The sequence below is a fragment of the Acetobacter estunensis genome (assembly GCF_011516945.1).
GTDB lineage: Bacteria > Pseudomonadota > Alphaproteobacteria > Acetobacterales > Acetobacteraceae > Acetobacter > Acetobacter estunensis.
The window spans coordinates 57110-113478 of sequence record NZ_WOTH01000008.1 but is presented as its reverse complement, the minus strand read 5'-3'; the positions used below and the strand labels follow the sequence as shown (position 1 = coordinate 113478).

52 protein-coding genes (2 of these 52 running past the window's edge) are annotated in these 56369 nt (G+C 60.5%); 22 read left to right on the top strand and 30 right to left on the bottom strand.

Annotation, left to right across the window (positions count from 1 at the left end):
- Together GOB87_RS06090 and mazG are read left to right on the top strand one after the other, a co-directional pair.
- On the top strand, positions 1-354 hold the 3' portion of the coding sequence (locus GOB87_RS06090; RefSeq protein ID WP_166313819.1) for an NUDIX hydrolase. It extends 54 nt beyond the left edge of the window; only the last 354 of its 408 coding nucleotides appear in the window; its start codon lies beyond the left edge, outside the window; it ends in the stop codon at positions 352-354.
- Positions 355-377: 23 nt separating this feature from the next.
- A complete protein-coding gene (gene mazG / locus GOB87_RS06085) occupies positions 378-1229 on the top strand; it encodes a nucleoside triphosphate pyrophosphohydrolase (RefSeq protein WP_194303228.1) in 852 nt (283 codons plus the stop codon).
- Positions 1230-1241: 12 nt separating this feature from the next.
- On the opposite strand, the gene GOB87_RS06080 is transcribed toward mazG, so the two are convergent.
- Both GOB87_RS06080 and GOB87_RS06075 read right to left on the bottom strand, forming a co-directional pair.
- A complete protein-coding gene (locus tag GOB87_RS06080) occupies positions 1242-3065 on the bottom strand; it encodes a tetratricopeptide repeat protein (RefSeq protein WP_166313817.1) in 1824 nt (607 codons plus the stop codon).
- Positions 3066-3116: 51 nt separating this feature from the next.
- The gene (locus GOB87_RS06075; protein WP_166313815.1) at positions 3117-4781 is read right to left on the bottom strand and encodes an NAD(P)/FAD-dependent oxidoreductase; all 1665 of its coding nucleotides are present in this window, start codon (positions 4779-4781) and stop codon (positions 3117-3119) included.
- Positions 4782-5006: 225 nt separating this feature from the next.
- On the opposite strand from GOB87_RS06075, the gene GOB87_RS06070 reads away from it, so the two are divergent.
- Entirely contained in the window at positions 5007-6362 is a 1356-nt protein-coding gene (locus GOB87_RS06070; RefSeq protein WP_166313813.1) for an ABC transporter ATP-binding protein, read from the top strand.
- Positions 6363-6402: 40 nt separating this feature from the next.
- Here the strand turns inward: GOB87_RS06070 and GOB87_RS06065 are convergent, their stop codons facing one another.
- The 3 genes from GOB87_RS06065 to GOB87_RS06055 all read right to left on the bottom strand — a co-directional run bounded on the left by GOB87_RS06065 (position 6403) and on the right by GOB87_RS06055 (position 12514).
- Positions 6403-9069, bottom strand: coding sequence for a M16 family metallopeptidase (locus GOB87_RS06065; RefSeq protein WP_408737112.1), 2667 nt, complete (start codon positions 9067-9069; stop codon positions 6403-6405).
- A 137-nt stretch (positions 9070-9206) separates the two neighbouring features.
- A complete protein-coding gene (locus tag GOB87_RS06060; protein WP_166313811.1) occupies positions 9207-10001 on the bottom strand; it encodes an SDR family NAD(P)-dependent oxidoreductase in 795 nt (264 codons plus the stop codon).
- Between the two features lie 77 nt (positions 10002-10078).
- Complete coding sequence (locus tag GOB87_RS06055) at positions 10079-12514, bottom strand: DUF3772 domain-containing protein (protein ID WP_242006190.1); 2436 nt, start codon at positions 12512-12514, stop codon at positions 10079-10081.
- Positions 12515-12761: 247 nt separating this feature from the next.
- On the opposite strand from GOB87_RS06055, the gene GOB87_RS06050 reads away from it, so the two are divergent.
- Positions 12762-14702: an OPT family oligopeptide transporter gene (locus GOB87_RS06050; protein ID WP_194303226.1), complete on the top strand. Its 1941-nt coding sequence runs from the start codon at positions 12762-12764 to the stop codon at positions 14700-14702.
- 9 nt (positions 14703-14711) lie between these two features.
- Here GOB87_RS06050 and GOB87_RS06045 read toward each other — a convergent pair whose 3' ends face one another.
- Positions 14712-15266, bottom strand: coding sequence for a TadE/TadG family type IV pilus assembly protein (locus GOB87_RS06045; protein WP_242006189.1), 555 nt, complete (start codon positions 15264-15266; stop codon positions 14712-14714).
- Positions 15263-15859, bottom strand: coding sequence for a TadE/TadG family type IV pilus assembly protein (locus GOB87_RS06040; protein WP_166313807.1), 597 nt, complete (start codon positions 15857-15859; stop codon positions 15263-15265). The genes GOB87_RS06045 and GOB87_RS06040 overlap by 4 nt, the downstream gene beginning before the upstream one ends.
- Before the next feature lie 200 nt (positions 15860-16059).
- On the opposite strand from GOB87_RS06040, the gene GOB87_RS06035 reads away from it, so the two are divergent.
- Positions 16060-16269, top strand: a complete 210-nt coding sequence (locus GOB87_RS06035) for a heavy-metal-associated domain-containing protein (RefSeq protein ID WP_166313805.1) — start codon at positions 16060-16062, stop codon at positions 16267-16269.
- Between the two features lie 17 nt (positions 16270-16286).
- Positions 16287-16706 carry a hypothetical protein gene (locus GOB87_RS06030; RefSeq protein WP_242006188.1) on the top strand — a complete coding sequence of 140 codons (420 nt, stop codon included), beginning with the start codon at positions 16287-16289 and terminating at the stop codon, positions 16704-16706.
- Between the two features lie 6 nt (positions 16707-16712).
- Here the strand turns inward: GOB87_RS06030 and GOB87_RS06025 are convergent, their stop codons facing one another.
- Positions 16713-17282 (bottom strand): HNH endonuclease, encoded by a 570-nt coding sequence (locus GOB87_RS06025; RefSeq protein WP_242006187.1) that lies wholly within the window; start codon positions 17280-17282, stop codon positions 16713-16715.
- 148 nt (positions 17283-17430) lie between these two features.
- Between GOB87_RS06025 and gluQRS the strand changes: the two genes are divergently transcribed.
- From gluQRS to GOB87_RS06010, 3 genes are all read left to right on the top strand, one after another.
- Positions 17431-18288 carry a tRNA glutamyl-Q(34) synthetase GluQRS gene (gene gluQRS, locus GOB87_RS06020; protein ID WP_166313801.1) on the top strand — a complete coding sequence of 286 codons (858 nt, stop codon included), beginning with the start codon at positions 17431-17433 and terminating at the stop codon, positions 18286-18288.
- Between the two features lie 142 nt (positions 18289-18430).
- On the top strand, positions 18431-19633 hold the full coding sequence (locus tag GOB87_RS06015) for a pyridoxal phosphate-dependent aminotransferase (protein WP_166313799.1): 1203 nt from the start codon (positions 18431-18433) through the stop codon (positions 19631-19633).
- Positions 19634-19651: 18 nt separating this feature from the next.
- A complete protein-coding gene (locus GOB87_RS06010) occupies positions 19652-20860 on the top strand; it encodes a pyridoxal phosphate-dependent aminotransferase (protein WP_166313797.1) in 1209 nt (402 codons plus the stop codon).
- Between the two features lie 13 nt (positions 20861-20873).
- Here the strand turns inward: GOB87_RS06010 and GOB87_RS06005 are convergent, their stop codons facing one another.
- Positions 20874-21722, bottom strand: a complete 849-nt coding sequence (locus tag GOB87_RS06005) for a 2OG-Fe(II) oxygenase (protein ID WP_166313795.1) — start codon at positions 21720-21722, stop codon at positions 20874-20876.
- Between the two features lie 173 nt (positions 21723-21895).
- On the opposite strand from GOB87_RS06005, the gene GOB87_RS06000 reads away from it, so the two are divergent.
- Positions 21896-23575: a M3 family oligoendopeptidase gene (locus GOB87_RS06000; RefSeq protein ID WP_166313845.1), complete on the top strand. Its 1680-nt coding sequence runs from the start codon at positions 21896-21898 to the stop codon at positions 23573-23575.
- Positions 23576-23710: 135 nt separating this feature from the next.
- Here GOB87_RS06000 and groL read toward each other — a convergent pair whose 3' ends face one another.
- Together groL and GOB87_RS05990 are read right to left on the bottom strand one after the other, a co-directional pair.
- Positions 23711-25354, bottom strand: coding sequence for a chaperonin GroEL (gene groL / locus GOB87_RS05995; RefSeq protein ID WP_166313793.1), 1644 nt, complete (start codon positions 25352-25354; stop codon positions 23711-23713).
- 56 nt (positions 25355-25410) lie between these two features.
- The gene (locus tag GOB87_RS05990; RefSeq protein WP_166313791.1) at positions 25411-25704 is read right to left on the bottom strand and encodes a co-chaperone GroES; all 294 of its coding nucleotides are present in this window, start codon (positions 25702-25704) and stop codon (positions 25411-25413) included.
- A gap of 348 nt (positions 25705-26052) precedes the next feature.
- On the opposite strand from GOB87_RS05990, the gene arsC reads away from it, so the two are divergent.
- Positions 26053-26403, top strand: coding sequence for an arsenate reductase (glutaredoxin) (gene arsC, locus GOB87_RS05985; RefSeq protein WP_166313789.1), 351 nt, complete (start codon positions 26053-26055; stop codon positions 26401-26403).
- Positions 26404-26426: 23 nt separating this feature from the next.
- Here the strand turns inward: arsC and GOB87_RS16945 are convergent, their stop codons facing one another.
- Together GOB87_RS16945 and GOB87_RS05980 are read right to left on the bottom strand one after the other, a co-directional pair.
- Positions 26427-26549 (bottom strand): hypothetical protein, encoded by a 123-nt coding sequence (locus GOB87_RS16945; RefSeq protein WP_264806520.1) that lies wholly within the window; start codon positions 26547-26549, stop codon positions 26427-26429.
- 17 nt (positions 26550-26566) lie between these two features.
- Positions 26567-27046 carry a flavin reductase gene (locus GOB87_RS05980; protein ID WP_166313843.1) on the bottom strand — a complete coding sequence of 160 codons (480 nt, stop codon included), beginning with the start codon at positions 27044-27046 and terminating at the stop codon, positions 26567-26569.
- A gap of 180 nt (positions 27047-27226) precedes the next feature.
- On the opposite strand from GOB87_RS05980, the gene GOB87_RS05975 reads away from it, so the two are divergent.
- The gene (locus tag GOB87_RS05975; RefSeq protein WP_166313787.1) at positions 27227-28270 is read left to right on the top strand and encodes an enoyl-CoA hydratase/isomerase family protein; all 1044 of its coding nucleotides are present in this window, start codon (positions 27227-27229) and stop codon (positions 28268-28270) included.
- Positions 28271-28273: 3 nt separating this feature from the next.
- On the opposite strand, the gene GOB87_RS05970 is transcribed toward GOB87_RS05975, so the two are convergent.
- Complete coding sequence (locus GOB87_RS05970; RefSeq protein WP_166313785.1) at positions 28274-28609, bottom strand: hypothetical protein; 336 nt, start codon at positions 28607-28609, stop codon at positions 28274-28276.
- 177 nt (positions 28610-28786) lie between these two features.
- Here GOB87_RS05970 and GOB87_RS05965 point away from each other — a divergent pair, with 177 nt between their 5' ends.
- The 3 genes from GOB87_RS05965 to der all read left to right on the top strand — a co-directional run bounded on the left by GOB87_RS05965 (position 28787) and on the right by der (position 32469).
- Positions 28787-29476 carry a hypothetical protein gene (locus tag GOB87_RS05965; protein WP_166313783.1) on the top strand — a complete coding sequence of 230 codons (690 nt, stop codon included), beginning with the start codon at positions 28787-28789 and terminating at the stop codon, positions 29474-29476.
- A 55-nt stretch (positions 29477-29531) separates the two neighbouring features.
- Entirely contained in the window at positions 29532-30926 is a 1395-nt protein-coding gene (locus GOB87_RS05960) for an outer membrane protein assembly factor BamB family protein (RefSeq protein ID WP_166313781.1), read from the top strand.
- 79 nt (positions 30927-31005) lie between these two features.
- Entirely contained in the window at positions 31006-32469 is a 1464-nt protein-coding gene (gene der, locus GOB87_RS05955) for a ribosome biogenesis GTPase Der (RefSeq protein ID WP_242006198.1), read from the top strand.
- A 9-nt stretch (positions 32470-32478) separates the two neighbouring features.
- Here der and GOB87_RS05950 read toward each other — a convergent pair whose 3' ends face one another.
- The 6 genes from GOB87_RS05950 to GOB87_RS05925 form a co-directional block, all read right to left on the bottom strand.
- Positions 32479-33585, bottom strand: a complete 1107-nt coding sequence (locus GOB87_RS05950; RefSeq protein WP_264806521.1) for a radical SAM protein — start codon at positions 33583-33585, stop codon at positions 32479-32481.
- A 143-nt stretch (positions 33586-33728) separates the two neighbouring features.
- Positions 33729-34103 (bottom strand): hypothetical protein, encoded by a 375-nt coding sequence (locus GOB87_RS05945; RefSeq protein WP_166313777.1) that lies wholly within the window; start codon positions 34101-34103, stop codon positions 33729-33731.
- 93 nt (positions 34104-34196) lie between these two features.
- The gene (locus tag GOB87_RS05940) at positions 34197-35516 is read right to left on the bottom strand and encodes a dihydroorotase (RefSeq protein ID WP_166313775.1); all 1320 of its coding nucleotides are present in this window, start codon (positions 35514-35516) and stop codon (positions 34197-34199) included.
- Between the two features lie 38 nt (positions 35517-35554).
- Positions 35555-37327, bottom strand: coding sequence for an asparagine synthase (glutamine-hydrolyzing) (gene asnB, locus GOB87_RS05935; protein WP_166313773.1), 1773 nt, complete (start codon positions 37325-37327; stop codon positions 35555-35557).
- A 1-nt stretch (position 37328) separates the two neighbouring features.
- Positions 37329-38408 (bottom strand): glycosyltransferase, encoded by a 1080-nt coding sequence (locus GOB87_RS05930; protein ID WP_242006196.1) that lies wholly within the window; start codon positions 38406-38408, stop codon positions 37329-37331.
- A gap of 47 nt (positions 38409-38455) precedes the next feature.
- Entirely contained in the window at positions 38456-39367 is a 912-nt protein-coding gene (locus tag GOB87_RS05925) for a glycosyltransferase family 9 protein (RefSeq protein ID WP_166313771.1), read from the bottom strand.
- A 228-nt stretch (positions 39368-39595) separates the two neighbouring features.
- On the opposite strand from GOB87_RS05925, the gene GOB87_RS05920 reads away from it, so the two are divergent.
- The gene (locus GOB87_RS05920) at positions 39596-40837 is read left to right on the top strand and encodes an argininosuccinate synthase (RefSeq protein WP_166313769.1); all 1242 of its coding nucleotides are present in this window, start codon (positions 39596-39598) and stop codon (positions 40835-40837) included.
- A gap of 86 nt (positions 40838-40923) precedes the next feature.
- Positions 40924-41421 carry an FKBP-type peptidyl-prolyl cis-trans isomerase gene (locus GOB87_RS05915; protein ID WP_166313767.1) on the top strand — a complete coding sequence of 166 codons (498 nt, stop codon included), beginning with the start codon at positions 40924-40926 and terminating at the stop codon, positions 41419-41421.
- A 48-nt stretch (positions 41422-41469) separates the two neighbouring features.
- Here the strand turns inward: GOB87_RS05915 and GOB87_RS05910 are convergent, their stop codons facing one another.
- A complete protein-coding gene (locus tag GOB87_RS05910; RefSeq protein ID WP_242006186.1) occupies positions 41470-41742 on the bottom strand; it encodes a hypothetical protein in 273 nt (90 codons plus the stop codon).
- A gap of 93 nt (positions 41743-41835) precedes the next feature.
- Between GOB87_RS05910 and GOB87_RS05905 the strand changes: the two genes are divergently transcribed.
- The 3 genes from GOB87_RS05905 to GOB87_RS05895 are packed head-to-tail and all read left to right on the top strand — an operon-like array spanning position 41836 to position 43900.
- Complete coding sequence (locus GOB87_RS05905; RefSeq protein ID WP_166313765.1) at positions 41836-42309, top strand: c-type cytochrome; 474 nt, start codon at positions 41836-41838, stop codon at positions 42307-42309.
- Positions 42310-42354: 45 nt separating this feature from the next.
- The gene (gene trpS / locus GOB87_RS05900) at positions 42355-43350 is read left to right on the top strand and encodes a tryptophan--tRNA ligase (RefSeq protein WP_166313763.1); all 996 of its coding nucleotides are present in this window, start codon (positions 42355-42357) and stop codon (positions 43348-43350) included.
- A 52-nt stretch (positions 43351-43402) separates the two neighbouring features.
- Positions 43403-43900 (top strand): CinA family protein, encoded by a 498-nt coding sequence (locus GOB87_RS05895; RefSeq protein WP_166313761.1) that lies wholly within the window; start codon positions 43403-43405, stop codon positions 43898-43900.
- Between the two features lie 9 nt (positions 43901-43909).
- Here the strand turns inward: GOB87_RS05895 and tmpT are convergent, their stop codons facing one another.
- Genes tmpT through hslV form a run of 4 tightly spaced genes read right to left on the bottom strand, consistent with a single transcriptional unit; the run spans position 43910 to position 46931 of the window.
- Complete coding sequence (gene tmpT / locus GOB87_RS05890) at positions 43910-44551, bottom strand: thiopurine S-methyltransferase (protein WP_166313759.1); 642 nt, start codon at positions 44549-44551, stop codon at positions 43910-43912.
- A 13-nt stretch (positions 44552-44564) separates the two neighbouring features.
- A complete protein-coding gene (locus GOB87_RS05885; RefSeq protein ID WP_166313757.1) occupies positions 44565-45020 on the bottom strand; it encodes a SufE family protein in 456 nt (151 codons plus the stop codon).
- A complete protein-coding gene (gene hslU / locus GOB87_RS05880) occupies positions 45020-46336 on the bottom strand; it encodes an ATP-dependent protease ATPase subunit HslU (RefSeq protein ID WP_166313755.1) in 1317 nt (438 codons plus the stop codon). Before hslU ends, GOB87_RS05885 begins: the two co-directional genes overlap by 1 nt.
- Before the next feature lie 4 nt (positions 46337-46340).
- Positions 46341-46931, bottom strand: coding sequence for an ATP-dependent protease subunit HslV (hslV, locus tag GOB87_RS05875; protein ID WP_166313835.1), 591 nt, complete (start codon positions 46929-46931; stop codon positions 46341-46343).
- Between the two features lie 99 nt (positions 46932-47030).
- Here hslV and GOB87_RS05870 point away from each other — a divergent pair, with 99 nt between their 5' ends.
- A complete protein-coding gene (locus GOB87_RS05870) occupies positions 47031-48746 on the top strand; it encodes a SulP family inorganic anion transporter (RefSeq protein WP_166313753.1) in 1716 nt (571 codons plus the stop codon).
- On the opposite strand, the gene GOB87_RS05865 is transcribed toward GOB87_RS05870, so the two are convergent.
- Entirely contained in the window at positions 48731-48991 is a 261-nt protein-coding gene (locus GOB87_RS05865) for a helix-turn-helix domain-containing protein (protein ID WP_166313751.1), read from the bottom strand. The two genes, GOB87_RS05870 and GOB87_RS05865, sit on opposite strands and share 16 nt — an antisense overlap.
- A 261-nt stretch (positions 48992-49252) precedes the next feature.
- Between GOB87_RS05865 and GOB87_RS05860 the strand changes: the two genes are divergently transcribed.
- On the top strand, positions 49253-49993 hold the full coding sequence (locus tag GOB87_RS05860; protein WP_166313749.1) for a S24 family peptidase: 741 nt from the start codon (positions 49253-49255) through the stop codon (positions 49991-49993).
- Between the two features lie 9 nt (positions 49994-50002).
- On the opposite strand, the gene GOB87_RS05855 is transcribed toward GOB87_RS05860, so the two are convergent.
- The 4 genes from GOB87_RS05855 to GOB87_RS05840 all read right to left on the bottom strand — a co-directional run.
- Positions 50003-51949, bottom strand: coding sequence for a response regulator (locus GOB87_RS05855; RefSeq protein ID WP_166313747.1), 1947 nt, complete (start codon positions 51947-51949; stop codon positions 50003-50005).
- The gene (locus GOB87_RS05850; protein WP_166313745.1) at positions 51946-53763 is read right to left on the bottom strand and encodes an ATP-binding protein; all 1818 of its coding nucleotides are present in this window, start codon (positions 53761-53763) and stop codon (positions 51946-51948) included. Before GOB87_RS05850 ends, GOB87_RS05855 begins: the two co-directional genes overlap by 4 nt.
- Positions 53760-54869: a chemotaxis protein CheB gene (locus GOB87_RS05845; RefSeq protein WP_166313743.1), complete on the bottom strand. Its 1110-nt coding sequence runs from the start codon at positions 54867-54869 to the stop codon at positions 53760-53762. Before GOB87_RS05845 ends, GOB87_RS05850 begins: the two co-directional genes overlap by 4 nt.
- Positions 54870-55022: 153 nt before the next feature.
- A protein-coding gene (locus GOB87_RS05840; protein WP_166313741.1) for a Ppx/GppA family phosphatase crosses the window boundary here: on the bottom strand, positions 55023-56369 show its 3' portion. It continues 162 nt past the right edge of the window; 1347 of the gene's 1509 nt are visible here — the last part of the coding sequence; the start codon falls outside the window, past its right edge — the gene reads right to left on this strand; it ends in the stop codon at positions 55023-55025.

Below are 56369 nucleotides of genomic sequence, written 5' to 3'. Positions count from 1 at the left end.
GATCTCCTTGTGGTGCGCAAAACCGGCACGGACGCGTTCATGTTGCCCGGCGGCAAGATCGAAGATGGGGAAGATCCGACCGCTGCTGTCCTGCGCGAACTGGAAGAGGAACTGGGTGTCGTCCTTCATCCTGACGCACTGCAGCCTTTCGGGACGTTTTCCGCACCCGCCGCCAACGAACCCGGCTATACCGTGGAGGCCACCATCTTTGCGGTCACCACACGCTGCACGCCCCAACCACAGGCCGAAATCGCGGACATGATCTGGGTCGATCCCAGTCGCCCGGGTTCATTGATCCTCGCTCCTCTCTTGAGAGCCTGCGTTCTGCCCCGTCTGGCCGGTACGGTCGCCTGATCTCCTCTGTCCCCGAGAGTTCCATGAGCAAGTCCTTTCCCACTGATGCACCCTCCGACCCGACTGTGACAAATGCTGCCAAAGCGATCGAGCGTCTGGTGCAGATCATGGGACAATTGCGCGATCCCGAGACCGGCTGCGCATGGGACGTCCAGCAAACACCCAGGACCATAGCGCCCTACGCCATAGAGGAAGCCTATGAGGTGGCCGACGCCATCGAGCGTGAGTCGTGGAATGAAGTCGCGGATGAACTGGGCGATCTGCTGCTTCAGGTTGTATTCCAGTCCCGCATGGCGCAGGAAAAAGGGCGTTTCAATTTTGCCGATGTCGCAAACCTGATTGCGGACAAGATGGTGCGCCGCCATCCGCATGTCTTCAGCAATGATGAACAGGATACGGCCGCAGGACAGGATCTCTCGGCACAATGGGAACAGAGCAAGGAAGAGGAACGCCGCGCGCGCAATGAACATGGCGCCCTTGCCGGGATCCCGCTTTCCCTCCCGGCTCTGCTCCGCGCCCGCAAGCTGGCGGCCCGCGCAGCCCGCGTGGGGTTCGACTGGCCGGAAGTGGATGGGGTGATCGCTAAGGTTCACGAGGAAATGGCGGAAGTGGAAGCCGAGATCGCATCGGGGGACCGAGCAGCCCTCGCGGATGAAATGGGTGACCTGCTTTTCTCGGTGGCGAGCCTCGCCCGGCGCTTCGACCTCGACCCGGAAGCCTGTCTGCGTCAAGCGAACGACAAGTTCTCCCGCCGGTTCGGAGCGGTGGAAGGCCATCTTGCACAGAAGGGGCTTGGCCCGAGCGACTGCTCCGTCGAGCAACTCGATGCGGTGTGGAACACGGTCAAGGCACAAGAAAAAGCAAAATCTACCTGAGTTTCAACGGGCCTACGCCCTGCACCTCAATTGTTTGCTCACTTCCATCAGCGGCGTCTTCCACGCTTCCGATGGAAGATCGGGCGCTGTCTGCGCAAACATCCGCAACTGCGGATACCACAGGCTCTCTCCCGTCTGCGCGGACCAGTTCCCTGCCCGCCACCGCCAGTCCCCGCCAAAGCGGTTCAGCAGCCACACGGGCACACCCAGCGCGCCTGCAAGATGCACCATTGCCGTATCGACCGAGATCACGAGATCCAGCGTCTCCATCACAGCGGCTGTCGTGGCCATGTCGCCCGCAGGCAACGGCTCAAACCCGTCGGGCGCGTCTTCTGGCTGAAGTGACACCCACTCGATACCCGGCACGTCCAGAAGTGGCCCAAGCCAATCCACCTTGAGCGAACGCCGCCGATCGAACCGGTAAGCCGGGTTGCCGGACCAGCACAGCCCCACCCGCATTTTCTCCTTATTCGCAATGGAACGCCGCACAGAGCCAGTGGCCAGATAAACGGTTTCATCCGGCGGAACGCTGGCTCCCAACACATGAGGCAGACTGAGCAACGAGGCGCGCGCGACAACCTCTGCCGCATGGGCGTCTGCGCCGATCACGAGCCGTCCGCTTTGCCGCACGTCCTGCCAGACAGGCAGATCGAGAGAAGATTCGATCAGCCGCCTCATGCTGTCGGGCACCAACAGCAAAACCGGAGCACGGAGCAAAGCAAGCGGGACGAAACGCAGAAACTGAATGAAATCTCCCAGCCCCTGTTCCCCGCAGAGCAACACGCGTCCACTAACAGCTTCACCCGTCCAGTCCGACACGTCCGGGCGAGGCCATGGTTGTACCAGACCGCGTCGCGCCTCGAAATCATGCCACCCTTTGTCAAAGAGCCCCTGCCCTAGTTCCAACGTACCCAGATTGAAACGCGCCCGCTCTGCATCGCGGCTCTTGGGGGCCAACTCCATCACGCCACGAAACAGAGCGGTCGCCTCCTCCGTATGGCCAAGTTCCGCCAGAAGCGTGCCCCGGTTGAGAGCGATACGCGGATCATCGGGCTGCAAAGCGGCTGCATGATCCAGAGCCTGACGCGCGGAACGCAGATCTCCCATGGCCATGCGCGTCAGGCCAAGATTGGTCCATGTTGCGGCGGTCGGGGTTGGTGTCACACAGGCTTGGGTCAAAGCTGCATCGGCCGCGTCCAGCCGTCCAAGCTCGAACAAAACCGCTCCATGATTGGCCGCCGCCGCCGGATCATGAGGGCGCAAAGTGCGTATTTCGGCAAACAGGGGTTCGGCTTCATCGAGTTCTCCGAAGGCCGCCAACAAGCTGCCTTCGGCATGACGTGTCAAAACATCATCCGGCGCTGCGAGCCGCTTCGCCTCACGCAGTTCCACCCGTGCCCGATCGGGTTGCCCGGTACGAGCGAGGAATTGACCCAGAACGAGATGATGCCCCGCTTCCAGAGGCCGAAGTTTCACGACACGGCGCAATTCGCTTTCCGCCGCCGCCAATTCTCCCATAGTCTCCAACACATCCGCGAGCGCCAGAGAAATGGACGGATCGAATGGATCGTTCAGCGCGGCGACATGCAGCGCGGCACGGGCAGCCTCGGCATGCCCGGCACGCAAAAGAGCCAAACCAAGCGTGACATGCCACGCCGGACGTGGATCGGCCTTTAGCGCAAGACCGCCATACGCAATGGCCAGATCGAACCGTCCGAGATCATAGGCGGTGCGAGCCAGTGCGTGGAGGATGTCAGCGTTGTCAGGCTCTTCCTCCCGCCTGCGCTTGAGGGCAAGAAAAAGTTCTTCCGGATCGGTTGAGGCGGGAAGATTCATAATGACACAGCCTGCCCTCTTGCGGCTGTCAGAGCAAACCCTGTCTGTAGATCAGTAGCCTGCACTGCCGGACTGACGTAGCAGCCCCGTCGCTTCCCGTCCGGCAAGGGAGAGCCCAACCGCCTCTGCCACACGGATGCCGTCGATGGCCGCAGACAGAATACCACCCGCGTAGCCTGCACCCTCACCTGCGGGAAAAAGACCGCGAGTGTTCGGGCTTTCCCCATTCTGTTGACGGGCGATACGCAGGGGCGAGGATGTGCGCGTCTCCACGCCTGTAAGAACGGCGTCCCCCAGCGCAAAGGCCGAAAGCTTGCTCGCGAAAGCCGGGAGCGCTTCGCGCATGGCGTGCAGAACGAAGTCCGGCAGGCAACCGTCCAAACTGGTGGGCGTCACACCAGGCTTGTAGGATGGTTCGACACCGCCAAGGTGAGAGGAAGGCCTGTTTTCGAGGAAATCTGCCACACGCTGAGCAGGCGCGCGGTACTCTCCTTCACCCGCAAGAAACGCCTGCCGCTCCCAGTGACGCTGGAAGGCGATGCCCGCCAGCGGGTCGTCCGGGTAGTCCTCTCCGGGCCGTAGCTCAACCACGATCCCGGAATTGGCGTTCCGCTCCGCACGTGAATACTGGCTCATGCCGTTCGTCACCACCTGCCTTGCCTCGGACGTGGCCGCAACAACCGTGCCGCCGGGACACATGCAGAAGGAATACACGCCGCGACTATTACTGGCGTGATGCACAAGCTTGTAATCCGCTGCTCCCAGTTCTTTTGCACCGGCCTGTGATCCGAAGCGATCCGCGTCGATCAGTGACTGCGGATGCTCGATGCGAACGCCGATGGAAAACGGCTTGGTCACCATTTCCACACCCTGCTTATGGAGCGAGGTGAACGTGTCGCGCGCACTGTGGCCCACCGCAAGAATGACATGCGAAGTCGCGATCTCTTCACCCGACGCCAACCGCACGCCACGCACATGCCGATCCTGATCCAGCACCAGTTCGTCCACGCGCGTGCTGAAACGGTATTCTCCGCCTGCTTCCTCGATTTCACGGCGCATATGCTCAACCATGGAGACAAGGCGAAACGTGCCGATATGGGGTTTCGAGAGATAGAGAATCTCTTCCGGCGCACCGGCGCGGACAAATTCACGCAGAACCTTGAAGCCCAGATGACGCGGATCTTTCACCTGACTGTGCAGCTTGCCGTCCGAAAAGGTTCCGGCTCCACCTTCCCCGAACTGCACATTGCTCTCGGGCGTGAACACGGATTTGCGCCAGAGCGCGAACGTATCGACCGTTCGCTCGCGCACCGGCTTCCCACGTTCGAGCACCAGAGGACGCAGTCCCATCTGTGCAAGAATCAGAGCCGCCATCAATCCGCATGGCCCCGCTCCGATGATGACCGGACGGACAAACCCTACTTGTCCGGTCAGTGCTGGCACATCTATATCGGGAAAGCGGTACTGCGTGTCCGGCGTCAGACGCACGCGCGGATCGTCGCGAAACTTTTCCACAATCGCCGCTTCATCACGCAGTTCGCAATCGAGCGTATAGACGAGGCGAATGTTGCCCCTGTGTCGGGCGTCGTAACCGCGACGGGCCACATGCACGGCCAAGACATCCTGCGGAGCCATAGCGAGCCGCTGAGCGACGGCTGACACAAGAGCGTCCGGTTCATGATCCAGAGGCAGGAGGATTTCAGTGACTCGGATCATGACAGGAAACGGCCCATCCTTCGACTTGAACTACAGGAAGACAGCGGAACCCACTCCGCCCGCCTGCCCGCTCTTAGGCCGCCCATCGTGGCCCCATCAAGGGGCACGCTCATGATCGTCACCGATCCGGGGTTCCGCCTATCCGCGTGAGAGGATAATTTTACGGCCAGTGCCATCGCACGACGCGACTGCGCGCCCTGATATTTGCATGGCACAGGATCCTCCATGACCGACGCCTCTCCTCCTCCGCCCCGCAGTGACATCCTGCTGTCCTTGCGGGGCATAAGCCAGAGCTATCCTCACGAAAACGGCGCCCGCGACGGCTCCTCTGTAAAAGTGCTGGACGATATCTCGCTCGATGTCGCATCCGGGGAAATAGTGGGACTGCTCGGACGGTCCGGCTCCGGCAAATCCATGCTTCTTCGCATCATGTCCGGTCTGTTGCAGCCCGAAGATGGCAGCGTGTTGTGGCATGGAACACCCATGAGCGGCCCCGTTCCGGGTATAGCGATGGTTTTCCAGACTCCGGCGTTGTTTCCCTGGCTCAATGTGGAAGACAACGTCGAGCTGGTGCTTGAAGCCACTGAACTGAACCGCCAGCAGCGCAAGGCCCGAACGGAAGAAGCAATGGACCTGATCGGTCTGGGGGGACATGAGAATGCGCGTCCGCACGAACTCGGCGGAGGTCTGGCCCAGCGCGCGGGTATCGCGCGGGCGCGGGCGGTGCATCCGGAACTGTTACTGATGGACGAGCCGTTTTCGTCACTGGACGTGCTGAGTGGCGAGAACCTCCGCACCGATCTGGTCGAACTGTGGTGCGAGGGCAAGCTGCCCGTAAAATCCATCCTCATGGTCACGCATAATATCGAGGAAGCGGTCCTGATGTGTGACCGCATCCTCGTCTTCTCCGCCAATCCGGGACATGTGGAGCATGAGATCGCGGTGATGCTGGAACATCCGCGCAACCGCGACGATCCGGCTTTCGTGGAACTGGTGGACCGTATCTATGCCCTGATGACACGCCGCGCGGCCGTCATTTCGGAGGCGATGCTGCCAGAGGAACGCACGGCCCTTCCACCGACACCCCAGCATACCCCCATCACACCCGTCACGGTCGGCAGTATGATCGGTCTGATCAAGGCTTTGGCGGCGGACCCGCTCGAAGGACGCGCCGACCTGCCCCTGCTGGCCGCCCGGGCGCAGCTTGCGCTGGATGATCTTTTCCCGCTGGTGGAAGCCTTGGAGCTTCTGGAACTGGCCGAGCCGGAAGATGGGGACATCCTGCTTACACAGGAAGGCCATCGCTTTGCCACCAGCGAATTCGATGAACGCAAGATCATCCTGCGTCACGCGCTGCTCAATGAAATCCCGTTGGTGAAATCCATCTGCGCCGTACTGGACGAACGCCCCAACCACGCCGCCAGCGCCGAGAAGTTCCGTGAAGAACTCGAAGAGTGCATGTCATCGGCTTACGCCCGGCAGACACTCCAGACGCTCATCATGTGGGCCCGTTACGCCGAGTTGTTCGATTATGACGAAGGAATGGACCAACTCGTTCTGAGCCGCGATGAAACGGACTGAGAACGGGACTGTGCCTGCCAGCAGTCCCGTTCTCCACTCCTCACCACTTCGGGGCTGGCCCCTTCACGATTTCCGCCAGATCGTTCGTCCGCACCCATTTGCGGAATGCATTGCGCACACCCTCCGCCGTCGCATCATGATACGCCTTCGCCGCAATGTCAGGCGTATCCAACGGCAGGCCCAATTCCATCAGGTGCAGATATTCCCCCGCGATGGCACCCAGACTGGCACGGCCAAGCGGCAGCCCCCGCAACAGGGCGGATTTGGCAATCAGCAGTTCGTTGTCCGAGATCGGGGTATCCTGCATGGCACGGAGATCGCGCTGTGCGGCCTCCCGCGCCTTGCCCACCTTATCGGGGTCCGCGCCAAAGGAGATGGAATACGCGCCTCGTGTGCGGCTCCAGTCAAAGCTGCTGCTGACATTGTAGACGTAGCCGGTCTTCACCCGCAGATCGCGGTAAAGCCGCGAGGAAAATCCACCTCCCAGCACTTCATTACCCACCGTCAGCAGGAAATGATCCGGGTTCGCGGCCGTCAGGCCGATGCTCTCAGGCAACGTGACCGTATCCTGCAAGCTACTGTGATCCGGCACATGCGCTCGTGAGGCCTTGCTGTCAGGCCGCGTGGGAAGATCCACAACAGGCTTCGGCCCGACCGCCTTCCAGCCACCGAATGTCTTTTCCACGACACTGCGAGCCTGTGCCGGTGTCACGTCACCCGTCACGACAATGGTGGTCATGTCCGGGCGCCAGACAGCGGCATAATACTGTTTCACGTCATTGAGTGTGACTCCCATGACGGATTGCGGCGTCGTCTCACGCAGCGTCGGGTCGCCCTTGGGTGAAAGAGCCACTTCGATGGCGCGTCCGAACAGATAACCGGGAGCGACAAGCTGTCCCGCCTGCGCCTGTGCGATCTGTTGGCGCACGATGGTGAAATCCTGCTGCGGGAAAGCCGGACGCAGTTCGTTCTCGGCAAGCAGGTTCATCGCCGGCTCGAACTTAGCGGACGGCGCACGCAGGGAGAAACCCGATCCAGCGCTGGCCCAGGCCGGCACTTCATCGAGCGCCTTGCGGAAGGCCAGACGGTCATGATCCTGCGTGCCGTAGGAAAACAGCTCTTCCGTCACGTCTTCCACGCCTTCCTTGCCCTTGGGCTCCTGAAGATCGGCGTTGTGACGGACGAAACCGGCCACTTCCACGGTGTGACTGACATGCGACGGATGAACGATAAGCGTCAGACCGTTGGGCAGCACATCCACATCGGGTTTGGGTGCGGGGGGCGGCACGTTCAACTGCGCCAGCGCGCTTTCCGCCCAGTCCGGCAGTTTCACTGGCTTTTCGGGAACTTCGGTGAACGACTCCGCACCACCGAACCCTGAACCCGAGACCGGCTTGCCGGAACTCTCAGGCGTCAGCACGGCCGTCACGGCGCGGCTCGGGTCCAGCAACTGTGCGGCCAGACGGTTCACCCCCTCCGGTGTCACAGCGCGGTACGCCGCGATCATGTCATCGGGAGACGAGAGATTCTTGAAGGCCAGCGCCTGCGACCAGATTTCCGCCAGCCCACTGACCGAGTTGGCCGAGAACTCAAGCTGCGCGACTTCCTTGGTCTTGGCCGCCTCGACCAGTTCTGCGGGCACTCCCTTCTCGCGAATGGACGCCAGCACGCTGCTCACATCCGCCAGCACTTTCTTCGAATCGCCACCTTTTGGAAAAGCCGCCAGCGCGATCCCGAAACCTGCCTGTTTTTTGGGTGCGAACTCGAAGCCTGCGTACAGCGCCTTCCCGGCGGGAACGAGCTGAAACAGTGCCCCACGCTGGCTGGCCAGCACATCGGAGAGAATATCGGCCGTGGCGAAATCTTCCGCGCTCAGACCGGGCATCGGAAAAGCGATGGTGGCGAAGCCCACCGAATAATCTGTTGGGAAAGACAACGTCTGCGCGGGAGCAGGCGCTGGCTTGACGGGCGTGCGCGCAGGGAGCGGACGTGAGGGAATGGCACCGAAAATATCGCGTATCTGCGCGAGGGTGGCCTGCGGGTCCACATCTCCCGCGATCACAAGGATCGCATTATTGGGCGCATACCATTTCTCGTAGAAGCTGCGCAGAAGAGCTGCCGTCGTTCGGTCGAATGAGGGGCGCGTGCCCAGGGCGTCATGCTCATAGGGCGTGCCTTTGAACAGGATAGACTGAAGCTGCGAGATATAGCGGTAGGCCGGACTGGAGAGATCGCGGGAGACTTCCTGCTCGATTGCGCCGCGTTCCTTGTCCCAGTCGGCCTCAGAAAGCGTCAGCCCCTTCATCCGCAGCGCCTCGATACGCAGCAGAACGCCTAGATCCTCGGCCGGCGCGGTGTAGAAATACTGCGTCACGTCTTCGATCGTATCGGCGTTATAACTGCCACCAAGACGCGCGCCGAGCACCGCAAGCTGGTCCTTGTCCAGTCCATCACTGCCCCGGAACATCATATGTTCCAGCGCGTGAGCGGTTCCGGGAAAACCAGCCGGTGCCTCCGATGAACCGACAAGATAGTTCAGTTCCGTGGTTACGACCGGCGCCAGACGATCCTGCACGATCACGACACGCAGGCCATTGGAAAGGGTCTCGCGGGTAACGGGTGCCGCTGTCTGCATGTCCACGGACACGATGTCCGCGAGAGCCGGGGAAGGAGCCACCATGGCCGTTCCCAGCGTTGTGCCCGCCATTAGGGCAGCGCAAAGAAGTGGGCGCGTCATCCTTGAAAAATCAACCAGCGTCATCAGTTCGGCAGTCCGTTACCACAAGAGGGCCGGATCATGCCGACCCGATCACATTCTGTCACGGGGCGTTCACGTCACGGCAGTCAGGAGGAGGTTCTGCGAAACCGCTTCATTCCCCGACGCCCCAGATATGTGAGCAACGGCAGGAAAAGCCGCTGCAACGGTGGAAACATCATGCACAGGCGGCCAAACACACCGTCGCACACCGGGGTAAACCATTCCTGTCCCGGTCGGGCCGCAGCTTTCATGACCAGATCGGCAATTTGCTGGGGATCGGCAGGCGCGCTGACAAAATTGAGCACCGAGCCGCCATGGTCCATCTCGTTGCGCAACATTCCCGTATTCACAGCGCCGGGAAACACGGACGACACAGTAATCCGCCGAGGTTTCATCTCCACAGCCAGCGCCAGAGCAAAATTGCGCAGACCCGCCTTCGTCGCAGCATAAACGGAGCTTCCCGGCAAAGGAAAGACGGCCGCAAGCGAATTGACGAAGACGATCCTGCCGCCTGTCCGCATGACGGGCAGAAGACGCGATGTCAGCAGAATGGGGGCCGTCAGGTTGACGGCCACCTGCGATTCCAGCAGCGCGGCATCCAGTTCCGACACGGCGCAGGGGGAAATGGCGCCAGCACAGTGAATCAGCACATCCACTGTGGACGTGAACGCACTTACGTCCCGAACCGCAGCTTCCACGGACGCCGGATCTGTCAGATCGCAGGCGATATGTCGCAATCCCGCCGCTGCGGGCCGCGGAGGACGCCGTCCCAGCACAATCACTTCATAGCCCGCGCCAAGAAGACGGGAGGCGATGATCCGGCCGATTCCCCCGGAACCTCCCGTCAACACCGCCACGGAGGCCCGGCTTTCCTGCTGCATTCTCCGGGTTTCTCCGGCGGCGTTACTCATGTCCTACCCCTGACTGCCGACCCGGAAGGCCGATAATGGGGCGCACCTTATCCCGGGTTGTCGAGAGTGGCGACCACCCCTTTTGCATGGAGGGCTTCCCACACAGCCAAACGCGCCTGATTGGCGGCAGCGCTGACATCACGGGGGGAGGCTGTTTTCCCGGCAATGTCGAGCGACACCATGTCCGATTTGATGTCCCCGAGCGACACCGTGGGAGCCGGTGTTTTCAGCAGTCCGTTCACATGCGAGAGCGCGTCCGAAATGGCCGAGATCGCCACCGAAAGATCGGTGCCGAGCGGCAGACTGATGGAAAACGCCATGCTGCCCGCAGGCCGCCCGAACGTCGCGTTCCGCACGGCGGAGGTGATGAACTGGGAGTTCGGCACGATCAGCGTGGACCCATCCGACAGCGCGAGATCGGTGGAACGAACACTGATGCGTCGGATGTCACCCACCTTGCCGCCAATCTCCACCATGTCACCGATGGTGACAGGCCGTTCCGCCAGCAGAATCAGGCCCGAAACAAAGTTCTGCACAATGGATTGCAGACCGAAACCGATACCAACCGACAGAGCGCTGACCACCCATGTCATGCTGCTGACCGTCACCCCAAGAGCCGACATCATGGTGAGCATCACCAATATCCACGCCACATAGGTCAGGATCGTCAGAATCGAGGTTTGCGCCCCAAGATCGAGCGAGGTGGTGGGAAAGAAGCGCCGGGAGAGCCACTTGCGCACCGTGTGGATGATGTAGTGTCCAAGGATCGGCAGGGCGAGGCATTCAAGCAGCACTTCGAATGACAGCGAGACGTTGCCGATCTTCTGCCCGGACACCACATGCGCGATGTTGTCCACGATCACATCGAAGTCGAAATCCCCGCCCGACTGGGCCACGGCTAGCGCCACGAAGACGAGAAAAACCCCGAACAGACCGCTGGTGACGACGCTGACCTGATCCACCAGACGCGGTGCCAGACCGAGCGAGACGAGGTGCCGTCCCATGCGACCGCTGCTGGAGAACTCCACGCTGGCCATGTTGCTGACCAGTAAATAGGACAGCGCCAGCACCATGAGCGTAACGGCCATGGAACAGATCCATGAGAGCACGATATAGCCAAGGGGGATGTAGCCCGTAATCAGCGCCGCCACCCCGAACAGGGAAAGGCCGAACGCCACTACGCGCGCGCCGCGCCCCAGAAGGCTCTGCCGCAAACCTTCATCCGCACCGGACGAGGCAGGATGGAGCACGATCTGCCGAGGAGCGGAATACAGCAGAAAAGCCGTGGCCAGCATGAAGGCGGCATCCGGGATCTGCACCGTGGTCTGCCCGATGCCGCTCTGGAGATCGACATAGCGCAGCACACCGCGCACCAGCAGCAGCACAGTAAACCCCAGCGCATGTGCCCTCAGCGCCCGAGCCGCTGTGTTGCCCAATGGCACCAGCCGCCAGTCCCGATTGTCGGGCGCAAGCACCGACAAGGAGGCACCCAGCATGAATCCCGCCAGAAGACATTGGCTGCCCACCATTTCCGCCAACTGCTCAAGATGGGTTCCATCCATGTCCGCGCCGTTGGTCAGCCCGACCCATATCAGCAACGCCCCTCCACCGGCGCACAGCGTGCACAGGCCGGAAAAGAACGCGGTAGCCAGAATCTGCCGAAAATAGCCTGCGGATGGCTGAAGACGCGCGGCCAGTCGGCGTATCTGGCGTTGCAGGAAAAATGGCGCGACGAACACGATGCCTGCGCTGGCAAGGATGCCGAACAGTGCCAACAGCCGCCAGCCTTTCGTCGAGATCGCAAGAGCATCGGACGCCTCGCCTCCCAGTTCACTTAGCCGCGCCCGCGTGTCAGGAAACTCATCCCTCACCTGTCCCCAGAACGCGGGCGTAAGAGGCGATGGAAAATGCTCCAGCAGGCGTGCCTGCTGGGCCGCGTCGTTGCGCTGGCTCAGTACCAGCACGATCTGATGGGCCTCAAGCGCATACAGCCGTGCTCGCGCCAGCCGTGCCTTCAGATCCTGCTGCGAGAGAAGAATGCGCTTGCGTTGCGCCGTAACGGAAGCGGCCTCGGCCGGTTCATCCTTGCCCGGTTCCTTGCCGATGGCCTCGATAAAACTCTTATAGATCGCTTCATATGGTTCCAGCCGCGCCACCATGGCCCGAGCCGCCGCTTCGTCCGCCGATGCCTCACGTGTCAGACTCGAAACCGTATCGGTGCCACTGCCCGCGTGCATGTCCACCCGCGCCATGAAAACATGGCGTATGGAGACCTCCAGATCATCGAGAGCCTTGTCAGAGACCACATCGGAAGGGCATGCGATCAGCGTATCATGATCGGACGGGGCATCCGCAGCATGAAGCGGTGCGGCAAATAGCGTGAAGACCAGAAGCAGGCAGGAAAGAAGAGCTACGCAGGAGGCGAAGGAACGGGAAAAGACAGGAAATGCAGTCTCATCGGAGATCATTTTTCGTGCGGTCATCACTCTATATGCTCTCAACTGCCCTGCCATTATCCGCACGCCATCCCTTTCTGCGTCACGAGACGCTTTCATTTTTCGCGTCCCATCCTGTTTTCAGGCCATCGGGGTGCGGTCATCATGCTGTGTGCATGTATCCGCGTCGATTCCATCGGCCAGTCAGGGAGTTAACGAATGAAATCCGTTTCGGCTCCCTGCGCTGGGCACGAACATGATTGACGCACAGCCATCATCCCCTTGCGGAGCCTCAATGCCACGGTCTGCCTCTTCCCGCGAACTCACAGTGCGTGGCCTCATACTCGGCGCCCTCATCACCGTCGTGTTCACGGCGTCCAACACCTATCTCGGCCTGAAAATCGGTCTCACCTTCGCGTCCTCCATCCCCGCCGCCGTCATTTCCATGGCTGTGTTGCGGATGCTCGGTGGAGGCAGCATCCTGGAAAACAACATGGTCCAGAGTCAGGCTTCCGCCGCCGGGACCATTTCCACCGTTTTCGCGGTTTTCCCGGCGCTCATACTCGTTGGGCACTGGGCACGCTTTCCCTTCATCGAGACGGCGGGGCTGACGGCCATAGGCGGCATGACCGGTGTTCTTTTCACCATTCCCTTGCGCCGGGCGCTCGTAACGGAAAGCAGTCTGCCTTATCCCGAAGGCGTGGCCGCCGCCGAGATTCTCAAAGTTGGGCAGGAAGCGGTTGAAGCTGGCGGCAATCATCGTGGTCTGATGGCCCTGCTGAGTGGGGCCGGGTTGGCCGCCATCCTATCCTTTGCCACAGGTGGCCTGAGACTTCTGGCCGATGGGGCCTCTCTGACACTAACTCTCGGCTCGGGGATTTTCCGCCTTTCGACTGGATTCTCACCAGCACTTCTTGGGGCTGGCTATCTTGTGGGGATTTCCGGTGGGCTTGCCATGCTCACAGGCTACGCCCTTTCATGGCTCATCGCAGTGCCGTGGCTGACCGCCATCACACCCAATCCACACCACCTTGAAGCGAGCGCCTTCGCCACCTCCATCTGGCTGCACGATGTCCGCTTCATCGGTGCAGGGGCGATCGCCCTCGCCGCTTTCTGGACCTTGGGCGAACTGGCGCTTCCCGTCATCCGTGGCGTGCGCGAGGCACTTTCAACCACCACGCTCCGTAGCGACACTGACCGCGACCTTTCCCCTCGCACCATTCTTCTGACCGGCAGCGTTCTCGCCCTCGCGTTCATGGGGATGCTCGCCGTCTTTCTCTGGCCCTTCACCACGTCCGTCCTGTCCGCTGCTCTTTTCGGCACATTGTTCCTCTTCGTATTCGGTTTTCTCACAGCCGCCGCCTGCGGTTACATGGCCGGGCTGGTGGGCTCCTCATCCTCTCCCATTTCAGGAATCGTGCTGATCGCCACCGTCATGGTCTGTTCGCTGATGCTGCTGATGGAACATCTCGGTGCACTGCCTGCGGCTTTCGCCGCCAACGATCACCATCTGGCCATTGCGTTCGCCATCGTCATCCTTTCCGGCATTGTCGCTTCAGCTTCCATCTCCAATGACAATCTTCAGGATTTGAAAACCGGCCAATTGGTGGGGGCTTCGCCATGGAAACAGGAGGCCGTTCTGCTGCTCGGATGCGGCGTTGGCGCGCTCGTGGTACCCATTGTGCTGAACCTGCTGTATCAGGCTTACGGCTTTGCTGGCGCGCTTCCTCGCCCCGGCATGGACCCGACCCATGCCCTCGCCGCGCCGCAACCCGCTATCGTCACGATGATTGCTTCGGGCATTTTCCGTCAGAATCTCGACTGGACGATGCTTGCTATCGGCGCGGGCATCGGCATCGCACTGATCGTGGTGGACCGCCTCCTACGCCGCCGGAATCTTGCCCTGCCACCGCTTGCCGTCGGCATCGGGCTTTATCTGCCTCCCGCCGTCTCCACGACCTTGGCCGTGGGGGCGCTGCTCCGATGGTTTCTCGACCGACGCCGGAAGACCGCCCACCACGGAGCGGATGACGGCACGATGATCGCCTCCGGTCTCGTCGTGGGAGAAAGCCTCATGGGTGTGGCACTGGCAGCCATCTCGGGACTGAGCGGAGCGGACGATCTTCTGGCGCTGGGAACAGGGGCCGCATGGTGGAACTCGGCCGCTGCCATGCTCGGCTTTCTTGCCTTGTGCCTGTGGTTTGTCCGACACGTCCTGCGTGCGCCCGCCTCCTGATATCCTTGTTCAGGAACCGGAAGAACTGGTGAGCGGAATGGACGTCGAACGCCGCGGCACCATGAACAGTTTTTCCGAAAGAGTCAGATTTTTGGACATGAAAGCCGACGCCAGACTGGGCACATAAGCGTAGCTGACCTCGGCATAGATCAGATATGAAGTGCTTGCCGTGCTCGAATCCGTGGGCACCGTAATGGTGCTGCCTGTCGCCCGTGCGGTGGCTGTTCCCGAGGCCCTGCTCCACACAACCGTACCCGTGCCCGCACTGGTCACACTAAGCTCCGAGACAACCATTCCAGCCGGCGTAGTGGAATAGGGCTCCAGCACCAGCTTGGATGCCGAAAGCACCAGCGAAACATCGGATTCGGCCATGGTCGTGTACTGGGTTGTGACATTCGCAAGTGTACGGGCTGCGGCCGTCACTTTACGCGACACGATGACAGCATCCTCCAGCGTAATCCCACCGACAAGCATCATCACCAGAACAGGCAGCAGAAGCGCGAATTCTATCGCAGCAGCACCTCGCTGGCATCGCCCAAGACCATGCCCTTTCGACTCCATCATGAAGAAGGCTCTACTTTGATAACGGACGTCGAGACGAGAAGATGTGCATTGGAGCCCGTCGTCACAGCAGAAAATCCACCGATATCTCCCAGAACCGGCATGGCATAGAGCATCTGGAGAACCACGACACTGCTCGCACTACCTGGATCGTATTGTGTCGTTCCGGTAAGGTTCCCGCTGGAATCCAGCGTTGTCGTGGGAATACTGATATTGACGTCGCTATAATTGTTGGCTGTCTGCACATTGATGACCAGCCGCGAACACGACATGAATGACGGAAGATTGGCACAAGCCAGTGATTTGAAGTCAGATGCCTGCCCTGCCGCTGGCGCCTGTCCTGTCAGAAGGAGCCGCGACATCTCGTCGGACACGCTGTCCAGAGCGCTTTGCGTAAAATAGATCAGACTTACGGTGAAAGATGCGAAAATCAGTCCCAAAAGCGGGATGACCAGCATCGCAAACTCGATCACCGCGCTCCCTGCCCGGTCATGGAACAGGCGCCGCATATCATGCCACAGCGCATCGCACATACGAAGAAGCCTGCCGCCTTCGCGCACGTTTTCCACGCTTGCCTGAAAGTCTTCAGATGGCATGAATGCAGACCGCCTTTCCTTGCGTAAGCGGCTTTACTTTATCGCACGGCTATTAATGGGCCGTTTAAACTTTTGCTCTCTGCCCACAGGCTCGCTCTGGACAGTTGCGGCTCAGGGGGGGATGTTGCTGGACAACAGGGGTGCGGATAATCCCGTCACCACCATCGAACGCAGTCAGAGACGACGGAAAGGGAAACCAAGTGCAAACAGCCACGCTCATGGTCGAAGGCATGACATGCGACGGATGCGTGAAAGCCATCACGCGCGCGCTCGAAGCCATTCCGGGTGTTCACGCCGTCCGGGTATCACTGGAAAAGGGATCGGTTGCCATTGACTACGACCCCAAGGAAACCGGTCCGAGCAACTTCGCTCCTTCCATTGAGGCGGCTGGCTTCACCGTACTCGGCTGAGGCGGCACCGCTTTCGCATGGGCGCAATGTCACGGTCGGGCTTCAACGAAGAGAGCGGACGTGGCACAAGCCCATCCTTCCAGATGTCAGGAATCAACGAGGTCGTGGTGACGTATTCAGCCGCCCGTGCACAGCCGGAAGCCACCTCCATGCAACGCATGGCGCGACGGGCCTTTCCTTTCGTCGCCCTTGCCCTTGCCGCGTGTTCTCCCGAAATGGGCCGCACATGGAATGACACCGATATAAGCTGCCTGCGCAAGCAGATGGGAGATGCGGTTCACACCTCCTTCCCCCTTGCTGCCAATGAGTGTCAGCGCCTGACCAATCACAACACCATTTTCGGCGCCGATCACGCAAAGATCATTCCGCTGGACCTGAAGGGCGCACCGGATCTTCAGGCACTCGCTGAAGAATACGGCTACAGCTACACCAAATAAACGGGATCAGCTTTCCAGTTCGACATCCCAGTAGAGATAGTCACGCCAGCTTTCATGCAGATAATTGGGCGGAAAGGCCCGTCCATTCTCCTGCAACAGGCGCGTATTGGGCTGAACCGGACGGCGACGGGGAAACATCTTGATCTCATGTGGCATATGCGACGCCTTGAGCAGATTGCACGAACTGCACGCCGCCACGACATTCTCCCACGTCGTCTTGCCGCCACGACTGCGCGGAATGACGTGATCGAAGGTCAGGTCATGTGTGGGCAGTTGCTCATGACAGTACTGACAGGAAAAATTGTCCCGCAGAAACACATTGAAGCGTGTGAAAGCCGGTCGTCGGGCCGTCGGTACATATTCCTTGAGCGCGATCACGCTCGGAAGCTTCATGCGACAGCTTGGAGAACGGACCTCCGCTTCATATTCGTTCAGCACGGATACCCGATCGAGGCACACGGCCCGAATGGTGTCCTGCCATGACCACAGGGAAAGCGGAAAGTAGGAAAGCGGTCGAAAGTCCGCATTCAGAACGAGTGACGGATAGTGCATACTGCCACTGGACAAGGCGCGCATCCTTTTCCCGGAGACGGCCCATGATCCTGCTGGCATGTAATCGAAACCGGCCATCAGTGGTCACGCGTCGTCGAGAACTCTTCGTGAACCATAATCCCTTATTCGCAGCGTTCGCAAGGAAGCGACCGCTCTTTTGCATGACGTCCTCATGACAGATACGCCCCTCACCACCCGCTTCGCTCCAAGCCCAACCGGCCCCCTGCATCTTGGCCATGTCGCCGCCGCCTTTTTCGCACGCGATCATGCCGGTCCCCATGGGCGCTTCCTGCTTCGGATCGAGGATATCGACACCACGCGCTGCCGCGAGAAGTTTATCGCCGAGACACTCGAAGACCTCGCATGGGTCGGGCTGGCATGGAAGGGCGACGTCCTGCGACAGTCCCGGAGAATGCCGCTCTATCAGGAGACCCTGACGCATCTCAGTGAACGCGGCCTGCTTTATCCGTGTTTCTGCACCCGCTCGGAAGTCCGACGCGAAGCCGCAGAAGCCTTTTCTGCCCCCCATCACGCGCCCGATGGCAGTCTGATCTATCCGGGAACCTGCCAGCACATGGCCCCCGCAGAACGGCAGCGGCGTCTGGCGGAAGGACAACCGCACACGCTCCGGCTCGATGTTGCGAAAGCGCTCGCGACACTGCGCGCGCCTTTAATGTGGAGAGAATTGGATGGCTCTCGGGTACTTTGCCATCCCGAAGCATTCGGGGACGTCGTTCTCGCACGGCGCGACACGCCCGCGTCCTATCATCTGTGCGTCACGCACGACGATGCCGCGCAAGGCGTAACGCTCGTGACACGTGGAGAAGACCTGCGCGATGTCACGTCCATCCATCGACTGCTCCAGGAATTGATGGGGTGGCCCGAGCCGGTTTATGCCTTTCACCCACTCCTGTGCGACGCCAGCGGAAAGCGTCTGGCAAAACGGGATGGCGCGCTTTCCATCCGCGCCCTGCGCGAAGCGGGCGCCACACCGCACTCGGTCCGTCAGGCTGCGAGGCTGTCGGCCTGACGACTCTGACACTGCGCTTCTTACCCTTTGTGATGAGGAAGCGGTTTCGGAAACGGTGGAAAGATTCTATCTTCCCGCCCCGCCGACGCAAGGTCGGCCATCGGCCCATCAGGCCGGCCTTCTTTTCCTCGGGAACGAGACCATGTCCTTCATCGCCGACCGCCTGAACAAGATCAGCCCCAGCCAGACGATTGCCATCTCGGCCAAAGCGCGCGCCCTCAAGGCCGCCGGGCGCGACATCATCAGCCTTTCGGCCGGCGAGCCCGATTTCGACACACCCGCCAACATCCGTGCAGCCGCGATCAAGGCCATCGAGACCGGACAGACCAAATACACCGACGTTGCCGGAACGCCCGCCCTTCGCGCCGCCGTTGCCGAACGCTTCCGCAAGGATTCCGGTCTCGATTACAAGCCTGAGGAAATCATCGTCTCCACGGGTGGCAAGCAGGTGATTTTCAACGCCATGGTCGCCACCATCAACAAGGGTGATGAAGCCATCATCCCCGCACCGTGCTGGGTGTCCTATCCTGACATCGTGGCGCTGGCCGATGGTATTCCCGTAGTGGTGCCGTGCCGTGCAAAGAACGGCTTCAAACTGACGGCTGAGGAACTGGAAGCCAACATCACGTCCAAGACGAAATGGTTCTTCCTCAACTCCCCCTGTAATCCGACGGGAGCGGCCTATTCCGCTGAAGACCTGCGTCCGCTGTGCGACGTGCTGCTCAAGCATCCCAATATCTGGATCTTCACCGACGATATCTACGACAAGCTCGTCTATGACGGATTCAAACCCGCCACCATTCTGCAGGTCGAGCCGCGCCTGCGTGACCGCACCGTGACCATGAACGGCGTGTCCAAGGCCTATGCCATGACCGGCTGGCGCATCGGCTTTTCTGGCGCTCCGGTGGAACTAACCAAGGCGATGAACAAGCTGCAGGGGCAGTCCACCTCCAACCCCTGTTCCATCGCACAGGCCGCAGCACTGGAAGCTCTGACCGGCCCGCAGGACTTCATCGCCACGATGTGCGAAACCTATCGCGAACGCCGCGATCTGGTGGTGTCGATGCTCAATCAGGCTACTGGCCTGACCTGCGCCCGCCCCGAAGGCGCGTTCTACGTGTTCCCGTCCATGGCAGGCTGCTTTGGCAAGCGCACAAGCTCCGGCACCGTGATCGATACGGATGAGGCGTTCGTCACGGCCCTGCTGGACGAAGAAGGTGTGGCTGCAGTGCATGGTTCGGCCTTCATGTTCGCCGGTCATTTCCGTGTGTCCTACGCCACGGACACGGAAAGCCTGCGTGAAGCCTGCACGCGTATCCAGCGTTTCTGCGCTTCACTGCGCTAGAAGAGGCCAACACAGCATATGACGGGACCAACTCTCGCCCACCGTCTCGATGGCCTGCCCGCTCCTGCGACCATCGAGATGTCGCGTCAGGCACGCGCGCTGAAAGCGCAGGGACACGACATCATCAGCCTGGCGTTGGGCGAACCTGACTTCGCCACGCCGGAGGATGCTGTTGAGGCCGCTCATCAGGCGGCCCTGAGGGGTGAGACGAAATATCCCCCCGTCGATGGCACGCCGGCTCTGAAAGCGGCCATCGCGCGGAAGTTCGAACGCGACAACGGTCTGACCTTCGCGCCTGACGAACTGATGGTCAGCAACGGTGGCAAGCAGGTCATTTTCAACGCCTTCATGGCGACGATTGATCCCGGTGACGAAGTGGTTGTCCCTGCTCCCTACTGGGTGAGTTATCCTCTAATTGCACGGATGTTTGGCGGCGTGCCCGTTCATCCCGTGTGCGATGAGGCTGATGGCTTCAGTCTGCGCCCCGAACGGCTGGCTGCTGCCATGACACCTCGCACCAAGTGGGTGGTGCTGAACTTCCCCAACAACCCCACGGGAGGGCTGTGTTCGGAAAGCGATTTGCGCGGTATCGCAGAGGTGCTTCGCAAATGGCCGGATGTCTGGATTTTATCGGACGAAATATATGAGCATCTCGTATTCGATGAACATCGTTTTGCGTCGTTTGCCGCTATAGCGCCAGATCTGCGTAACCGCATCGTCACCATGAACGGCATGGCGAAAGCCTATGCCATGACCGGCTGGCGGGTGGGGTTCGCGGGAGGACCGAAACGACTGATCGCCGCCATGCGATCGGTCCAGAGCAACGCCACATCCGGCATTTGCACCGTTGCGCAGGCCGCCGCAGCAGCGGCCCTCGATGGTCCGCAGGATATGATCCGCGATATGGTGACCACCTACGAGCGACGTCGAAACCTGATGGTTCAGGCGTTGCGCGACATTCCCGGTCTGAGCTGCGCCATACCCGCCGGTGCGTTCTATGTGTATCCGGGTGTGACTGGTTGTCTCGGCAAAACCACGCCCGCAGGCCGGAAACTGGTCACGGACACGGACTTTGCCATGGCGTTTCTGGAAGAAGCCTACGTTGCAACGGTGCCAGGAAGCGCGTTCGGGCTTGCGCCCTATCTGCGCCTCTCCTGCGCCACATCCAACACACTGCTCATTGAAGCGTGCCAGCGTCTGCGCCACTTTGTTGCATCACTGGCCTGAAACGCCTGCTTCATTACTTGTCTTTGAGGTAATGGAGGAGGCGTGAACAGGCTTTTCGCATGCCCGTCACCATGGGCTGCGGCAGTTGTTCACGCAGGAACATCTGCGCCCTACGTTCCATTGGAATATCGGAACGTCGCAGATACCGTGTGGTTTCTACTTCAAAAAGAGGATCAGAATCCGTATTGTCCGTATAGAAATAGGCAATCAATGCGCGACGGCATCCCTTCTTCACCGGTTCCGGATAACCGTGCAGGGCTGTAGGGGACTGCTCCATGACAAGCGTGCGGCCAAAAATCGGCGCGATAAAGGCTTCCGGTCGTTCCGTAGAACTGTTCCACAGTTCCAGACTTCCTTCATCCTCTTCCTGCCAGTCGGGATTGAGATAAGTAATAACAGCCAGAGTATTGCGTTTTTGTGTACGTGGATGCTTCTGGAAATCCACATGAATCTGGAAATGTCCGTTCTGGCTGGCCTCATGCAATCCGCCACCAAAAAGCTCGATATCCGGCTGCAAACCGGCAATACCTGTTAGTTTTTCAAGAAATTGAATAAAATCGGGAGATTTAACGGCCGTAAAATAAGACAGAAGCGCCGGCGGCATCGCATCCCATCTGTTAAGCTGACGCTTTTTTTGAAGAGCCGTATAATGAGGGTCCCAAGATGTCTGGGGCAATACATGTGCTTCTTCCAGAATAGAAGCAAGAAAATCTGCACTAAAGAGACCGTCTATGGAAATATGAGGAAAAGGTTGAGCCCGCCGAAAATTTTCATTCAAATGCATCAGAATGGAAGAAGAGAACTCTCCCCATAACCATGTCTCATTTGCGGTTTCCACGCCACATAGAGAAGAAGCGCTCATATCCGTTTTTCCGAGGCAAATAGCCCATTATCTAATTTTCTACACATACCCCAAGAACGTGTCGTGACGGTTTTCTTTCCCCTACTCACGCACTCAATAACCGAGCGCCACATGCCAATGATCGTGCTGCAATTACGATGGACGAACCCATCGGCCCCATGCACGATGTGGCAATGATGAACAACTTCTCTTCCCTGAATTTTCCCCGTCCGACAGCCGCCGAACTGGACAGTCGGTTCGGTGCCGTCCTGTCGCTCATTGAATCCAATGATCTCACTTCGGCGCTCGACCGGTTCGATCATGAACGTCGCACATTCGAGAGTTGGGCTGCCCTCGTGCATCTGAGATTTTCCCAGAACACCCGCGACGAGACGACGCGTTCTGAGCGCGACTATGCTGACCAGTTGACGCCCAAGGTCACGGCTCATGAGGTGAAGATCAAGAAACGGCTTCTGGCAGCCGATCTCATTGCAGACGTGAGAGAGAAGATCGGTTCTCATGTGGCCGAACTCTGGCAAAGCGACATCACGACCTTCGACTCCCGCATCGAAACAGCATTGGAAGAAGAGGCGCGCCTCAGCGGCGACTACACATCCCTTCTCGCCTCTGCCCGGATCACTATCGACAATAAATCCGTCAACCTTTCGGGCCTCGCCCCTTGGCAGGAACATCCCGATCGCACCGTCCGACACACTGCCGAGCAGGCGCGCTGGTCTTTCTTCGCCGAAAAAGGTGAAGAACTCGATACTCTCTATGACCGCTTAGTCTCTCTCCGGCATGGAATGGCCCAGACTCTCGGCTTCGATACCTACACACCGCTGGGTTACCGACGCATGCGGCGCGTGGATTACGGGCCAACTGATGTCGCGCTGTTTCGCGATGAAGTCGCCACCCATGTGACCCCGCTCGTCGCCACGCTGCTGGAGAAACGCCGCGAAGACATGCAATGGCCGGAACTGCGTTACTGGGATGAAAGTTTCATCGATCTACACGGCAATCCAAAACCTGCGGGTGGATATGACCTTCTGATCGAGCGAGCGCAGACAATGTTCGACCGGATGCCCGGTCAACTCGGAGCGTTTTTTCGCATGATGGTCGAAGGGAATTATCTCGACCTGAAAAACCGCGATGAAAAGGCAGGCGGCGGCTTCTGCACCTCATTCCCCGATGCGGGGATGCCCTTCATTTTTGCCAACTTCAATGGAACGCATGGCGACATCAATGTCTTCACCCACGAAATGGGCCATGCCTATCAGAACTGGCGCAGTCGTATGCTCCCCTGCATCGATGAATTGTGGCCAACGATGGAAGCGGCCGAGATCAATTCCATGGGACTGGAGTTTCTTACATGGCCGCACATGGATCTGATGGTGGAAGATGGGGCTGCGGAACGATTTCGCCACATGCACCTCATCGGTTCGCTCTGCTTCCTTCCCTATGGCGTCTGTGTGGATCACTTCCAGCACGAAGTGTACGCCCACCCGGACATGACACCGCTGGAACGGCATGAAACATGGCGGAAATTGGAACGCCATTACATGCCCTGGTGTGACTATGGCGACCTTGCCTATCCCGCGATGGGCGGTCGCTGGCAGGCTCAGGGCCATATCTATCGCAGCCCGTTCTATTACATCGACTACACACTGGCCCTGTGCTGCGCGATGCAGCTGTGGCTGCTTTCCCGACGTGACGAGGCAGCGGCCATGCGCGCCTACGAACAGCTTTGCGCACAGGGCGGCTCGGCTCCTTTCACGAAACTCATCGCCGACGCTGGACTGGTTTCTCCCTTCGCACCCGGTGCTCTGGCCGAAGTGGTGAAGGAAGCCTCGGCCTTTCTCAACCAGACCACCTGACACATAAAAATCTGCGTTCCAAAAAGAAAAGGGCTTCTGCAACCCTCGTTGCAGAAGCCCTTTTCATCTGACCAGCGACCGGACAACAGCTCGAAAGCTGCTGTCCGGTGACCCGATCGCAACCCTTGGCTACGATCAGAAGTCCATGCCGCCCATGCCACCCATGTCACCACCGGCGGGCATAGCAGGCGCCTTCTTCTCCGGACGCTCAGCGACCATGGCTTCGGTCGTGATGAGCAGACCGGCCACCGAAGCCGCATCCTGCAGAGCCGTGCGCACGACCTTCATCGGATCGATGATGCCTTCCGCGACGAGATCCTTGTAATCCCCCGCCTGCGCGTCGAATCCGAAGGTGTAGGTGCTGTTCTCAAGCACTTTGCCAGCGATTACAGCGCCATCTTCACCCGCATTATGCGCGATCTGACGCAGCGGAGCCTGAAGAGCCTTGCGGATGATCTCGCCGCCGACCTTCTGGTCTTCGTTGTGGTAGTGCAGATCGGACAGAGCCAAGGAAGCGCGAGCAAGAGCCGTGCCACCACCCGGAACGATGCCTTCCTCGACGGCAGCGCGGGTTGCGTGCAGCGCATCGTCCACACGATCCTTGCGCTCCTTCACCTCGATCTCGGTCGAACCGCCCACGCGGATGACCGCAACGCCACCGGCCAGCTTCGCCAGACGCTCCTGCAGCTTCTCACGGTCGTAGTCCGAGGTGGTCTCCTCGATCTGCGCACGAATCTGCTTGCAACGGCCCTTGATGTCGTCGCTGTTGCCAGCACCTTCGACGATCGTGGTGTTTTCCTTGTTGATGTGGACCTTCTTGGCCTGGCCCAGCATCGGCAGTGTGACGTTCTCAAGCTTGATGCCGATGTCTTCGCTGATGACCTGACCACCCGTGAGGATGGCAATGTCTTCCAGCATCGCCTTGCGACGATCACCGAAGCCCGGGGCCTTGACGGCCGCAATCTTCAGGCCGCCACGCAGCTTGTTGACAACCAGCGTCGCCAGAGCCTCACCATCGACGTCCTCGGCAATGATCACCAGCGGACGACCGGACTGCACAACCGCCTCAAGCAGCGGCAGGATCGGCTGAAGCGAGGAGAGCTTCTTCTCGTGGATGAGGATGTAAGGGTTCTCGAGATCCGCCGTCATCTTCTCCGCGTTGGTCACGAAATACGGGGAGATGTAGCCACGGTCGAACTGCATGCCCTCGACCACGTCGAGTTCGGTCTGGATGCCCTTGGCTTCCTCAACCGTGATCACGCCCTCAGCGCCGACCTTCTGCATGGCCAGCGAGATCATCTCGCCGATCTCTTTCTCGCCGTTGGCGGAAATCGTGCCAACCTGCGACGTCTCGGACGGAGACGTGACCTTCTTGGCGTTCTTCTTCAGCTCTTCGACAACCGAAGCCACGGCCTTGTCGATGCCGCGCTTGAGATCCATCGGGTTCATGCCAGCAGCAACAGCCTTGGCGCCTTCACGAACGATGGCCTGAGCCAGCACCGTTGCCGTGGTCGTGCCGTCACCGGCCGTGTCGTTGGTCTTCGAGGCCACTTCGCGCACCATCTGCGCGCCCATGTTCTCGAACTTGTCGGCCAGTTCGATCTCTTTTGCGACCGACACACCGTCCTTGGTGATGCGAGGCGCACCGAAGCTCTTGTCGAGCACCACGTTACGGCCCTTCGGACCGAGCGTTACCTTCACAGCATCGGCAAGAATATCAACACCACGCAGCATGCGCTGACGCGCGTCACTACCGAACTTAACGTCCTTGGCAACCATTGGAAATCATCCTTGAGAAAATGAAAGGGACAGTAAATAGAGGGATCAGAACCGGATCAGCCGGCGATCACGCCCATGATGTCGCTCTCCTTCATGATCAGCAGTTCTTCACCGCCAATCTTCACCTCGGTGCCGGACCATTTGCCGAACAGCACGCGATCACCAGCCTTGACGTCCAGCGCCACAACCTGACCCTGCTCGTTACGAGCACCCGGGCCAACAGAGACGATCTCGCCTTCCATCGGCTTCTCTTTCGCCGTGTCAGGGATGATGATGCCGCCAACGGTCTTTTCTTCACCGTCGAGACGACGGACCACTACACGGTCATGCAGGGGACGGAATTTCGTCATTATGGATCGCTCCACACATCTTGCGACAACGCCCTCGTCTGAAAGCAGCGCTGTCGTATGCCACGCGCTCTACGCCGCGGTGCGTTAGCACTCCCACCCCGGGAGTGCCAGAACAGGAGATAGGTGCCCTTCCCCTCACTGTCAAGGAAAAGAACGAAATAGAGAGTGAGCGGAAAGTTTGTCCTGAGGAATTAAACTTTCATGAAAACACCGACAGGTTTATCTGCCTGTTTCCTCTCTTTCCCATGCCCCATTCATGAGGAAACACTTCTCTCGCGGCGCGTCTCAAAAGGCGCTAAAGGCTACCGCAACACAGCATATCCGGCTGCTGATGACAGGATCCAGACGATGGCAACGCTCTATCACAACCCACGCTGCGGCACGTCCCGCAAAGTTCTGGCCCGCATGCAGGATGCCGGTCTTAACGTTCTGGTGATCGAATATCTCAAGACGCCACCTGACCGTGAGACGCTGGAACAACTGGCAAAAATGGTGGAAGGGAACGTCCGCGCGCTCCTGCGCAGCAAAGAACCTCTGGCAGCGGAACTTAAACTGACGGCATCAGACATCGATGACGCCCGTATTCTCGACGCCATTGCCGCACATCCCATTCTGCTCAACCGCCCCATCGCCGTCACGGAACGCGGCGCGCGGGTCTGTCGTCCAGTGGAACGGATCGAAGATCTTCTCGATGCCTGATTTCGTTCAGAAAGCGACAGCTTTTATTGCGCCACCGACCAATCCATCCAGGCCATCACGCCAATAAAGGCAGCCAGCACGATATGCATGATGATGAGCGCCCGGACAGTAATGACCGGCACATCCTGATTAACTTTTCTTGCCATACCGTCCGCTCTCTCGCTCAGTTGTCGGTAACACCATCGAATGCCTCGACATAAGGCAGGCGATGATAGGACCGATTGAAATAGACAAGCCCGTGCGCTGTCGCGCCAAGACGCAGGGCCTGCACACGACCGAACATTACGGTGTGCGTTCCCTCTTCCACCAATCTGCTGATGCGGCAATCCAATGACACAACCGCTTCATTAAGCACGGGAGCCCCTGTCATCAGCGTTTCCCAATGTCCCGCAGCAAAACGCTCCACCGCGCTCAATGGACCGGCAAACCGATTTGACAGTTCTTCCTGATTTGCCGCCAGCACATTCACGCACATCGCGGCTCCCTCAACGAAAGACGGACGCACCCGTGACGATCGTTTGAGGCAGACCAGAACGGTGGGTGGATCATCCGTGACAGAGCAGACGGCAGAGGCCGTAAATCCCACCGGCTGAGCCAGTGAGCCGGTCGTAACCACCGTCACGGCCGCGCCAAGCCGCGCCATCGCCTCCCTAAACGCCTCTGCGCTCACGCTCACTGCCGCATCCCCCGCTCCCTGATAGACGACCAGCGTCTTTTACGCGCTTATCCGTAGGATATCGGGCACGGCGTCACAACCGGGCATTGAAGAGGAAACGGAATCCGGCACCAATTCGTTTCTCTGGCAAACACGGAGCCTGTCAGCATGAATGCACCTTCTTCCATCCGTTCTGAGCGGTACCGCAGCCTCGGGCGCATTACTCTCGACCGTCCCAACGCTCTCAACGCCATCACCCCCGACATGGCGCGCGAGATCATGAACACCCTGAATGACTGGCGCGATGATCCGGGCATTCTGCGCGTGGTCATCGATTCTTCCTCTCCCCGCGCTTTCTGCGCTGGTGGCGACATCAAAGCCCTGCGTCACATCATCGCCACCCAAGGGCCTGATGTCGCCCACGCCGCCATGTGCGTACCCTACGATGCCATGCTGACCATCGCTCATTACCCGAAGCCTATCATTACCCTAATGGACGGCATCACCATGGGAGGAGGCGTGGGACTGGGCGCTCATGCCCGGCATCGCGTGGTGACGGAACGCGCCGTGCTTGCCATGCCAGAGACGGCCATTGGTCTCACACCCGATGCCGGAGGTTCGTGGCTGCTTGCCCGCTCTCCCGCCCCATATGGATTACGCAATGCCCTGCTCGGTTGCCGGATGCATGGATCCCAAGCTGTCCAGATGGGGTTTGCCGATCACTTCGTATCATCCGCGCGTCTTGCGTCTCTCGTCGAACATCTGGCCGACATCCCACAAGGCACCGAAGGCGAACAACTTTCTGCTATGTCGGAAAGTCTGCCCCCCTTCAAAGACGAAGACTCGCCGGCGGTTCTGAGCGCCTTTACAGCCAGCGCGTCTCTTTCCTCTCATGCCGGATTGAATGAACTCTTCCATCGGCTCAGCCACCTTGAAGACGAAACAGCCGACCGAGACCTCGTTCAACTCCAGAGCGCTTGTCCATTTTCGCTGCATGTGACGTGGCGCATACAGCAAATCCTGAAAGCATCACCTCACACACTCGATGAGGCATTTGCTCTCGAAACGCGCACGGTGCGTCATCTCATCGCACGCGCCGATTTCTCAGAGGGCGTGCGTGCGCGCATGGTGGACAAGGACAATGCCCCCAGGTGGCAGCCGCAAACGATTGAAGACGTTTCATCCGAAGAAATCGAAGCCTGCCTGCGATAGAACTCAGTAGCTGTTCTGGGAAGATGGCGGCGTGTTGGTATAATCCTTGTTCAGCCGAACCGCATTCTGTTCAGCCGTAAGCCCGGTCGGACCTTCTGCAACCGAACGGGCCACATTGGGCATCAGATCCGGGCGGCTCCAGCAATCGACGCCACTCCATCCAGCGGTGCAGTATGGCTGGGGCGGCGGCGGCGTTTCGGGCGGCGAACACCAGCCCACCCCCTTCTCCAGTTCGGCCGCGCTGCAATCGCGCCCCATGGCGAACGAACCGATCTGCGGCGCGGAACACCCAGCCAGAATCGGCAACAGCAAAGGAACGATGAGACGCTTGCTAACCATGCCTTCGCTTGTGCCCTGACGGCATGAAGAAACACTTACCAAGCGCCGCTTTCCATAGGGTTTGCCGCAATCCTTCCGCCCGGCTATTGTCCGCCAAAATACCCTGTGCCGCTCATTCCCTGTCACCGCGCGATGAAATGGGAAGAGAAATCTGCCCGATGGAGAGCCCAAATCCCTGTGACTGACGAAATCTTCAAGGAAGCGGAGACGGAATTCCGCATCGAACAGATTCGCCAAAGGGCCCGGAGGCTTGCTGGCGTGGGAATCGGTCTGGTGATCGTGCTCGGCGTCGGCGCGGCAGGCTGGAGCTATCGTCACGCCCATATGCAGGAACAGACGCGCACTCTTTCCGCGGCCTATATCAAGGCACTGAAGGATATGGGGTCCGATACGTCCGTGGCCGGCACCAGCGCGCCACTGACAGACACGCAGAAGGCCGCCATCACACAACTGGATCGTGTCGCCACCTCCGGCACGGGCGATATCGCAACCCTCGCCCGACTGAGGCTTGCCGCGTCACAGGCCGTCCATGGCGACGTGAAACAGGCGCTCGCTCAGTGGAACGACATTCAGACAGCCGCGACGGTCGATCCACAACTCCGTGCCCTTGCTACGCTTTTATGGTGTCAGTGGCAGCTTGATGACGGAGATATTCCCACTCTGCGCTCCCGTCTCTCCCTTTTGGTCGGTCAGCACGATGCTTTCTCCGCTCTCGCCAGCGAACAGTTGGCGGCGCTGGACATCCGCACGGGCGACATGAAAAGCGCCACCCAGAAACTGACCTCCCTGATGCAGGATCCCGGCGCGCCATCGGGCGTGAGGATGCGCGCAGGCGCCCTGCTCCAGACGCTTGGCGCGGCTGGCTGATACACCAGAACATGCGCCCTTCTCTTTCGCCCTCCCTATCGTCGAGAATACCTTCATGAACCAGCTCGCCCGCAACAGCCGTCGCGGTTTCCTGCGGACCCTGCTGACCGGAACGGTGGCGATGCCCGCCCTCGCCGGATGCAGCCTGTTCGATGATGAGAAAAAGCCCACTCTGGCCGGTCATCGCGTGCCGGTGCTGAGTTCGCGCGGCGGCCTGGTCGTGAGCAAAAGCAATGAGCCGCAGCCCGCTATCACCGTTCCGGCCCCGCTGAAAACGACGGACTGGCCGATGAGCGGCCGCACCCCCAGTCATGTCGGAGCGAACTACGCCTGGTCGGGTCAATTGCACCGCCGCTGGACCCGCTCCATTGGCCATGGCACCTCGGAGCCGGATTTTCTCGCCTTTGCGGCCCTCGGTTCCAACGGCGAAAGCGTATTGCAGGCCTCGCCCGTCATTCATCAGGGCCGCATCTTCACGATGGATGCGGCCGGAATCGTGCGGGCCTTCTCATGGCCGGGCATGAAGGAAGAGTGGCATTTCAACCCCAAACCCAGCCGCCTGAAATCCAGCGATCTCGGCGGTGGGATCGGGGCCAATGGCGACACGCTCTATATTGTCGATGGCGTGTCGCAGACGGTGGCGGTGGAAACCGCGACCGGAAAAGTGAAATGGCGCATCAACCTCGACACACCGGGCCGTTCGGCTCCCACCATCGCCAATGGCCGCGTGTTCGTCACCACCATTGACGGACGTCTCTTTGCGCTCGACGCCACATCCGGCCACCAACTCTGGACCTATTCGGCCACATTGGCGGAAACCGTGATGTTCGGCCTTCCTGCGGTGGCTGTGGTGAACGGTATCGTGCTGGCAGCGTTCGGTTCGGGTGATCTGGCGGCACTGCGTGAGGAAAGTGGCGAGGTGGTCTGGAGCGACACGCTCAGCGCCGGCAACGGACAGGCTTCGGCTCTCGATTTTTCCTGCATCCGCAGTCTCCCTGTCGTGCAGGGCGGCACGGCTTATGCCGCCAGTGTGGCCGGCTCATTCGTGGCCATCGATATGCGCTCCGGCCGTCGTCTGTGGGAGCGCTCAATCGCCAGCATGAACGCGATTCTTGTCGTGGATGACTGGCTTTTCATCATTACGCTCGATGAACAGGTGGCCTGCCTCGATCGCCTCACGGGTCAGGTCCGCTGGATCACCCAGTTGCGGCAGTATCGCCGCGTCAGCGCCAAGAAAGATGGCGTGACATGGACCGGCCCGGTGCTGGCCAATGGCAAACTCCTGTGCGTCAGCACGCTGCCGGATAATGGCCTCGTCTCACTCGACCCACGCAACGGTCAGCTTCTTGCCCTTGAGAAGATGCCCGCGCCGACGGTCGTAGAACCTATTTTCTCCGACGGCCTGATGCTGATCGTCGATAACCGGGGTGACCTTTCCGCCTATGGCTGACACACCACACACACGACGGGGCTCGCGCCGTAACCAGCGCCTCCCGCTCCGCCCGGAAGCGCCGCTGCCCACCGGGCAGATGGCCACGGTGGTCATTGCCGGACGCCCCAATGTCGGCAAATCGACGATATTCAACCGTCTGGTGGGCCGCCGTCAGGCGCTTGTGGCCGATCAACCGGGCGTCACCCGTGATCGCAAGGAAGGCGAAGCCACGCTGCGTGGACGCACCGTGCGTCTGATCGACACCGCTGGACTGGAAGAATCAGGCCCCGACACACTGTTCGGACGGATGCGCGCCTCCTCCGAACAGGCCGTGCAGACGGCTGATCTCGTGCTGTTCTGCATCGACGCCCGTGCCGGTATCACACCCGCCGATGAGCATTTTGCCACATGGCTGCGCCGCCAGAACCGTCCCATTCTTCTCGTCGCCAACAAAGCCGAAGGAAAAGCCGGGGCGGCAGCGGCCATGGAAGCCTTTTCGCTCGGGCTGGGCACGCCAATCGGCATTTCCGCCGAACATGGCGACGGCATCGCAGACTTGATGACAATGATCGTGGACGCTCTGCCTCCCGAAGCACCTCGCGAGAAAAAAGAGAAGCCGTCCGCAAAACCGGTCGTCAAAAAGACCGAAGCGACAGTCAGCCTGTCCGATATTCTCGAAGGCACAGCCGAGCTTCCCGAAGATGTGTCTCTCGTGGATGCTGAAGAAGACATCGAAGTTCCTTCTCCCGGCCCGCTTAAAATCGCCTTTGTCGGACGCCCGAATGCCGGAAAGTCCACGCTTCTCAATCGCGTGCTGGGCGAGGAACGCATGATTACCGGCCCGGAACCCGGTCTTACGCGGGATTCCGTGGCTGTCATCGCGCGTGACGAGCACGGTGAAGTGCAGGTTGTCGATACAGCCGGTCTGCGCCGCAAGGCCCGCATTGACGAGTCACTGGAGAAAATGTCCACGTCCGCCACGATTGAGGCGCTCAAGCGTGCCGAAGTCGTGGTGCTGGTGATTGATGCGTTGTCTGGCATCCACGATCAGGATCTGCACATTGCCCGCCTGATCGAGCGTGAAGGCCGCGCCTGCGTCATTGCGCTGAACAAATGGGATGCCGTGGAAGATCGCGTGGCAACCCGCAAGGCGATCCATGACCGGCTCGATATCTCTCTGGCCCAGATGCGCGGGCTGCCGGTCGTGGCATTTTCCGCCCGAACCGGCGCAGGTGTAAACAAGCTGCTTCCCGCCGTGCGGCACGTGGCGAATATCTGGAACTCGCGCGTGCCTACGGGTGAGCTGAACCGCTGGTTCGAGATGATGCTGGACCGTCATCCGCCGCCGCTGGTGAGCGGACGCCGCCTCAAGCTGCGCTACATCACGCAGGTTAAAGCCCGGCCGCCCACATTTCTGGTCTTTGGCACACGCGCCGACCAGTTGCCCGACGATTACAAACGCTATCTGGTGAATGGCCTGCGTGAGACCTTTGGACTGGAAGGCGTGCCGATCCGCCTTCAGTTACGAGGCACAAAAAACCCCTATGCTGATGAAGCATAGGGACACACCTCAACTGGCGGAATAGCCTCGACACATACGAAAAAGCAGACCGGCTTCCTGAAGCGTGGACTTTGCCGATTCCAGAACACGGCGATTGAAGACAGATTGCGCCGCCTGCCTCACCTGCGCTTGCGCGAGATAATCCAGCGCCTCAGTTGCGGCTAGCGGTGCATACATCATCGTGCTGCTATCACGGTAACAGGACATCATGCAGTTCGTGCATGGTGTGCGATCATCAGCAATTTTATCGAATTCAAAAACCGATCCCATCGGCTGGTTCCATGCCTCGCACCGCCAGACATTCAGTTTCCAGTCCATATAGAAATATTTATAGCCCCCCACACAGGGAAAGTGCTCACGTTCACCACGAATGTGACGTTGAATGTCGCGTATGGAGGCCGTGGGATTGAGCACGGGAAAACTCTTTTTCATTTCCACAATGCGATCAAGCACCTTAATCAGTTCATCATCCGTGAAATCAATGAGATCACTGTCTTCATTGAAAACCAGCGATGAAGAGTCGAAAGCTTCCCGCCGGGGATAGGAAAACGTCACTCCACTGAATCCCAAGCTTCCCAATGTGTCAGGAAGTTTTGCAAAATCCACCAGACGCGACACCGTGACGGAGGCCATCACCGGAATTCGGCGCGCACTCATATAGGCAATGCCATCGCGGATACGCTCGCCCACTCCCCGCAGACCCCGATTTTTCTCATGGACAGCGATATCGTCACTATCGATGGAGATGAACAGCGCCTTAAGACCCGCATCCGCCAGTTCACGCGCACGTTCTGGCAATGACCACCCATTGGTGATCAGATTCGTCTTCATATCGTGACGCCGTACCGCTGCCACCATATCAACGATGCGGGGATGCAGCAGCGGCTCGCCCCCCTGAAAATCAACGAAAGAGATATTGCGTCGTGACAGAATGGGAAGCGCGCGAATGAACTCGCCCGCATCGATGAAATGACGCGCCTTGCCTTTCATGCGGGATTTGGCAAAACCACAGAAATCACAATCGGCATTACAGTAATCCGTAACGGAAACATCCAGAGCGGCAGGCAAAAGGGACGCCGCTCGTGCTCCCAGATGGGACGAATTACTGGTGCTCACGTCAAACCCTCCGGTCAGAGTGTTTCAGAAACAGTCAAAAGCACTGTAACATATTGAAACGTCAATTCAGACCGGAAGAACGAAGATGTCTCCCATTCGTTTCCTTGGGATCACAAGAAAATGAGAAATATCTTCAACGAATTTCAGTGTTTCTTGCCGAACTTTGCATCCGCTGCTTTGAGCTGAGACGCAATTTTCGTGAAATTGGCGCCGATCCGCTTCTGAACAGCCGAACTACCTTCTTGAATATGGCCCATCTTCACTTTTGCTTCATTGCTGATGGCGGTCTGCTGTTTCGTGGCTTCCCGCGAAACGCAGGCATTATAGGTGCGCGCAGCCTTCTCGTAGGTCGTGGCTTTGTCGATGCTCGCGTTGTAGCGCTCCACCGACGACACATCGAGCGACGGCATGGACGGCTCGGAGCCGCACCCCTGCGCATTCCACACACCTTCAGCGTGTGCGGCGACCGGGGCTGCGGCAAGAGCGAAAATGGCGAACAGACGGACAGGAAACGTCATGATCTTGCGATGTCCTTGTGCGAGGGCCCCATGCCCCCGTTCTCGACTCGGAAGTTCTGAAAACAGACTTCCTCACCGCTTCATCTCATCGGATCACGGCAGGAAACAGGCAAGACGTCCCTGAGGCTCGCCCAAAACGCTGTCCTCACGCATGACGGTGCGCCCGCGCACGATGGTCGCCATCGGCCAGCCCCTGATCGACTTGCCATCGAACGGACTCCAGCCCGCCGGTGTGACCAGCCATGTGTTGGAAATGCGCCGCCGTGCCTTCATGTCCACCAACGTGAAATCCGCGTCATACCCGACGGTCAAACGCCCCTTGGCCTGCAGGCCGTAAACCCGTGCCGGCCCCGCCGCCATCGTGTCCACCAGACGCGCAAGCCACAAACGGCCCGCATTCACATGGTCCAGCATGACCGGCACGATCGTCTGCACGCCCGTCAGGCCGGACGGACATTCCAGCCACGGCTTTTCCTTCGCTTCACGCGAATGCGGCGCGTGGTCGGACGAAATCACATCCACCATGCCATCCTGCACGGCCCGCCACGCCGCGTCCTGATGCCGCTGGTCGCGGATTGGCGGATTCATCACCGCCATACCGCCCAGTTCGTGATAACATTCCGGCCCAACCTGCGAGAGATGGTTCACCAGACATTCGGTGGTAGCGATATCGCGGTAGTTCTGGAGGAATTTGTACTCCTCCTCCGTCGAAACATGCAGGATATGAACCGGACGGTGCGTCTTGCGGGCCAGCGCCACGATGCGCCGTGTGCCAAGGAATGCGCACTCCGCGTCACGCCAGACCGCGTGCATCTCGTACGGCATACCGACCTCGAACTCCTTGCGGCGCGCCTGCAGGCGATATTCGTCTTCGGAGTGAAATGACACACGCCGATGACCGCTGCGCAACACAGCCTCGATGCCGTCATCGTCCTCAATCATCAAATCGCCGGTGGATGAGCCGGCGAACACCTTGACGCCACATACTCCATCGAACTGCTCGTAAGCCGCAAGATCCGGCGTGTTTTCGCGCGTCGCACCGATATAGAACGCGAAATCGACCCACGACTCCCGTGAGGCGTATTCCTGCTTCCAGCGCAGCATTTCCGTGTTGGTCACCGCAGGCTTGGTGTTCGGCATGTCGAACACGGTCGCCACTCCGCCAAGCGCCGCTGCCTTCGTGCCTGTCGGGATGCTTTCCACCGCCGGATTGCCTGGATCGCGCAGATGCACATGCGCGTCGATCAGCCCGGGCAGGACATGCAAACCGCGTGCGTCGATCACCTCCGCTGCCTCTGCTCCCGCTTCGACCGCAATCGAGGCGATTTTCCCATCCACCACACCGATGTCGGTTTCGGCCTCGCACCACGGAAGAATACAGGTGCCTCCCCGGATGATCAGATCGTAGCGCATGGTCGTCCGTGTCCTTCCGATGATGAACGGCTTTAGTGTCAGTAGACGCGCAAGGTATCAGAGACGCAGCCATCGGGCGACACGCCCTCGATGTGAATACGGTGCCACAGGGCGAGAAACAGCAGCGCCCATGCCGCCAGCCCCTCTTTGCGCCCCGAAGCCCCGCGAAAGAGCGCCTCCACCCGATCCGGTCTGGCCAGCCCCGCGACAGCAGTTTGCCGCGCCACCAGCGGACCGAGTTGAACGCCCTGCTCTTCGATCCACGCTCCTACTGGCACGGTGAATCCCTGTTTGGGCGCAAACGGTCGGGAAGAGGGCAGTTCCTGTTCCAGCCAGCGACGCAGCAGGTATTTCCCCTGTCCGTTACGGATTTTCAGATGCGCGGGCAGATTCCACGCCACTTGCGCCACCACCGGATCAAGCAACGGCGTCCGGCCTTCCAGACCGTGCGCCATCAGGCAACGGTCAAGTTTGAGCAGCAGGTCGTTGGGCAACCACTCCCGCACATCCACCGCCTGCGCTGCCGCGAGACGATCTTGCCCCACACAGGCCCGTTCCGCCTCCGTCAGCCCATTTCGCCAACTAGCGGGACGTTCGCGCAACACATCCAACCCATCCAATAGACCGTGTTTGCGCATAAACCGTCCTCCCAACCACCACGGCTTTGCCGCGCGACGGTAGCGCCCATATCCCGCAAACAGTTCGTCGCCGCCTTCACCCGACAGCACGACCTTCACCTGCTCCCGCGCCTTGCGTGCCAGCAACCATGTGGGAACGATGGCATAATCCGCCACTGGATCGTCCATGCAGGCGACAATCGCAGGCAAATGTGTCCAGAAATCGCTCCGCGTCACCCGCACGATTTCGTGGGCCGCACCTACGCTGCGGGCCAGTTCGGCGGCATGGGCCGTCTCATCCGCGGCACTCGCCACATCGAACCCTGCCGTCCATGTCAGCAACGGCGCCGAACCGCTGCTTTCCCGACGCAATCTCGTCATGGCCGCCAGCACGCAGGAACTGTCGATACCGCCCGAGAGAAAGAGTCCAAACGGCACATCCGCCCGCTCATGAGCGCGCACACTGTCGAGCAATGCGCCGTCCAGACGTGCAAGCGCCTTGTCTTCCGCAATAGTCTCGGCATCAGCCGCAGGCGTAGCAGCTACAAAACGACGCGAGACGATCTCGCCCCGATGAATCTCCAGCGTCTCGCCCGGCTTCACGCGCTCGATGCCGTCAAAAATGGTCTGCGTGCCTGTTGTGAACTGAAGCTGCACAAGTTCCAGTGGCTTTTCGGAACGTATGTCCGCCTTTACCAACCCGGCACGAATGAGCGTCATCGGCTCCGACGCAAATGCTACGCCGTCTTCCAGACGCGCAATGTAGAGCGGCTTGATACCGAACGGATCACGCGCCAGAAGCAGACGCCCATCCTGCCCCTCGTCCAGAGCAATGGCGTACATGCCCCGCAGAGCGCGAGCGAAACCGGGACCATCCTCCTGCCACGCTACAAGAGCGGACTCACAATCGCTATGGGTCGTGAAACGCGCGTCACCCAGCCGGGCACGGATCGCAGGATCGTTGTAGATTTCTCCATTGGCGATAAGCGCTGCACAGCCTGCATGAAGCGGCTGATCCCCGCCTGCAATGTCCACAATGGCCAGTCTTGTGTGCACCAGATCGATGCCGTCACGCCGCTCCACATGAGCGCCATCAGGACCGCGATGGGCGAGTGCTGCCGCCAACCGGTCCAGCACCTCCCGCGATCTGGGAGAGGCACCCGGTCGATACGCAATACCCGCAATACCGCACATTTTAGACGCCCGGCTGAACGGATGGGTCCGGGGCCACGTTTCGCATAAACCCCAGCCACGCTTCTAATACGGGCTGCGGCGCAAACTGCCGATCGTATGTCGCCCGCCCCGCCAGTGCCAGACGCCGTGCCAGAGCGTGATCGCCCAATGCCCGCGCGATCTCCGTCGCCAGCGCCGCATCATCGTCGATGGCGGCGAGCAGACCGTTCCGACCATGCACGATCAGTTCACGCGGCCCTTGCGAGGCGGCCGCGACAACAGGGCGAACGCCGGAAAAGCCTTCCAGCACCACATTGCCCAGAGGCTCATGACGCGAAGGACAGACCAGCACATCGCACGCCCGCACCAGACGCGCTGCGTCCGCCCAGCCGGGCATGAACACCCGGTCGCGCACCCGCTCCGTCCGCACCAGCGTCTCCAGCATTTCGCGCTCCGGCCCCTCTCCCGCGATCATGAGCCGCACGCCGGGCAGACGCTTCATGGCGCGGATCAGCACATCGAACGCCTTGTTCGTGTGCAGCCGTCCAAGTGCGAGAATGAACGGCACACCGGGTGGAATCTCAGGCGGACGCCACGGCTCGACATTTCGGATATCGGTCGCGAAATTGGGCACGTAATGCGCACGGTCCTGCGGCCATCCCTGACGGATCATCCACGCGACCAGACCGTGCGTGTTCCCCACCAGATGCTCGCAGCGTTTGTAATAGGACAGATCGTAAAACCCACCGAGCCGCCCTGCGAGCGTCCATGGCCCACTGGGCGAGAAACGTGCGGCCCGGTTCATCCAGGCCACGACCACGTCCGGATGGAAAGCACGCAGCGCGGCATTGAGTTTCGGACGCGTCAGCAGGTCCGCCTGCCCGCCAAAGCGCAGTTCGCGGGGCGTCAGCCCACCAGCCTTCAGCCGAGCAAGCCGTGCTTCATCACGTCGGATGACCGGCAGAACGGGCACGCCTGCCTTTGCCTGCGCGATGCACAGCCGCTCAAAAAACAGTTCTGCTCCACCGGCCGCGGCACCCGCCATCACATGGGCGACACGCGGCACGACAGCCGGCGTCACCGGCATCATGGCGCCGGGCATGAGCAGTTCCGGGTCCAGATGCCGTGAAAGATCGCCAGATATCAGGGTCATGCCGCCGCCTCTGCTCTGGATGCGCCAAGAAGAACCAGCGCCTCTTCGGCCACCACTTCAATGTCCAACCCAGCGATGGGAGCCTCACCATCCGGACCCGGCGCCACCACCCATGCGGTTCGCCGCCCGCTTGGCGCGTATTCGCTCGCCCTTGAGGGTCCGAACAATCCAAGAGTGGGTGTTCCGGCGGCTGCGGCAAGGTGCATGAGACCGGAATCATTGCCCACGAACAGATCGCAACGCTCCAGCATGGCCGCCGTCTGGGCCGGAGAGAAACGGCCACCAGCGTCAATCGCGCCTTCAATGTCCAGAAGAGGCGCAGCCATAGCGCGTTCCGTCTTGCCCGGGCCATACAGCACCGCCAGCCGATGGTGGGGAAAGGCGCGGTGCAAGACATGCCACAGAGCCACAAAACGCTCTGCGGGCCAGACCTTGCCCTCCCAGTTGGCCGTTGGCCCAAAGGCGATCACGGGGCCATCCCCCAGCACGTCACAGGCGACGGCACGATCCGCCTCATCCGTCCATACAACCGGCATGGGGGGCGGATTCAGACCAAGCACCTCTCCAACATGCGCAACCCGAGCGCCGCTCCGGCGCCCTCCCCGCATGATCCGGCGGGTACGGGCGCGAAGAAAATATCCTGTCATGGAACCGCGCAGGTCGATCACCATGTCCCAACGTTGCCCCACGCAGACGCGCCAGAGGTCCAGCCAGTGCCGGTCATGTCGCCGCTTGGTCATGACGATCAGACGTTCAAGGCGGGGCATGCGCTCGAACAGACCCGCCGCCACCGGTCCGCAGGCCACGGTGAACCGCGCATCCGGCCGTGTCCGAATTAGATGGTCGAGCAGTCCTGTGGACAGGACGGCATCGCCAAGCCGCGTGGCCGTGATGAAGAGAATGCGCATTAGAACTAAGTGATAGCTGCGCGGCCCGCCATCGCCAAGAGACCTGCAAACTCTGTATCAATCTTGGAAATGATCTTGGTGGGAGCGGGATGACCTTGAGGGCGGAATGACCTTGGGGGTGGTGCAGCATGGCCAACGAGTGCTAGGGAGCGCGGATGAACTCCTTATCTTTGAGCACCCCAAAGATGGGAGGCAACTCGAACATAGATTAATTCTAGAGAGGCTCGCATGGCAGGCGCCGACGGCAACAGACGTATCAAGAAGGTCGTTCTGGCCTATTCGGGCGGCCTCGACACCTCGGTCATCCTGCGCTGGTTGCAGACGACCTATGGCTGCGAGGTCGTCACTTTCACCGCCGATCTGGGTCAGGGCGAAGAGCTTGAGCCAGCCCGCAAGAAGGCCGAAATGTTCGGTGTGAAGGAAATCTTCGTCGAGGATCTGCGCGAGACCTTCGTGAAGGATTTCGTGTTCCCGATGTTCCGGGCGAACACGCTCTATGAAGGCCAGTATCTTCTCGGCACCTCCATCGCCCGTCCGCTGATTGCCCAGCGCCAGATCGAAATTGCCGAGCAGGTCGGTGCCGACGCCGTGGCGCATGGCGCAACCGGCAAGGGTAACGATCAGGTCCGTTTCGAGCTGGCCTATTATGCGCTCAAACCCGACATTCAGGTGATCGCCCCGTGGCGTGAGTGGGATCTGACGTCGCGCACACGCCTGCTGGCCTTCGCGGAAGAGCATCAGATTCCGGTCACCAAGGATAAGCGCGGCGAAGCTCCGTTCTCCGTGGACGCTAACCTTCTGCACTCCTCCTCCGAGGGCAAGATCCTCGAAGACCCCGCCATTGGCGCGGAAGAGATTGTCTTCCAGCGCACGATCGCGCCGGAAGCGGCTCCCGACAAAGCAACCGAGATCACCATCGATTTCGTCTCGGGCGATCCGGTCGCCATCAATGGCGAGGCCATGTCACCCGCCACGCTGCTGACCAAGCTGAACGAGTTGGGTCGTGCCAATGGCATCGGACGTCTGGATCTCGTGGAGAACCGTTTCGTCGGCATGAAGTCGCGCGGCATTTACGAGACGCCGGGCGGGACGATCCTTCTGACGGCGCATCGCAGCATCGAATCCATCACGCTCGACCGCGAGGCCATGCACCTCAAAGACAGCCTGATGCCGAAATATGCCGAGATCATCTATAACGGTTTCTGGTTCTCGCCCGAGCGCCGGATGCTTCAGGCCCTGATCGATGCATCCCAGCATTCTGTCACGGGCCGCGTGCGTCTGAAGCTCTACAAGGGCAACGTGATCTGCGTGGGCCGTGAAAGCCCGAACAGCCTGTATGACACCCGCGTCGTCACGTTCGAGGATGATGAGGGCGCCTATAACCAGCAGGACGCGCAGGGCTTCATCAAGCTCAATGCGCTACGCCTGCGTCTGGGCGGCCAGATCGGTCGTCGCGGCGGCTCGCTCTGACGCTTCCAGTTCTGCCCCGTAGTGTAACAACCTCGGGGCAGACTGCACGTTTCTGCCTGATCCTGAACAAAATCCGAGGTAACAAGGTGCGTTTCTTTCCGAAATCCCATCGTATCCTGCCGATCGCACTGGCGGGGGCCCTGTGTCTGCCGATCGTTGCCTGCGGGAACAAGGACGAGCCGGAACCTACGGCCGAGCAGATCATGCAGAAGGAAATTTCCCAGCCGGGCGTGAAAGTTCTGCCAGACGGACTGGCCTACAAAGTGCTGACTTCCGGCCCCAAGGATGGTGCGTCTCCCCGCAAGGGCGACATGATGATGCTGATCTATGAAGGCCGTCTGCCGGATGGGTCGATCTTCGACAGTTCCGATCAGCACGGTCAGGGTGCCTATATGCGCATGCCGCTCGACGGGCTGGTACAGGGCTGGATGGAAGCGCTGCCCATGATGCATGTGGGCGACACATGGATGCTCTACGTCCCGGCCAAGCTGGGCTACGGCAACCGTGAACTGGGCATCATCCCATCCAACAGTCCGCTGATCTTCAAGATCCAGCTTCTGGGTGTGGATCACGCCTCCGAGTAACACCCGAACCGCCCTTTCCCGTTATAGGAAAGGGCGGTTTTTCTTTTATCACTTCGGCTTTTTCTTCGCGCCGCTCTTCTTTTCAGGAAACATCGCCTTGCAGGCAGGAGAAAGCTTTTCACGCTTGGCCTGAAGACAGGAGGCAATCTTCTTCTCGTTGGGAATGTCGAAGGTGCAGAACTTGAGTGCATCTCCCTTGCAGGCGGCTGTCTGCTGCTCCCGCGTCGCAGCATGGGCCTGCGACAAGACGCTTCCTGTCGCAAGACCGACAATAACGGCGCAGGTAAATGAGACGGACATGAAATGACGAGAAGAATTCATCGTCTGGGCTCCTTGGAATTGTACATGAAAAACAACGCAGCCGACCGGAAAACGATCTCTTCATTTCTATGTCGCCGGTCTCGCACAGGATGCATGCCCACCACCATCCGCCTGAGCCGCTCGCTCCTGCCGGTCATGGCCATTCTCCTTTTTCTGGGAGGCTGCTCGCGCCATCCCACCGCGCGTTATCTCTATGGATCAAACTGCGGGATCTGTCATCACGGAGGACAGGGGATGGCAGGTTCGGTCCCGCCGTTGATCGGGCGCATCGACAGGATCGCCGCGACACCTGAAGGCCGCGCCTATCTCGCCGCGGTGCTCATGAACGGATTGAGCGGCCCGATAAAGGCTAATGGCTCCCCTTACAACGCCGAGATGCCCCTCTTCCGGTATCTTAAGGACGACCAGGCCGCCACCATTCTGACATGGCTGTCCGAACAGGGCGGCACGAAGCCCGCTCCAAAAATCATGCCCGAAGACGTGGCTTATGCCCGCGCCCATCGCATTGGCGCGAGCGGAGTGGCAAATCTGCGCGACAAACTCTCCCACACGCAGGGCATGCCCTAATCCCCGCTTGACCCGCTGCCCTGAAACACCCGAGAACATCACCCCATGACACGCGTATTCTCCGGCATCCAGCCGACCGGCATTCCTCACTTGGGCAACTATCTCGGCGCCATCCGCAACTGGGTGGCGTTGCAGGACGATCATGAGTGCATTTTCTGTCTTGTGGATTTGCACGCCATCACGGTGTGGCAGAACCCAACTGAACTGCGTGAGCAGACCCGCCAGCAGGCCGCCGTGCTGCTCGCCTCCGGTATCGACCCGGTGAAACACATTCTCTTCAACCAGTCCGCCGTGAGCGCGCATACCCGTCTGGGCTGGATTTTCAACTGCGTCGCCCGTCTGGGCTGGCTCAACCGGATGACGCAGTTCAAGGACAAGGCAGGCAAAGACCGCGAGAACCACTCGGCGGGTCTGTATGTCTATCCCAATCTGATGGCCGCCGACATTCTGGCCTACAAGGCCACCCGAGTGCCGGTGGGCGATGACCAGCGCCAGCATATCGAACTGGCCAACGACATCGCCAAGAAGTTCAACCATGATTACGAAGTTGAGTTCTTTCCCGAGATCGAAGCCTTCGTGCCTCCACAGGCCGCGCGCGTGATGAGCCTGCGTGACGGCGCGAAAAAGATGTCCAAGTCCGATGCCTCCGCCCAGAGCCGCATCGACATGACGGATGATGCCGACACCATCGCTCTCAAGATCCGTCGCGCCAAGACCGACCCCGAGCCGCTGCCCTCCTCCCCCGAAGGACTGGCCGAACGCCCGGAGGCCCGTAACCTCGTGGGGCTCTACGCGGCTCTTGCCGACCAGACTCCGGAACAGGTTCTTCAACAGCACGGCGGCGAGGGTTTCGGTCCGTTCAAGAAAGCACTGACGGACGTTCTCGTCGCCCGGATCGAACCGATTGCACAGGAAACGGCGCGTCTTCTGGGTGATGTGCCCCACATTGATGCCATTCTGCGCGACGGTGGCCAGCGGGCAGCCACCATTGCCGATCCGATCGTCACGGAAGCGGAGCGTCTTGTGGGCTTTTTGAAGTAAGGTAACCATTGGGACGCCGCCGAGCGTCCCTTTTCACAGGAAGGATTGCCTCATGACCGCCTCCCTTCCCTCCACCATTCTGATCGAGGCAAAAAATCTTCTGGAAGCGCTGAAAGCTGCCGGTCTCATGATCGTCACAGCCGAGAGTTGCACGGGCGGTCTCATCACGAGCGCGCTTACGCATCATGCCGGTTCGTCGGTGGCCGTTTCCGGCGGGTTTGTGACCTACTCCAACACCATGAAAGAATCATGTCTCGGCGTTGCGCCGGAACTGCTGAAAACATGGGGGGCGGTCAGTGAGCCTGTAGCGAAAGCCATGGCATCAGGCGCTCTCGATCACGCGCCAGATGCGGATATCGCCATCTCCACGACCGGTATCGCCGGTCCTGACGGCGGCACGCCCACCAAGCCCGTCGGACTGGTGTGGTTTGGCGTCCAGCGACGCGGACAACCTCCCTATTCGGAAAGCCGGATTTTTGACGGCGACAGGGAAAGCGTGCGGGCACAGACCGTACAACATGCCCTGCACCTTGCTCATCAAGTGATCTGAGAGTTCACGTCAGCTTCCGAAAACAGGCGAGAGATGCCACAGGCTTTCAGTGCCGGGGCATTTTCCCTTCACGGATGTCGGGCGCGAAACCACCTCACTGACACGATACGCCGTGCCATAAAGCGTTTTCACCTCATCTCCCGATACCGCGAAAGGCGGTCCGGAGACCTGCTGCTGATCGTAATCGAGCGTCACCAGCAGTTGCGGCACGTCCCCCGTCAGGGCCGTGACATGCGCTGCATAACGCGCGCGCACTTCTTTCGGCAGGGCAACGAGCGCGGCCCGATCCCACGTCGCCGCCACTTTACCCAAGGTATCGGCATCGAGATCGAAGATATTGCCTTCAAAAATCCGTAAGCCGGGTGCCGCGTGGCAGGTCAATGCCCCCACTTTCGTCGTATGCGGCGTGAGATGCAGATCCTCGAACAGTTCCAGCACGGCAATCGGGCTGAGTTCCACGCCCACTACCGCATAGCCTTGCGAACGCAGCCAGCCTATATTGAGCGTCTTGCCACAGAGCGGCACAAACACGGACGCCCCCGGTTTCAGATTCAGGACCGACAGATTCTCCGTCAGCAGCGGGTTGGGGCTGGTCTCATGGAAACCCGTCTCACGACGGTCCCATTTGTCCAGCCAGAACGTCGTGTCCATGCGTGCCGTCTCCTCAGTCCGCGTCCTGCTCGTGCGCAGCACGGGTGCGAATGGCCCGTGCCATCGCTTCCACCCCATTGCCCCGGTTGGTCGAAAGCGCCTGCACCAGACCGAGATCGCTCAGGAAAGACGGATCGGTTGCCAAGATTTCCTCTGGTGTGCGCCCGGAATAAACCCGCAGCAGCAACGCCACGAGACCGGACACGATGGCCGCGTCAGACGCTCCGGCAAAATACAGCAGACCGTTCTCGTCCTTGTGGGCCTCCAGCCAGACCTGACTCTGGCAACCGGGCACACGATGAGCATCATCCGTCCATTGCGGCGGGAATAGCGGCAGCTTGCGCCCCAATTCGATGATGTACTGATAACGGTCCATCCAGTCATCGAAGAGATCAAGCTCCTCTCCAATGGCTGCAATGGCATCCTGCGCCGTTTCATCTTCCGGTTTGACGAAAGGATCGACTGTCATCACAGGATAAACCGGCTGAGGTCACCCTTGTTGGCAAGGGGTTCGACACGTTCACGCACAAGGTCACCTGTCACGGTGATGGTCTCGCCCTTGTGTTCGGACGCCGTGAAAGAGATGTCTTCCAGCAGCTTTTCCATAACTGTCGCCAGACGCCGCGCACCGATGTTCTCAACCCGCTCGTTCACATCCGCGGCCAGTTCAGCCAACGCATCGATCGCCGCGTCCTCGAACTCAAGCGTGACACCTTCGGTTTCCAGCAGGGACTTATACTGCCGCACCAGCGAGTGTTCCGGCTCCGTCAGAATGCGACGCAGATCGTCGCGCGAGAGCGGCTGAAGCTCCACGCGGATCGGCAGACGGCCCTGAAGCTCGGGCAACAGATCGGACGGTTTCGCCAGATGGAACGCGCCCGATGCTACGAACAGGATGTGGTCCGTCTTCACGGGACCGTATTTCGTGGAAACGGTCGTGCCTTCGATCAGCGGCAGCAGATCACGCTGCACGCCTTCACGGGACACGTCTCCACCGCGAAATCCCCCCTCGGACGAGCGCGCACACACCTTGTCGATCTCATCGAGAAAGACGATGCCGTTGTCCTGCACATGCTGCACCGCCTCGCGAGTCAGGGCATCGGAATCCAGCAATTTGTCCGCTTCTTCGCGGATGATCTGCTCACGCGCGGCGGCGACCGTCATGCGCTTGGTCTGCGGCGCACGGCCCATGATGTTTTTCATCATGTCCCCGAAGTTCAGCGCGGCCCCCGGCGGCATTCCCGGCATCTCGGGACCGGATGACGCTGCCGGATCGGGCGTGATGGCGATCTCGATTTCCTTGTCGTCCAACGTGCCGCCGCGCAGCAGCTTGCGAAAATGCGAGCGCGTATCGGCAGAGGACGCCTCTCCAGCCAGAACGCTCACCAGACGCTCCTCAGCCGCACTCTCGGCGCGCGGACGCACATCGCGACGGCGCTGATCGCGCAGCATGGTGATGGCGACCTCAACCAGATCGCGCACGATGCTCTCCACATCGCGCCCGACATAGCCCACTTCCGTGAACTTGGTGGCTTCCACCTTCAGGAACGGTGCCTGCGCCAACTTGGCTAATCTGCGCGCGATCTCGGTCTTGCCGCAGCCGGTCGGACCGATCATGAGGATGTTCTTGGGAACGACTTCCTCGCGCAGACCTTCGGGCAACTGCGCCCGCCGCCAGCGGTTACGCAACGCGATGGCCACCGCGCGCTTGGCGTCGGTCTGACCAATGATGAAGCGGTCGAGTTCCGCCACCGTCTCGGACGGCGAGAAATGAATGATGCTCATGATATCACTCACCCTTCGTCTCGGACTCGCCGATGACTTCCAGCGTGACCGAGTGGTTGGTGTACACACAGATATCGCCCGCGATCCGCATCGCCCGCTTGGCAACCTCACTGGCCGAAAGCCCCTCGATCGGCAGCAGGGCACGCGCGGCGGACAGCGCAAAATTGCCGCCCGAACCGATTGCGATAATGCCGTCTTCGGGTTCCAGCACGTCACCGTTGCCTGTCACGGTGTAGGAATGATCCTTGTCCGCCACAATGAGCATGGCTTCCAGCCGCCGCAGATAACGATCCGTGCGCCAGTCCTTGGCCAGTTCCACGCAGGCGCGCTCAAGCTGGTTGGGGAAGCGCTCCAGCTTGGCTTCCAGCCGCTCCAGCAACGTGAAAGCGTCCGCCGTGGCGCCTGCGAACCCGGCCAGAATGTTCCGCTTCGCGCCGATGCGGCGCACCTTGCGCGCATTGCCCTTGATGACGGTCGGGCCGAGGGACACCTGCCCATCACCGGCCATGGCCACCTCTCCGTCCCGACGGACGCAGAGAATGGTGGTGCCGTGCCACCCGACAGGATCGTGCTGCGAAGTCTGGTATGTATTCATGGTCATGAGAAATAGGCACTTTGTCGCCGATCACAAGAGGCGCACCTTCCTCCCCCCGCTGGCATCAGCCCCCGGACGCAAGACAGGACCCGACCGGGTATGAACACCCCCGCACCCCAGAACAGGCCGCCCAATGGCTCCCCCTCTTTCCTGCGCGATGTGGTGGCTGGGCTGACGCTCGCCTCCGTCAATATTCCGCAGGTGCTGGGATACACCCGCATAGCCGCCATGCCCGCGGTGACCGGACTCTACACGGCCCTTCTGCCCCCGCTGGCCTTCGCGCTGCTCGGCTCCTCGCGCCATCTGGTCGTCGCAGCCGATTCCGCAACGGCCGCCATTCTCTCGGGAGGTCTTGCCCCATTGGCCGAGCCGGGATCGCCGCATTACGTGGCCATGGTCGGTGTCGTGACGCTGCTATGTGCGGCCTTCCTTCTTGTGGGCCGGATATTTCGTCTGGGGTTCCTTGCAGATTTTCTGTCTCTAACCGTGCTCATGGGCTTTCTGACAGGTGTAGGTCTTCAGGTGTCGCTGACCATGCTTCCCGAAATGCTGGGGCTGCATATCACCGGCCCGACAGCCCTGATCGTGTTCGCACGGACACTGGCAGCGTTTGTGCATCTGCACCCGCTTTCCGCCTTTCTGTCTCTCGTGACCGTTCTGTGCGTGACGGGTGGCCGTCGCTTTGTGCCGGACGCCCCCATACCGCTTCTTGTCATCGTCTTCGCAATCGCCGCAAGCTGGCACTGGCATTTCGCCGGTCATGGCGTGACCGTGATCGGGCCGGTTGCAGGCGGTCTGCCAAGCCTTCATCTTCCATGGCTGTCATGGAACGAGACACTGGAATTATTGCCCGTCGCGGCTTCCTGCGTGTTCGTCATCATCGCCCAGAGCGTCGCCACCTCCCGCAGCTTCGCGACACGCTTTCATGAGCCTCTGGACGCTGACGCCGATATTCTCGGCCTCAGCGCCGCCAATCTTGCGGCAGCCATAAGTGGCGCCTTCACCGTCAACGGCAGCCCCACCCAGACCGCTATGGGTGTGCGGGCCGGCGCACGCACGCAGCGGGCACAGGTGGTCTTCTCCCTTACTGCCCTTGTGGTACTGCTCTTTCTCACGGCTCCCCTCCAGTTTCTGCCGCGCTGTGTGCTGGCCTCCATCGTGCTGGTCATCGCCATGGGCATGGTGAACATGAAGGGCATCCGAGCGCTCCGACATGAAAGCCCCGGCGAATTTCGGCTGGCCTTGATCACCGCTGCCGCCGTGGTGGCGATCAACGTGCAGCAGGGTATTTTTCTCGCCATCGCCATCTCGCTGTTCCGGCATGTGCGCCACAGCTATGAGCCGCACACCATGATCCTGCATCCACGCCCCAACGGACGAGGCTTCGAGGTCGAGCCGGCAACGCCGGGGTCCGAAAGTGAGCCGGGACTGGTGATCTACCGCTTTGGCGCGGACCTGTTTTACGCCAACAGCACCCATTTCGCTGACGATATCCGCGAGATCGTGGCACACGCTCCCTCTCCCGTGCATTGCCTCGTGCTGGATGCCAGCGCGATGACCGATATCGATTATTCGGCCGCTCAGACCATGCGGGAACTGCTGGCCGAACTCTCGGGTGAACACATCACAGTCTTTCTCGGACGGGTCAGCCCATGGCTGCGCAGCGATATGGACCGTCACGGGCTGACTGCGCTCATTGGAGCAGAGCGTATCCGCTCCACGTTGCATGAAGCCGTGGACGCCGCCGAAAAGGAATTACCTTCCCCAAGAACGGTCACTGGACACACTTCAATGACCGATCAGAACGGGCTGTAAGGCCGCAGACCGATTGCAACGCAAGAGATGTTCGAACCGGGCGCGAGCGGCTGCCCGCCGCACTCACGACGGATATCGCTGATGCGGCTGTTACGGTCCCGTACAGCGACAAGCGCCCTATGAGTGTAGGAGCGCGAAACACCCGTCATCTCGGCAATCCTGCGAATGGACGCTCCCCGCGCGGCAAGTGCTACGATCTGGCTGTCGAGAGACTCTCTGCGGTCCGGCGCAAATTTTTTCGTCATGGCGAACTTTTCCGATGAATGCTCTGTATTTTCTTCAGCGGCACTTTTCGGAGCAAAAATGATACAAAAACACAGTCACGGCCTTGTCTTTCTGCAAGGTCACGTGCCATGTTCCGGCTCCTGAAGTTCCGGGGTCGGGCCAGTTCCAACCCGGGCAGGCTGGGAGGCTCGTCTCGTGACGATTAAAACATCGTTTCCGATCATAAAATCAAGAACAAAACAGGAACATTTTAGTCTCATGTATGATATGAAAGCTGGATAATGAGACAGCCTTCTCGCCCCGTTTCTCAACGTCGCGGACGGCCACCCGGTTTGGCCGGTGGGCCGCCCCCGGACGCCTCCACCCCGCACAACAGGCTGGCGCTTGCCATTCATCGTTCAGGCAAGACGCTCAGGGACATTCGCGAGGAAACAGAAGGACAACCGGCTCTCACGACCATTCGTCGTCATCTTGACTCGGAGGGTGTCTGGAATCCCGGACTGATCGAGCGATTAGCACCTGTCTTGGGAGTCAGTGCGCAATGGCTGTTTTTCGGGGATACCGTTGAGACAAAAGAGGACAGCGAGAGCGATCTCGTCACTATTCCGTACTACAACGCTCGCGCCTCTGCCGGTTTTGGGAGCGTTTGCGATCAGGAATCTCCCACACGGATGCGTTTTCCGCGTGGCTTCGTGTCGGAAGATCTCGGCCTTCAGGCCTCTGCCGTGCTGATCGTCACGGCAGAGGGGGATTCCATGCTGCCCACCATCCGCAGCGGCGACCGATTGGTGATCGACACCCGCGAAACGGCGCGTATCGAAGGAGTTTATGCCATCGTCATGCGTGGTGCGTTGTTCGTGAAACGGGTGTCACGCACCGAGGCAGGATTTCTCGTGCAGTCGGACAACCCCATCTATCCACCCGAGACGTTTCGCGCCGAAGATACGGTGTTCGGCACACCAGTGGATGGTCACTCACTGACCATCATCGGACGCGTCGCATGGTGCCTTCACCGGGTGTGAGGGGCAGGCTTATTTTCGGCTCGGGATCAGATCCGTCACATCCGAAAGCAATGCTTCTCGCGTAAACGGCTTGGCCAGCACCCGGGCATCGGGGGGCAGGATCGCCCTATCGGCAAAGCCGGTCACGAAGATGACCGGCAGATCCGGGCGCAACGTGCCGATGCGACGGGCGCATTCATCGCCATTCATCCCGGGCATGAGCAGGTCCATCACCACCAAGCCGATATCGGGACGTGTGCGCACGAGTTCGACCGCTTGTGCGCCGCCATGGCATTCCAGAACACGGAAACCGGCCCGCGAGAGAAACCCCACGGTGACAGCCGCAACCGCCGGTTCGTCATCCACGACAAGGATGCTCCGCAGATACTCATCGGGCTTGCGGGCGACGACTGGCTCCTTCACCGGAGCGTTTGAAGAGACGACCGCGGGCAGCCACAGTTCGATGGACGTGCCTTTCCCGGGCGTGCTGGACACACACACATCGCCCCCATTGCGCTGCACGAACCCATAAACCATCGGCAGTCCCAGACCGATGCCCGAGCCAACGGTCTTTGTGGTGAAGAACGGCTCAAAAATACGGGACTGCACCTCCTCCGACATCCCCACGCCGTGATCGGTCACGGAGACCACTACATAAGTGCCAGCGGGAAGCGGTCGCCCGGAACGGCCAACCACGCGCTTTTCGGTCTTTTTATCCGACAGAACGGCCGCGTGCGCTGAAATGGTGATGTCACCGCCCTGCGGCTGGGCGTCACGCGCATTGAGACACAGATTGACCAACGCCACTTCCAGCAATGAGGGATCGGTCGAGGCCCGTGGCAATGGTGTCTCGGGCAATTTCAGATGCACCGGAGTGGCGCGGCTACCTCCGCCGCCGATGCTCTGGGCCAGCAGTCCCTGCATCTGCACCAGCAACTCCGGCACATCCACCGGCCTGCGGCTCAAATCGCGCGGACGACTGAAATCCAGAAGTTTCTGCGTCAGCACCGCGCCACGACGCGCCGCGTCCATCGCATTCGTGAACAGTCGCGCGACATTGGGATCGGTCGGCGGTTGCAAATCGGTGACGAGTTCGAGCGAGCCGAGAATGGCCGTAAGCAGATTGTTGAAATCATGCGCAATGCCACCGGCCAATGTGCCGATCGCCTGCATCTTGTCCGCCTGCCGGGCCCGTCGCTCCATGTCCATCAGATCGGTCACATCCTGATCGATCAGCACCGACAGGGTCTCGGGCGGCCGCGCCTCGGCTCCGTCACCCGAAAGCGCCACACGGGAAATCCTGTGCCAGCGTTCCTGCCCATCGGCATCCGGACGCGCCACCAGCATCGGCTCGCTCACTCCTGACAGCGCACTGGCGCGCTGCGTCTCCCCCGGCAGGAGTTCGGCCTCGGTATGGCCGAGACAGTTCTCCATAGGGCGGCCATAGGAAGCGGCGGCAAGACCGTTGAGCCGCGTGATGCGTCCCTGTGCGTCCGTGATGGCCAGCCCCATGGGCAAATTGTCGAACAGACTGCGCATCAAGGCCTGTTCGGTGGCCAGCGTCCGACGCATGCGGCACGCATTGGCCGCCTCGCGCACCATCGCCCGCAGGCTTCCCGGATCCCACGGCTTCGTGGCGCAGAAGGTGATGGCGCCACGGTTGAGCGCACCCGCAACCGTGTCCAGATCGGCGTAGCCTGTCAGCAGGATGGTGCCAGCGTCCGACATCTGCCGGGCCTGCGCCAGAAACACATCGCCCGTCATATCACGCATCCGCTGGTCGGAAACGATGACGGCCGTATCGGGGTGCTCCTGCAAAAGCGCAAAGGCCTCCGCCGCCGAGGTGGCGGTGAGGATGGAAAACTCGTCCTCAAGAAGATCCGTCAGCGCGACCAGTATTTCCGCCTCGTCATCCACAAGCAGAATTGTTCCCCGAGGGCCGGATGCAGAGTGGTGGGAAGGCAGTCCGGCACTCATCGAATTTCTCCTTCAGGTACGAACGGGATCATTCCGACGGACGTGCCGGGCTGGGTTATGGGAATCGCTATGGTGAAGCAGGTGCCACCCGCAGAGGAGTCAGAAACTTCGATGCTGCCGTGATGGGCCTTCACAATACCGTAAGCCGTCGCCAGCCCGAGCCCCGTCCCCTCCCCCACCGGTTTGGTGGTGAAGAACGGCTCGAACACGCGCTCACGCATCAGGGGCGGAATACCGGGGCCATTGTCGCAAATGGTGGCCACCCACATGTCCGGCTGGCCCCCTCGTCCTTCCACGCACTGTGTCCCGATCCGGATACACGGCACACGCGGATCGTCAGGCGGGAGCGCATGCAGCGCATCGGCCGCGTTGCTGATCACGTTCATGACCACCTGATGCACAAGAGCCGCCTGACAGTTCAGAACCGCAGGCCCCTGAAAATCCAGCTCAACCCGGATGCGATCCGTCAGCTTCGGCCCCAGAAGGGCCAGCACGGTGTTGATCGCGTCCGGCATGTCGATGTCCTCGAACGTGCCCTGATCCAGTCGCGAGAACCGGCGCAGACTGGACACGAGGTCGCGCATCCGGCCCAGCCCGAGCGAGGTGGCGGCCAGCCGATCCCGCCCCTTCGCCAGTACGGCCCGGGCGATCTCCACGTTTCCGGCTTCCAGTTCCGCAACAGCACGCTCAAGCGCACGCGCAACCGTATCCTCATGGGCAATCACGAAAGCCAGTGGATTGTTGAATTCATGCGCGATCCCCGCCACGAGTTCGCCCAGTGACGCCATCTTGGCCGACTGCACGAGCTTCGTCTGAGCGTCGATCAGCTTGCGGTTGGCGCTCGCCAGTTCATCGTTGGCCTGCTCCAGCGCATCGGCGAGCACGGTCTTGGCCCGCGCGCCCTCCATCGCTTCGTCCCGGGCGGCCCGTTCGGCCGCGCTGCGCAGGTTCTCATCAAGGATGGCCTTGCGCCGCAACAGAACCCGGACATGCAGAATGAGATTTTCAGGGGTGACATTGGAGGGAACAAGATCATCCACCCCGGCCTTGAACGCCTTGATCGCATAGGCGAGATCACCCGTCTCCTCACTTCCGAACCCAAGCAGACAGGCTGGCGTTTCCGCGCCGGAAAGCTGGGTCCGGCGCGCCCGGTCCAGCATCTGACAGAGAGCGAGAGCATCGAAGGACGATGTTGTGAGATCGACGATCACGCAATCCACGCCACCGAGCCACAGATCGGGTGTGGCCAGCGTTGTGGAAGGTGGCAGGAGCGCTTCCAGCCCATCGGTTTTCAGCAGTTCCACCACTGGAAACGTGCCGGATCGACCTTTGTCTCCCTTCTTGTGCGGCAGATGCTTCAGCAATCCATCCTGTCCCGTCACGATCGCCACTGTTGGCCGACGGAAGCGCTCCCGCAACAGAGCGTGGGGCACGCGATAGCCCCGCAGACACACGCTAATCCGCGCAAGGAGATACGCGACATCCGCCTCACGTGGCACACACGAATCCACGCCCGCGAGCAGGGCCTCGCGCACCAGATCGGGATCGTTCCCGTTCGTCAGGAGAATGACCGGCAAAGGGCGTGTCGCCCGGTTGAGACGCAGATACCGCGTCATCTGACAACCGTTCATGCCCGGCAAAATCTGGTCCGTCAGGAGAAGGGCCGGCAGGGAATGATCCAGACTGTCCAGCGCATCTTCCGCACTTGTGACGGTCTCGACGGAAAGACCGTTTTCAACAAGAACGGCGGCGAGCCCTGCCCGGCGCGTGGCGGCGTTCTCCACCAGAAGCAGCACAGCAGACGAATGGGTCATATGCAGACGGTGTCGGGGCTGCTTTCCACCGCAGGAAGCCGTGAAAGAGCCTCGGCCAGTTCGTCCGCCGTTCCAATGGCGTCCACCGCATCCATGCGCACAGCCGCTCCCGGCGCTCCCGCAAAGGGACAAAGCGAGGGATATTCCGCCAAGGTCTGACCGCCCGCCTGATGCACAAGCAGCAGCCCAGCCGCCCCCGCCGTGCCAGCGTGCCCCATCAGAACGACACAACTCTGTCGGGCTACCGGCCCGGCGAGTGAGGCCAGAAGCACGTCGAAGCTACGTGCGGCGGGATCGGCTGCCTCCTCCTGCTTGCGCACCATGCTCACCACACGCGGTCCCGGCGCCAACTGCGCCAGATCGCTTGCGGAGAGGACATGCACCACGCCTGTTGCCAGCGTCGTCCGTCCCGAAATATCCGCCACCACCACGCTCTGTCCCATCGCATCGTTCAGCCATGCCACAAAAGGGGCAAGCAGAATTGCCGGGATGGAAACCGCGAGCAGGACAGATTGTGCCGGTTTGGCCGGCATCCCGTCCAGAAGACGTAGCACAGCGCCCAGTCCACCTTCTGCCACCAGAAAACACAGCAGATCAGCGGGGCGAAATGGCGGTGCGACCTTAGGAGGAAGAGTGGATGGCTGAGCACGAGAGGGCCGGGCCGCTTGAGTAATTGCGACAATACGCTCAACCAGCGCGGGTGAGGAAAGATCGCTTGGAACACGCGACAACAGTCCCAGCGCGCCGGAACGCAGGCACTCAAACGCCAAATCCGAATCCTGCGCCCTCATGTCCGTGGCAATCAGAATGGGCGTGGGCCTGCGCACCATGATGGCGCGCGTCACCTGCAACCCGCTCATCCCCGGAAGTTCGTCATGCAGAATAACGATGTCGGGGGACAATGTGGCCAAGGCGTCAAATGCGTCCTCGGCCGTTGCGACCGCTGCACAGACGTCCGTTTCAGCAGCCTGTTCCAGCTTTTGTCCAATGGCCTCCCGCACAATGGGATCGGCATCCACTACGAGCACCCGGACAGGCGGTCCTTTCTCTGCCGTCACAGGACACGCAGGCACCGGCATTGCGAAAATGCCGTCTGGGGCACTCACCATCTCTCTCCATTACAGTCTTCCGGACACCCACCGGAATTACTCCGTTCATGGAAGACGGTCCTCTTTCCACGACGGTCGAACGGAGATCATACGCTGCCTTGAGAAGAAGCGCTCCTCGCAATTTCGTGTACGAAAGCGCGGTGGTATGCCTCAGGCGAAAGCCACTGCATCCGTCATGCCATCCTCTTCCAGACGGCTCTCCAGTCCCATCACCTGTCCCAGACGCGAAAGCCGCCTGCGCACGGCATCACCCCGAACGGCCACACGCGCCGAGGTGAGATACAAACGCAGTGCGTCCGGTTCGCGTGCCAGATGCGTGCCGTCGAGAAGAACCTCTGTGCCGCCGCAGAGAGCGTAGGCAAGGCGCAGAGCCAGCCCGAGCGTCATGGCCCAGTCACGGGACTCCTCTGTCAGAAGCGCACGTGCTGGCGCCAGCCACGGCGCATCGATCTCCCCCTCATAACGCAGGGCAAGCGCCGTCGCGAGCGCCGCCCGTGCTTCATGATCGAAACCGCCACCCTGCATCCACAAAACGCGAAGAAACGTCTGCTCGGCCCGGTATTCCGGATGGTCGTGGCACCCGATATCGGACATCTGGCAGACCGCACGGCGCAGTCGCGCTTGCTGCGGCGTTTCGTCAGGGAAAAGTGGCGCAGTCCACGCCACCAGCGCTTCGGGAAGCGTGCGGCTGCGTCCCAGACGGGCGCTCATTTCCCGCGCCACAGCGTCCAGCGGATCCTCTGCTTGCAGATTTGGCGCAACGTTCAAAGCATACCAGCCTTCCCGCAGGCCATCGACACAGAAGACGATACGCTCCGGCTCCAGCCTGCGAATAAGTCGTCGCAGAACGGTTGCCGAAAACGGTACGTCATCCAGACGCTTGCGCGGCGCGTTCGGCAACTTTTCGAGCGTTTTACGGTTACAGCCAATGAGCCACGCGGTCATTTCCCGAGCCGCTGACGTATTGAGCGTGTAATAGTGCAGGATGTTCAGCGGGTAATCGGTGCGGGCCATATTCAGACGGGCCAGCGCCCGAAACGCGCCTCCCACAAGATAGAGCGTGCGCCCCTTCATGCCCTCCAGCCATTCCACGCCCGCCAGATCGGCATCGGCAATCGCCTTGGCGCGCGACAGATCGCCTTCGGCCCGGTCACTCAGACGAATGACCCCAAGCGGCAGAGTACTCGCGTCGTGGCGTCCCTCTTTGTCCAGCCGGATAACTTCCAGAGACCCGCCTCCGATATCCGCCACCAGCCCATCGGCTTCGGGAATACCGCACAGAACCCCGACAGCCGCATGATCCGCCTCCTCAATGCCGGAAAGGATGCGGATGGGCACACCGGGCATGACCTGACGCAGCATCTCCACAAATTCGGGGCCGTTCGTTGCGTCCCGCACCGCAGCGGTGGCCAGCACCTCGAACGGATCGGCATTCATTCCCCGGGCGATGGCATGGAAGCGACGCATGACATCGGCAGCCATCGCCATTCCGTCCTC

What these genes read in the sequence shown, in the direction of transcription:
- groL (WP_166313793.1), bottom strand. Translation starts at nt 25,354, where the DNA reads ATGGTTGCCAAGGACGTTAAGTTCGGTAGTGACGCGCGTCAGCGCATG.
- GOB87_RS06055 (WP_242006190.1), bottom strand. Translation starts at nt 12,514, where the DNA reads ATGACCGCACGAAAAATGATCTCCGATGAGACTGCATTTCCTGTCTTT.
- GOB87_RS05960 (WP_166313781.1), top strand. Translation starts at nt 29,532, where the DNA reads ATGAACCAGCTCGCCCGCAACAGCCGTCGCGGTTTCCTGCGGACCCTG.
- GOB87_RS06000 (WP_166313845.1), top strand. Translation starts at nt 21,896, where the DNA reads ATGATGAACAACTTCTCTTCCCTGAATTTTCCCCGTCCGACAGCCGCC.
- GOB87_RS06070 (WP_166313813.1), top strand. Translation starts at nt 5,007, where the DNA reads ATGACCGACGCCTCTCCTCCTCCGCCCCGCAGTGACATCCTGCTGTCC.
- GOB87_RS06030 (WP_242006188.1), top strand. Translation starts at nt 16,287, where the DNA reads ATGGGCGCAATGTCACGGTCGGGCTTCAACGAAGAGAGCGGACGTGGC.
- GOB87_RS06005 (WP_166313795.1), bottom strand. Translation starts at nt 21,722, where the DNA reads ATGAGCGCTTCTTCTCTATGTGGCGTGGAAACCGCAAATGAGACATGG.
- GOB87_RS06010 (WP_166313797.1), top strand. Translation starts at nt 19,652, where the DNA reads ATGACGGGACCAACTCTCGCCCACCGTCTCGATGGCCTGCCCGCTCCT.
- trpS (WP_166313763.1), top strand. Translation starts at nt 42,355, where the DNA reads ATGACACGCGTATTCTCCGGCATCCAGCCGACCGGCATTCCTCACTTG.
- hslV (WP_166313835.1), bottom strand. Translation starts at nt 46,931, where the DNA reads ATGAATACATACCAGACTTCGCAGCACGATCCTGTCGGGTGGCACGGC.
- GOB87_RS06075 (WP_166313815.1), bottom strand. Translation starts at nt 4,781, where the DNA reads ATGATCCGAGTCACTGAAATCCTCCTGCCTCTGGATCATGAACCGGAC.
- GOB87_RS06045 (WP_242006189.1), bottom strand. Translation starts at nt 15,266, where the DNA reads ATGATGGAGTCGAAAGGGCATGGTCTTGGGCGATGCCAGCGAGGTGCT.
- hslU (WP_166313755.1), bottom strand. Translation starts at nt 46,336, where the DNA reads ATGAGCATCATTCATTTCTCGCCGTCCGAGACGGTGGCGGAACTCGAC.
- GOB87_RS05885 (WP_166313757.1), bottom strand. Translation starts at nt 45,020, where the DNA reads ATGACAGTCGATCCTTTCGTCAAACCGGAAGATGAAACGGCGCAGGAT.
- arsC (WP_166313789.1), top strand. Translation starts at nt 26,053, where the DNA reads ATGGCAACGCTCTATCACAACCCACGCTGCGGCACGTCCCGCAAAGTT.
- GOB87_RS05945 (WP_166313777.1), bottom strand. Translation starts at nt 34,103, where the DNA reads ATGACGTTTCCTGTCCGTCTGTTCGCCATTTTCGCTCTTGCCGCAGCC.
- GOB87_RS06040 (WP_166313807.1), bottom strand. Translation starts at nt 15,859, where the DNA reads ATGCCATCTGAAGACTTTCAGGCAAGCGTGGAAAACGTGCGCGAAGGC.
- asnB (WP_166313773.1), bottom strand. Translation starts at nt 37,327, where the DNA reads ATGTGCGGTATTGCGGGTATTGCGTATCGACCGGGTGCCTCTCCCAGA.
- GOB87_RS05850 (WP_166313745.1), bottom strand. Translation starts at nt 53,763, where the DNA reads ATGACCCATTCGTCTGCTGTGCTGCTTCTGGTGGAGAACGCCGCCACG.
- GOB87_RS05865 (WP_166313751.1), bottom strand. Translation starts at nt 48,991, where the DNA reads ATGACGAAAAAATTTGCGCCGGACCGCAGAGAGTCTCTCGACAGCCAG.
- GOB87_RS06050 (WP_194303226.1), top strand. Translation starts at nt 12,762, where the DNA reads ATGCCACGGTCTGCCTCTTCCCGCGAACTCACAGTGCGTGGCCTCATA.
- GOB87_RS05895 (WP_166313761.1), top strand. Translation starts at nt 43,403, where the DNA reads ATGACCGCCTCCCTTCCCTCCACCATTCTGATCGAGGCAAAAAATCTT.
- GOB87_RS06060 (WP_166313811.1), bottom strand. Translation starts at nt 10,001, where the DNA reads ATGCAGCAGGAAAGCCGGGCCTCCGTGGCGGTGTTGACGGGAGGTTCC.
- GOB87_RS05855 (WP_166313747.1), bottom strand. Translation starts at nt 51,949, where the DNA reads ATGAGTGCCGGACTGCCTTCCCACCACTCTGCATCCGGCCCTCGGGGA.
- GOB87_RS06025 (WP_242006187.1), bottom strand. Translation starts at nt 17,282, where the DNA reads ATGCGCGCCTTGTCCAGTGGCAGTATGCACTATCCGTCACTCGTTCTG.
- GOB87_RS06065 (WP_408737112.1), bottom strand. Translation starts at nt 9,069, where the DNA reads ATGGCGGGCACAACGCTGGGAACGGCCATGGTGGCTCCTTCCCCGGCT.
- GOB87_RS05920 (WP_166313769.1), top strand. Translation starts at nt 39,596, where the DNA reads ATGGCAGGCGCCGACGGCAACAGACGTATCAAGAAGGTCGTTCTGGCC.
- GOB87_RS05870 (WP_166313753.1), top strand. Translation starts at nt 47,031, where the DNA reads ATGAACACCCCCGCACCCCAGAACAGGCCGCCCAATGGCTCCCCCTCT.
- tmpT (WP_166313759.1), bottom strand. Translation starts at nt 44,551, where the DNA reads ATGGACACGACGTTCTGGCTGGACAAATGGGACCGTCGTGAGACGGGT.
- GOB87_RS05970 (WP_166313785.1), bottom strand. Translation starts at nt 28,609, where the DNA reads ATGGTTAGCAAGCGTCTCATCGTTCCTTTGCTGTTGCCGATTCTGGCT.
- GOB87_RS16945 (WP_264806520.1), bottom strand. Translation starts at nt 26,549, where the DNA reads ATGGCAAGAAAAGTTAATCAGGATGTGCCGGTCATTACTGTCCGGGCG.
- gluQRS (WP_166313801.1), top strand. Translation starts at nt 17,431, where the DNA reads ATGACAGATACGCCCCTCACCACCCGCTTCGCTCCAAGCCCAACCGGC.
- GOB87_RS06080 (WP_166313817.1), bottom strand. Translation starts at nt 3,065, where the DNA reads ATGAATCTTCCCGCCTCAACCGATCCGGAAGAACTTTTTCTTGCCCTC.
- GOB87_RS05860 (WP_166313749.1), top strand. Translation starts at nt 49,253, where the DNA reads ATGAGACAGCCTTCTCGCCCCGTTTCTCAACGTCGCGGACGGCCACCC.
- mazG (WP_194303228.1), top strand. Translation starts at nt 378, where the DNA reads ATGAGCAAGTCCTTTCCCACTGATGCACCCTCCGACCCGACTGTGACA.
- GOB87_RS05930 (WP_242006196.1), bottom strand. Translation starts at nt 38,408, where the DNA reads ATGCCCGGCGCCATGATGCCGGTGACGCCGGCTGTCGTGCCGCGTGTC.
- GOB87_RS05980 (WP_166313843.1), bottom strand. Translation starts at nt 27,046, where the DNA reads ATGGCGCGGCTTGGCGCGGCCGTGACGGTGGTTACGACCGGCTCACTG.
- GOB87_RS05910 (WP_242006186.1), bottom strand. Translation starts at nt 41,742, where the DNA reads ATGAATTCTTCTCGTCATTTCATGTCCGTCTCATTTACCTGCGCCGTT.
- GOB87_RS06015 (WP_166313799.1), top strand. Translation starts at nt 18,431, where the DNA reads ATGTCCTTCATCGCCGACCGCCTGAACAAGATCAGCCCCAGCCAGACG.
- GOB87_RS05990 (WP_166313791.1), bottom strand. Translation starts at nt 25,704, where the DNA reads ATGACGAAATTCCGTCCCCTGCATGACCGTGTAGTGGTCCGTCGTCTC.
- der (WP_242006198.1), top strand. Translation starts at nt 31,006, where the DNA reads ATGGCCACGGTGGTCATTGCCGGACGCCCCAATGTCGGCAAATCGACG.
- GOB87_RS05925 (WP_166313771.1), bottom strand. Translation starts at nt 39,367, where the DNA reads ATGCGCATTCTCTTCATCACGGCCACGCGGCTTGGCGATGCCGTCCTG.
- GOB87_RS05905 (WP_166313765.1), top strand. Translation starts at nt 41,836, where the DNA reads ATGCCCACCACCATCCGCCTGAGCCGCTCGCTCCTGCCGGTCATGGCC.
- GOB87_RS05975 (WP_166313787.1), top strand. Translation starts at nt 27,227, where the DNA reads ATGAATGCACCTTCTTCCATCCGTTCTGAGCGGTACCGCAGCCTCGGG.
- GOB87_RS05940 (WP_166313775.1), bottom strand. Translation starts at nt 35,516, where the DNA reads ATGCGCTACGATCTGATCATCCGGGGAGGCACCTGTATTCTTCCGTGG.